The sequence below is a fragment of the Gammaproteobacteria bacterium genome, assembly GCA_029882975.1.
Classification (GTDB): domain Bacteria; phylum Pseudomonadota; class Gammaproteobacteria; order SZUA-152; family SZUA-152; genus JAJDNG01.
The window spans coordinates 1-57,671 of the sequence record JAOUJW010000030.1 but is presented as its reverse complement, the minus strand read 5'-3'; the positions used below and the strand labels follow the sequence as shown (position 1 = coordinate 57,671).

Annotated in this window: 57 protein-coding genes (1 of these 57 running past the window's edge); 39 read left to right on the top strand and 18 right to left on the bottom strand. The window is 47.6% G+C overall.

Translation table 11 applies throughout. From position 1 onward, the window contains the following. Positions 1-1,592: the 3' portion of a SpoIIE family protein phosphatase gene (locus tag OEY58_18305; GenBank protein ID MDH5327410.1), read on the top strand. 76 nt of this gene lie to the left of the window's left edge; 1,592 of the gene's 1,668 nt are visible here — the last part of the coding sequence; the start codon falls outside the window, past its left edge; its stop codon occupies positions 1,590-1,592. Positions 1,593-1,669: 77 nt separating this feature from the next. Here the strand turns inward: OEY58_18305 and OEY58_18300 are convergent, their stop codons facing one another. Further along, the gene (locus OEY58_18300; protein ID MDH5327409.1) at positions 1,670-2,482 is read right to left on the bottom strand and encodes a rhodanese-like domain-containing protein; all 813 of its coding nucleotides are present in this window, start codon (positions 2,480-2,482) and stop codon (positions 1,670-1,672) included. A gap of 168 nt (positions 2,483-2,650) precedes the next feature. Here OEY58_18300 and OEY58_18295 point away from each other — a divergent pair, with 168 nt between their 5' ends. Continuing rightward, positions 2,651-3,823 carry a tetratricopeptide repeat protein gene (locus tag OEY58_18295; protein MDH5327408.1) on the top strand — a complete coding sequence of 391 codons (1,173 nt, stop codon included), beginning with the start codon at positions 2,651-2,653 and terminating at the stop codon, positions 3,821-3,823. Positions 3,824-3,939: 116 nt separating this feature from the next. On the opposite strand, the gene OEY58_18290 is transcribed toward OEY58_18295, so the two are convergent. Together OEY58_18290 and OEY58_18285 are read right to left on the bottom strand one after the other, a co-directional pair. Further along, on the bottom strand, positions 3,940-4,461 hold the full coding sequence (locus tag OEY58_18290; protein MDH5327407.1) for a hypothetical protein: 522 nt from the start codon (positions 4,459-4,461) through the stop codon (positions 3,940-3,942). 19 nt (positions 4,462-4,480) lie between these two features. After that, positions 4,481-5,041 carry a GNAT family N-acetyltransferase gene (locus OEY58_18285; protein MDH5327406.1) on the bottom strand — a complete coding sequence of 187 codons (561 nt, stop codon included), beginning with the start codon at positions 5,039-5,041 and terminating at the stop codon, positions 4,481-4,483. Positions 5,042-5,272: 231 nt separating this feature from the next. On the opposite strand from OEY58_18285, the gene OEY58_18280 reads away from it, so the two are divergent. The 9 genes from OEY58_18280 (at position 5,273) to OEY58_18240 (ending at position 11,984) form a co-directional block, all read left to right on the top strand. Beyond that, positions 5,273-6,970: an HDOD domain-containing protein gene (locus tag OEY58_18280; protein ID MDH5327405.1), complete on the top strand. Its 1,698-nt coding sequence runs from the start codon at positions 5,273-5,275 to the stop codon at positions 6,968-6,970. Then, a complete protein-coding gene (locus OEY58_18275; GenBank protein MDH5327404.1) occupies positions 6,960-7,400 on the top strand; it encodes an ATP-binding protein in 441 nt (146 codons plus the stop codon). Before OEY58_18280 ends, OEY58_18275 begins: the two co-directional genes overlap by 11 nt. 7 nt (positions 7,401-7,407) lie before the next feature. Beyond that, entirely contained in the window at positions 7,408-7,740 is a 333-nt protein-coding gene (locus OEY58_18270; protein ID MDH5327403.1) for an STAS domain-containing protein, read from the top strand. Between the two features lie 6 nt (positions 7,741-7,746). Further along, on the top strand, positions 7,747-8,535 hold the full coding sequence (locus OEY58_18265) for an ABC transporter permease (protein MDH5327402.1): 789 nt from the start codon (positions 7,747-7,749) through the stop codon (positions 8,533-8,535). A 34-nt stretch (positions 8,536-8,569) separates the two neighbouring features. Further along, on the top strand, positions 8,570-9,358 hold the full coding sequence (locus OEY58_18260) for an ATP-binding cassette domain-containing protein (protein ID MDH5327401.1): 789 nt from the start codon (positions 8,570-8,572) through the stop codon (positions 9,356-9,358). Positions 9,359-9,452: 94 nt separating this feature from the next. Beyond that, on the top strand, positions 9,453-10,379 hold the full coding sequence (locus tag OEY58_18255) for an MlaD family protein (GenBank protein MDH5327400.1): 927 nt from the start codon (positions 9,453-9,455) through the stop codon (positions 10,377-10,379). Further along, a complete protein-coding gene (locus OEY58_18250; GenBank protein ID MDH5327399.1) occupies positions 10,376-11,047 on the top strand; it encodes a hypothetical protein in 672 nt (223 codons plus the stop codon). Before OEY58_18255 ends, OEY58_18250 begins: the two co-directional genes overlap by 4 nt. A gap of 25 nt (positions 11,048-11,072) precedes the next feature. Beyond that, positions 11,073-11,528: a GNAT family N-acetyltransferase gene (locus OEY58_18245; GenBank protein ID MDH5327398.1), complete on the top strand. Its 456-nt coding sequence runs from the start codon at positions 11,073-11,075 to the stop codon at positions 11,526-11,528. Between the two features lie 9 nt (positions 11,529-11,537). Further along, entirely contained in the window at positions 11,538-11,984 is a 447-nt protein-coding gene (locus OEY58_18240; GenBank protein ID MDH5327397.1) for a GIY-YIG nuclease family protein, read from the top strand. A 3-nt stretch (positions 11,985-11,987) separates the two neighbouring features. On the opposite strand, the gene OEY58_18235 is transcribed toward OEY58_18240, so the two are convergent. The 4 genes from OEY58_18235 to OEY58_18220 form a co-directional block, all read right to left on the bottom strand. Then, the gene (locus tag OEY58_18235) at positions 11,988-13,268 is read right to left on the bottom strand and encodes a TIGR04013 family B12-binding domain/radical SAM domain-containing protein (GenBank protein ID MDH5327396.1); all 1,281 of its coding nucleotides are present in this window, start codon (positions 13,266-13,268) and stop codon (positions 11,988-11,990) included. Positions 13,269-14,128: 860 nt separating this feature from the next. Further along, entirely contained in the window at positions 14,129-14,461 is a 333-nt protein-coding gene (locus tag OEY58_18230; protein MDH5327395.1) for a PilZ domain-containing protein, read from the bottom strand. 150 nt (positions 14,462-14,611) lie between these two features. Continuing rightward, a complete protein-coding gene (locus tag OEY58_18225) occupies positions 14,612-15,343 on the bottom strand; it encodes a hypothetical protein (protein MDH5327394.1) in 732 nt (243 codons plus the stop codon). Beyond that, on the bottom strand, positions 15,340-15,891 hold the full coding sequence (locus OEY58_18220; GenBank protein ID MDH5327393.1) for a DUF1776 domain-containing protein: 552 nt from the start codon (positions 15,889-15,891) through the stop codon (positions 15,340-15,342). The genes OEY58_18225 and OEY58_18220 overlap by 4 nt, the downstream gene beginning before the upstream one ends. A gap of 140 nt (positions 15,892-16,031) precedes the next feature. Between OEY58_18220 and OEY58_18215 the strand changes: the two genes are divergently transcribed. The 4 genes from OEY58_18215 to OEY58_18200 all read left to right on the top strand — a co-directional run bounded on the left by OEY58_18215 (position 16,032) and on the right by OEY58_18200 (position 18,323). Next, complete coding sequence (locus OEY58_18215) at positions 16,032-16,334, top strand: antibiotic biosynthesis monooxygenase (GenBank protein ID MDH5327392.1); 303 nt, start codon at positions 16,032-16,034, stop codon at positions 16,332-16,334. After that, positions 16,331-17,518, top strand: coding sequence for an iron-containing alcohol dehydrogenase (locus OEY58_18210; GenBank protein MDH5327391.1), 1,188 nt, complete (start codon positions 16,331-16,333; stop codon positions 17,516-17,518). Before OEY58_18215 ends, OEY58_18210 begins: the two co-directional genes overlap by 4 nt. Then, a complete protein-coding gene (locus OEY58_18205; protein ID MDH5327390.1) occupies positions 17,518-17,814 on the top strand; it encodes a DUF503 domain-containing protein in 297 nt (98 codons plus the stop codon). Before OEY58_18210 ends, OEY58_18205 begins: the two co-directional genes overlap by 1 nt. A gap of 98 nt (positions 17,815-17,912) precedes the next feature. Continuing rightward, on the top strand, positions 17,913-18,323 hold the full coding sequence (locus OEY58_18200; GenBank protein MDH5327389.1) for a secondary thiamine-phosphate synthase enzyme YjbQ: 411 nt from the start codon (positions 17,913-17,915) through the stop codon (positions 18,321-18,323). Positions 18,324-18,341: 18 nt separating this feature from the next. On the opposite strand, the gene OEY58_18195 is transcribed toward OEY58_18200, so the two are convergent. From OEY58_18195 to OEY58_18180, 4 genes are all read right to left on the bottom strand, one after another. Then, positions 18,342-19,022: an FHA domain-containing protein gene (locus OEY58_18195; GenBank protein MDH5327388.1), complete on the bottom strand. Its 681-nt coding sequence runs from the start codon at positions 19,020-19,022 to the stop codon at positions 18,342-18,344. A 158-nt stretch (positions 19,023-19,180) separates the two neighbouring features. Then, entirely contained in the window at positions 19,181-20,275 is a 1,095-nt protein-coding gene (locus tag OEY58_18190; GenBank protein ID MDH5327387.1) for a type IV pilus twitching motility protein PilT, read from the bottom strand. Between the two features lie 50 nt (positions 20,276-20,325). Beyond that, a complete protein-coding gene (locus tag OEY58_18185; protein ID MDH5327386.1) occupies positions 20,326-21,420 on the bottom strand; it encodes a PilT/PilU family type 4a pilus ATPase in 1,095 nt (364 codons plus the stop codon). Next, positions 21,420-23,783, bottom strand: coding sequence for a HEAT repeat domain-containing protein (locus tag OEY58_18180; protein MDH5327385.1), 2,364 nt, complete (start codon positions 23,781-23,783; stop codon positions 21,420-21,422). The genes OEY58_18185 and OEY58_18180 overlap by 1 nt, the downstream gene beginning before the upstream one ends. 552 nt (positions 23,784-24,335) lie before the next feature. Between OEY58_18180 and OEY58_18175 the strand changes: the two genes are divergently transcribed. Beyond that, positions 24,336-24,902, top strand: a complete 567-nt coding sequence (locus tag OEY58_18175) for a sel1 repeat family protein (protein ID MDH5327384.1) — start codon at positions 24,336-24,338, stop codon at positions 24,900-24,902. An 82-nt stretch (positions 24,903-24,984) separates the two neighbouring features. On the opposite strand, the gene OEY58_18170 is transcribed toward OEY58_18175, so the two are convergent. Next, positions 24,985-25,170, bottom strand: coding sequence for a hypothetical protein (locus OEY58_18170; GenBank protein ID MDH5327383.1), 186 nt, complete (start codon positions 25,168-25,170; stop codon positions 24,985-24,987). A 151-nt stretch (positions 25,171-25,321) separates the two neighbouring features. Between OEY58_18170 and OEY58_18165 the strand changes: the two genes are divergently transcribed. Together OEY58_18165 and OEY58_18160 are read left to right on the top strand one after the other, a co-directional pair. Beyond that, on the top strand, positions 25,322-26,173 hold the full coding sequence (locus OEY58_18165; protein MDH5327382.1) for a hypothetical protein: 852 nt from the start codon (positions 25,322-25,324) through the stop codon (positions 26,171-26,173). Between the two features lie 163 nt (positions 26,174-26,336). After that, positions 26,337-26,903 (top strand): YceI family protein, encoded by a 567-nt coding sequence (locus OEY58_18160; protein MDH5327381.1) that lies wholly within the window; start codon positions 26,337-26,339, stop codon positions 26,901-26,903. Between the two features lie 40 nt (positions 26,904-26,943). Here the strand turns inward: OEY58_18160 and OEY58_18155 are convergent, their stop codons facing one another. From OEY58_18155 to OEY58_18140, 4 genes are all read right to left on the bottom strand, one after another. Then, positions 26,944-28,233 (bottom strand): molybdopterin molybdotransferase MoeA, encoded by a 1,290-nt coding sequence (locus OEY58_18155; GenBank protein MDH5327380.1) that lies wholly within the window; start codon positions 28,231-28,233, stop codon positions 26,944-26,946. Between the two features lie 176 nt (positions 28,234-28,409). Beyond that, the gene (locus OEY58_18150) at positions 28,410-28,799 is read right to left on the bottom strand and encodes a DUF551 domain-containing protein (GenBank protein MDH5327379.1); all 390 of its coding nucleotides are present in this window, start codon (positions 28,797-28,799) and stop codon (positions 28,410-28,412) included. A 222-nt stretch (positions 28,800-29,021) separates the two neighbouring features. Beyond that, entirely contained in the window at positions 29,022-30,857 is a 1,836-nt protein-coding gene (gene oadA, locus OEY58_18145; GenBank protein MDH5327378.1) for a sodium-extruding oxaloacetate decarboxylase subunit alpha, read from the bottom strand. A 42-nt stretch (positions 30,858-30,899) separates the two neighbouring features. Beyond that, positions 30,900-32,318, bottom strand: coding sequence for an acetyl-CoA carboxylase biotin carboxylase subunit (locus tag OEY58_18140; protein MDH5327377.1), 1,419 nt, complete (start codon positions 32,316-32,318; stop codon positions 30,900-30,902). Between the two features lie 264 nt (positions 32,319-32,582). Between OEY58_18140 and OEY58_18135 the strand changes: the two genes are divergently transcribed. The 15 genes from OEY58_18135 (at position 32,583) to OEY58_18065 (ending at position 45,611) form a co-directional block, all read left to right on the top strand. Further along, positions 32,583-33,245, top strand: a complete 663-nt coding sequence (locus OEY58_18135) for a YceD family protein (protein ID MDH5327376.1) — start codon at positions 32,583-32,585, stop codon at positions 33,243-33,245. Between the two features lie 32 nt (positions 33,246-33,277). Then, positions 33,278-33,460 (top strand): 50S ribosomal protein L32, encoded by a 183-nt coding sequence (gene rpmF, locus OEY58_18130; GenBank protein MDH5327375.1) that lies wholly within the window; start codon positions 33,278-33,280, stop codon positions 33,458-33,460. A 102-nt stretch (positions 33,461-33,562) separates the two neighbouring features. Continuing rightward, on the top strand, positions 33,563-34,588 hold the full coding sequence (gene plsX / locus OEY58_18125; GenBank protein ID MDH5327374.1) for a phosphate acyltransferase PlsX: 1,026 nt from the start codon (positions 33,563-33,565) through the stop codon (positions 34,586-34,588). Continuing rightward, positions 34,585-35,553 carry a ketoacyl-ACP synthase III gene (locus OEY58_18120; GenBank protein MDH5327373.1) on the top strand — a complete coding sequence of 323 codons (969 nt, stop codon included), beginning with the start codon at positions 34,585-34,587 and terminating at the stop codon, positions 35,551-35,553. The genes plsX and OEY58_18120 overlap by 4 nt, the downstream gene beginning before the upstream one ends. Positions 35,554-35,602: 49 nt before the next feature. Next, positions 35,603-36,535, top strand: a complete 933-nt coding sequence (fabD, locus tag OEY58_18115) for an ACP S-malonyltransferase (protein MDH5327372.1) — start codon at positions 35,603-35,605, stop codon at positions 36,533-36,535. A gap of 66 nt (positions 36,536-36,601) precedes the next feature. After that, complete coding sequence (gene fabG, locus OEY58_18110) at positions 36,602-37,345, top strand: 3-oxoacyl-ACP reductase FabG (GenBank protein MDH5327371.1); 744 nt, start codon at positions 36,602-36,604, stop codon at positions 37,343-37,345. A gap of 177 nt (positions 37,346-37,522) precedes the next feature. Further along, entirely contained in the window at positions 37,523-37,759 is a 237-nt protein-coding gene (gene acpP / locus OEY58_18105) for an acyl carrier protein (GenBank protein ID MDH5327370.1), read from the top strand. 152 nt (positions 37,760-37,911) lie between these two features. Next, entirely contained in the window at positions 37,912-39,153 is a 1,242-nt protein-coding gene (fabF, locus tag OEY58_18100; protein ID MDH5327369.1) for a beta-ketoacyl-ACP synthase II, read from the top strand. Positions 39,154-39,254: 101 nt separating this feature from the next. After that, positions 39,255-40,685 carry an aminodeoxychorismate synthase component I gene (locus OEY58_18095; protein ID MDH5327368.1) on the top strand — a complete coding sequence of 477 codons (1,431 nt, stop codon included), beginning with the start codon at positions 39,255-39,257 and terminating at the stop codon, positions 40,683-40,685. A 12-nt stretch (positions 40,686-40,697) separates the two neighbouring features. Further along, the gene (gene pabC, locus OEY58_18090) at positions 40,698-41,516 is read left to right on the top strand and encodes an aminodeoxychorismate lyase (protein ID MDH5327367.1); all 819 of its coding nucleotides are present in this window, start codon (positions 40,698-40,700) and stop codon (positions 41,514-41,516) included. Positions 41,517-41,563: 47 nt separating this feature from the next. Beyond that, a complete protein-coding gene (gene mltG / locus OEY58_18085) occupies positions 41,564-42,628 on the top strand; it encodes an endolytic transglycosylase MltG (GenBank protein ID MDH5327366.1) in 1,065 nt (354 codons plus the stop codon). Positions 42,629-42,697: 69 nt separating this feature from the next. Beyond that, on the top strand, positions 42,698-43,324 hold the full coding sequence (gene tmk, locus OEY58_18080) for a dTMP kinase (GenBank protein MDH5327365.1): 627 nt from the start codon (positions 42,698-42,700) through the stop codon (positions 43,322-43,324). Positions 43,325-43,326: 2 nt separating this feature from the next. Continuing rightward, on the top strand, positions 43,327-44,358 hold the full coding sequence (locus OEY58_18075; protein MDH5327364.1) for a DNA polymerase III subunit delta': 1,032 nt from the start codon (positions 43,327-43,329) through the stop codon (positions 44,356-44,358). A 31-nt stretch (positions 44,359-44,389) separates the two neighbouring features. After that, complete coding sequence (locus OEY58_18070) at positions 44,390-44,737, top strand: PilZ domain-containing protein (protein MDH5327363.1); 348 nt, start codon at positions 44,390-44,392, stop codon at positions 44,735-44,737. Positions 44,738-44,816: 79 nt separating this feature from the next. Continuing rightward, a complete protein-coding gene (locus tag OEY58_18065) occupies positions 44,817-45,611 on the top strand; it encodes a TatD family hydrolase (protein MDH5327362.1) in 795 nt (264 codons plus the stop codon). 2 nt (positions 45,612-45,613) lie between these two features. Here OEY58_18065 and OEY58_18060 read toward each other — a convergent pair whose 3' ends face one another. Next, positions 45,614-46,204: a Maf-like protein gene (locus tag OEY58_18060; GenBank protein MDH5327361.1), complete on the bottom strand. Its 591-nt coding sequence runs from the start codon at positions 46,202-46,204 to the stop codon at positions 45,614-45,616. A 96-nt stretch (positions 46,205-46,300) separates the two neighbouring features. On the opposite strand from OEY58_18060, the gene OEY58_18055 reads away from it, so the two are divergent. Further along, positions 46,301-46,606, top strand: coding sequence for a hypothetical protein (locus OEY58_18055; protein MDH5327360.1), 306 nt, complete (start codon positions 46,301-46,303; stop codon positions 46,604-46,606). 26 nt (positions 46,607-46,632) lie between these two features. On the opposite strand, the gene OEY58_18050 is transcribed toward OEY58_18055, so the two are convergent. Then, positions 46,633-47,139: a sel1 repeat family protein gene (locus tag OEY58_18050; GenBank protein MDH5327359.1), complete on the bottom strand. Its 507-nt coding sequence runs from the start codon at positions 47,137-47,139 to the stop codon at positions 46,633-46,635. Positions 47,140-47,354: 215 nt separating this feature from the next. On the opposite strand from OEY58_18050, the gene mazG reads away from it, so the two are divergent. From mazG to OEY58_18025, 5 genes are all read left to right on the top strand, one after another. Next, complete coding sequence (gene mazG, locus OEY58_18045; GenBank protein MDH5327358.1) at positions 47,355-48,152, top strand: nucleoside triphosphate pyrophosphohydrolase; 798 nt, start codon at positions 47,355-47,357, stop codon at positions 48,150-48,152. Between the two features lie 142 nt (positions 48,153-48,294). Beyond that, positions 48,295-50,715: a protein kinase gene (locus tag OEY58_18040; GenBank protein MDH5327357.1), complete on the top strand. Its 2,421-nt coding sequence runs from the start codon at positions 48,295-48,297 to the stop codon at positions 50,713-50,715. 93 nt (positions 50,716-50,808) lie between these two features. After that, a complete protein-coding gene (locus tag OEY58_18035) occupies positions 50,809-51,162 on the top strand; it encodes an FHA domain-containing protein (protein MDH5327356.1) in 354 nt (117 codons plus the stop codon). A 422-nt stretch (positions 51,163-51,584) separates the two neighbouring features. Beyond that, positions 51,585-53,555 carry a PKD domain-containing protein gene (locus tag OEY58_18030; protein MDH5327355.1) on the top strand — a complete coding sequence of 657 codons (1,971 nt, stop codon included), beginning with the start codon at positions 51,585-51,587 and terminating at the stop codon, positions 53,553-53,555. A gap of 755 nt (positions 53,556-54,310) precedes the next feature. Further along, a partial coding sequence (locus OEY58_18025; protein ID MDH5327354.1) for a hypothetical protein occupies positions 54,311-57,671 on the top strand: 3,361 nt, incomplete at its 3' end.

The window sequence follows — 57,671 nt, the reverse complement described above, 5'->3', positions numbered from 1 at the left end:
TCATTGAGGCGGAAAACGGTCCTAAAGCCATAGAGATAGTACAAGAGCAGGATGTGGATTTGATCCTGATGGATATTATGATGCCTGGTATGGATGGCAGAACCTGCGCGTCGAAAATTAAACAATTGTCTGGTGACAACTACATCCCCATCATATTTGTAACCGCCCTTACCGCCGAAGAGACTTTATCAAAAGCCTTGGATTCCGGCGGTGATGACTTCATTAGTAAACCCGTCAATTTGGAACATTTAGAGTCAAAAATAGCTGCGCACCGTAGAATCCGTGAGCTTTATATCCAACTTCAGCATACCAATAAAAAGCTTTTAGAGAACAATATGCATTTGGAGCGAGAGCAGGAGTTGGTAACATACTTTTTTGATAATGCCTTGAGCCACAGCTATCAAAATCCGGATTGCGTTCGCCACCACATATCACCGCAATCGGCCTTTAACGGAGATGTCTTGTTTGTGGCGCGTCGGCCCATGGGGGGTATATATGCCATTTTGGGTGATTTTACCGGACACGGTCTATCTGCAGCCATGGGTACCGTGCCGGCAGCGCAGACATTCTACAATACCACCAAGCTCGGTCTTCCCATCAGTGAAATTGTTCGGGAGTTAAATAAACATTTATTCGATTTGTTACCTATTGAAATGTTTCTGGCGGCTGTTGCTGTGGAAATTGACGTCGCAAAACAGATTATGACTGTCTGGAGTGGCGCCATGCCCGCCGCCTATATTGTTAAACAAAAGCAATGTGAAATCATCCCAGTCCAGTCGCAGCACCTTCCTTTGGGGGTTGTTCCCGACGAAGAGTTTGATATGGCGGTACAATTGTTTGAACTCGATGGTGATGAAAAATTTTATGTTTTAACAGACGGTATTATTGAGGCCTGTAATGCTGACGATGATATGTATGGTGACCAACGCTTGCAGTCTATTTTCGAACAGTTTCATGAAGATGTCTTTGATCGAGTTCTTGGAGACTTAAAGAGCTTCAAGCAAGGTACAGATCAAGATGATGATATTTCTTTCCTGGAAATATCCATGGAACATTTACCGGAAGAATTCGATATAGACGAAAAACCTCAATATGTAAAACATGTACCCGTGAATTACCAGTTCCTGCTCAATACAAAAGAACTTAGAGAAAATGATGATCCGGTGACGGGAATCATCGATACCATTGCAGTTGTACCCAATATTCGTTTCAATCGCGATATCTTACACACCATATTGTCTGAGTTGTATGCCAATGCTCTGGAGCATGGTGTCCTGGAACTGGAAAGTGTTGACAAAAATACGGAAGAAGGGTTTTATCAATATTATGAAAATCGGCGTCAGCGTCTAAGCCAATTGGAGCATGGATGGATCAGAGTGTTGGTAGACTACATACCTGACCCTGACAAAGGAGATGAAGTGATTTTGCGTGTTCAGGACAGTGGTGGCGGTTTCAGGAGCAGCGGTTTGGCCGGGGTATACAGTGACCTACCTTCAGGGAGAGGTATAATGCTGGTTTCCAATGTATGTGAATCCATACAATACCTGGGGAGCGGTAATTTGGTGGAAGCTGTGTTCCGTTGCGCAGCCTGAATGAGGAGTATATTTCCGGGAGTCAAGTGACAGCGATAAAGAGGGCCGGCGATACGCCGACCCTTTTTCAATATAGCTTATTTAAATTTACTGATGTCAGCGTAGTAGGCTTTAGCGCCCTTTTTCATAAAGTAGTATTCTTTTATACCGTTGCGTTCCAAAGCATATTGTAACCAGCGTACTTGTTTACCTACCTCGTCGTAAATAAATAAGGCCTTCTTGGATGTTTTGGCTTTTTGGATAAACTTTTCCAATGCTTTCTGATCATCCAAGCTTACCCACCGCTCTTTACCGGGATAAAATCCGACACCGGCGCGTTGATATTTATCCCGGATATCCAGAACCATGGAGTTCTTGTCCATATCCAATATTTTTTGACTAAAAGCATCGGGAGAGAGCAAACGTGAAGAATATTTCTCCGCGCTGATCAAATCATTGGGACGAACCGGCGATTTACCCAATAATTCGGTTTTATTCGGTTGGGCCATGGCCCACTCAAATATTCCGGCATCAAAGGCGTGAACATCTTTGATACCGGCTTTTTGTGCTTGATCAGCTGCCAGGTAAGATTTATAACAGGTACGCCCGTTGCAATAGAATACCACCGGCTTATTGGAAGTGGCTTTGAGTTTTTTGATTTGTTCTACAAAGTCTTTTGCCGCAATAGGAATGTTGACTGCACCTTTGAGTTTTAATGTGTTGAACTCATAGCTGGAGCGGGTATCCACTACAGTGACTTGATCCAATTGATCATTGAGTTGACTCAGTTCCATTACTGGAACTTTAGGAAACTCCTTGCGACCGGGGAATTCCCCGGGTTTGGCCCACAGTTGTGTGGAAATAAGCGTGCATGCCAATGCAGCAGCTATCGCTACAGATGAAAACCGCATATAACTCCCCTATAAAACTCACGTTAATACTAAGATATTTTAGTTGCACCTGTATCGCCGTTTAAGGCAAAAGCTTTAGCAAAATATATTTAGTAACAGATCAAATTATGGAACTAAAAATATTGGCGGTATAATCCCACAATAGTAAAAAGGCAGAGGGGGAGTCCAGTGACAGCTGCGAAAAATTGTAACTTGCTGAATATTATTAATATATTGTGTGTTTTGGGTATAGTTGTCAGCATCACTATGGGTAAACACGCGACGGCAGCCAATTCCCCAAAGGCTTCCGGGCTCATGAGCGTTGAAGAAGGTGATGCCTATTTCGAGATGGGGTTATATCAACAAGCAATCCAGGCTTATGAAAAATCCCTTAAAAGCGATAAGACTACCTTTGGGAAACAACATCCGGCTTCGGTTCGGGATAATGTGAAACTGGCTAAAGCATGGGTCAAGTTGCAAAAGCTGGAAAAAGGTGTGGGTTATTACAAAACCGCCTTAAGTGGTGCTTTAGCGAGTTATCCCCATACCAGCCCTGTGATCCGTTCCATCCGCATAAACCTGGCGGACACTTTAATTGCTGCCAATCAGATTAAAGCCTCCACTAAAATCCTGGAAGATGTATTGGAACAAGACGTTCAAGAACTGGGTTGGAAGCACGTTCGTGTCGCGTATGATTGGAGACGATTGGGAGATGCTTGGTTGTTGGCCGGACAGTTCAAAACGGCGTTAGACTATTATGAAAAGGCCTTAGAAAGCAATATACGGCAATATGGTAGAAATCATGCTGAAGTCGCAGCCCGGATGAGCAATGTGGGCCAGGCATGGGGAAAAATCGGCAATTTCATTAAGTCTGTCGAGTTTTTTGAAAAAGCCGAACACATAAATGTACAAATCCTGGGGGATCGTCATCCGCAATTGGCGACAGATTGGAGTAATTTAGGTCAAGCCTGGCACGGTTTGGGGCATTATGATCGAGCAATCAATTTCTTTGACAAAGCCGTGGAGAATCTATTGTTTAACTATGGTAAGTCTCATGCTGCGGTGGCCGAAAACTGGCGTTTACTTGGGGTTTCCTGGACGAAAGTAGAGAAATTCAGCAAAGCCATGGATTATCTGAACAAAGCCTTGGACAGCCATAAAAAACTTCTGGGAGGGCAAAGTCTGGAAGTAGCCAGAGATGAGCAAGCGATAGCGGAAACCTTGTTTCAGGACGGTAAAGTCAGGAAAGCCATGGATTCAATGCGCAAAGCCAAATCCATTTATCAAGCAAAGTTAGGGGCAATGGATTCGACAACCATTCATGCGCAACAACGGTTGGACTTTTTTAATGGCCAACTTTAGAAAATTCCACGGTGAGTGCCCGCTGACATGTCATCTGTTTAGAAACCGGAATCGGTTTATTCGTTCAAACCGGCGATCAACACCACCGGTTCGCATTCTCTCTCGGGTTCCTATTTTTATTGTTTGACCCACTGAGTTTCGGAAAACAAATAGCGCGTATTGCCATCCAAGGACACCTTCTCGGTCATGGATGCGGTGCCTTTACCGGTTCGTACCGGTGTGTAAACACCATTGAACAGAATTTCGGATTGTTGTTTATTGGCATCATAGCGAGAATCGAAGTAGCCGTCTCCGTTTAGATCAAAGTAACGCAAATTCTCAATGGCAATGGTATACGTGGCGGCCTTGCCATTACCGTCTTTTTTCACGGTAAACTCACCAAAACCCCGAATATTGACTCCAAAACCCATATTGTCATCCATTTCATAAACAAGAACTTCATTATGTTCAAGGCGTAGGGGATAGTTACTGGTAGTACTATTTTCCGGGTGAGTGGCTGTTACGGATAACTGGCGCTGGTATTCCACATACTTTGAATTGGGGAATGTGATTTTTTTCCATTCCTTGCTAAAGTCCTTGGCCATCGCGGGTATGGCAAACAAAACGATAATTACACTGGCGACTAAACGCTTGGACATTGAAACCTACCTTTAATTTTTACTGTTGTATTGTGTGTTGTTCGGTGTTCGGTGTTCGGTGTTCGGTGTTCGGTGTTCGGTGTTCGGTGTTCGTTGTTCGTTGTTCGGTGTTGCATTCCCCCTCGCTCAGATTCTTCACCATTCGCAGGGCGTGATGTTTTCCTCCATAGTACCGAGGAATGATTTGGCAGGCACTGAAATTGTGAGACTGATAAAACTGAATCGCCTTAAGATTAGATGCCTTTACATTGGCCTGAAACTGAGGCAGTTGGTAACGTTGCGCGATCGAGAGCATATCCCCCAGTAAGACGCTGCCTATACCGCAGCGGCGTACCATCTGATGGACCGCCAGCAATTCCAATTGTGCTTCTTGCCCATCCAATCGCATTAACGCAAATCCCATTACCTCATCGCCGGCGTTCAGCGCCACCGTCATTCGGTGTGATTCGGATCCCATGCAGTATTCCAAGCGGTGTTCGCTCCATCCCAGGTCCCCATGGTTGTAGAATCCCTGGCTATAGAGGGCGAGGATGTCTGCAATATGTTGCAGTTGCGCAGTTACAATTCGAGGGTTCTGCATTGCGGGCTGTGAGTGACCGGTCCTGACATTTCCAATAGCGGGAATATTACGTCAAAGCGGACCGCGAATGAAGTTTTTGGTAGCGGATTTTCCTCTCAAACCAGCCAATGTGACGTTGACTTTACAGTTGCATGCCGTAAGTCATTGATATTAAGTGAGTAAAAACCTTTGGCGCGGCACTAATATTGCTTTCTACAAGAACTAGGGATTTTGAGTACATGGAAGCTACATATGGCTATAGCCCCAAGGGTTGACGTATTAAGGATCAAACCCACTGACATTCCTGCGCCTCCACAAAGCAGTATTGCTTTGATTCGCGCCTGTGACGATGCCAATGTGGCGTTTGAGCAATTGTGCCAATTGGTACAGGCCAGTCCTTCCTTGTCTGCGGAATTGCTCCGATTGGTAAATTCAGCCTGGTTTCAAACACCCCAAAAAATTGACACGGTTGCCAAAGCCATTAAGTTAATGGGACAACGTTCCTTGTTGAATGTTGTACTGTGCTTAACAGTGAAAAACTTGTTGCAACAAGATCCTGAGAGTTGGAAGCAAACGGCCGTACTTTGGGAGGATAGTGTTCGGCGCGCAGCGATTTGCCGTCTTTTGGCGCAGGAGGTGGGCGTGAATCCGGAGGAAGGTTTTACTGCCGGCTTATTGCAGGACTTTCCGTTTATCATGATGTTCTATGTGAATCCCACAATGCAGCAACACGTCCCAGGCTTGCGTGCCTGCGATCCGGATCAGCGCTTTGATCAGGAAGTCAGCTTGTTTGGAATGAGTCACGTTCAGGTAGCTGAACTGGTAACCATCCAATGGGGGTTGCCGGATAAACTTTCCGAATGTCTGGTGAATCATCATGAGGTGTTGGGTCACCAGGCTTCTGTAAACAGTAAAGTGTTGTATTGCGCCGACTGGATGTGCGCCGTGTTTGCTGCCGCGGAGCGTGGCAAGGTATTGGAGCAGTGTCGTAGCGTGTTGAAAGAATTTCTAAACCTGGATGCAGGCAGTGTCAATGAAATTCTGGAACAAGTACCACCACAGACAGAACGGGTGGCACAAATGATGGGATTGAAGCTGCCAGTGCAGGAAAGTTTTGAGGATATTCTGCGCCAAGCCAATTCACAGCTGGCGGAGGCCAATCTCACCTATCAGGAGCTAATGTGGGAACTGGAAGCGGCGATTCGGCAACGTGATCAATTGGCGACGGAATTGGCACAAGAACTGGAGTTGGCACGTGAGATCCAACAAAGCCTGCTACCTGCCGGCGACCATTGTTGTGTCAGCGGAGTTAACATTCCCGCAAAAGAATTGTCGGGTGATTTTTTTGATTTTTTCAGCTTAGAAGACGGTTCTGTTCTGTTCAATATGGGTGATGTTTCCGGTAAAGGAGTCAATGCGGCTTTGTTGATGGCTAAAACGAGCAGTTTGTTTCGTTGCCTTGGCAAACAATTTGGATCTTTGGATCAATTAATGGCGGTCATTAACCGGGAGATTGTGGAAACATCCGTGCGGGGAATGTTTGTGAGCATGGTTGCAGGCCGATACCATCCTCAGAGTGATCAACTGGAACTGGTTAATGCAGGCAGTCCTCCAGGCATTTTTTTTCCTATGGAGGGCCAAGTGCGTGTACTCGCTGCCCAGACCCCACCCTTGGGAATTAGCAATAGTGTGGAGTTTCACACAACCCGAATGAGCTTGAACGGTGGGGTTTTGTATTTTTTTTCAGACGGCTTTACCGAAACAGGAGATAAAGAGTCCGCTATGCTGGGGGTGGAGGGTGTCATCAAGCTCATTCGGACATTCTCCGGCTTGCCCGCCACGCAACGCTTACAGGCTTTAATCCAGCGGGTGCAAGAGGGTGCTGAGTTTGCAACCCGATTACGGGACGACATGACAATAATAGTATTGGAGAACAACTGTGGCAGTTAAACCCGTACTTCGGTTTCGGTGTGGTGCCGGTGCTGATCAGCTAAGACGAATACGCGAAGCGGCGGCGGCGAGTTTGCATAACATGGGCTGCGATAAGGAAACAACAGATCAAATCGTGTTAGCCATTAACGAAGCAAGTATGAATATTATCCAACACGCCTATGGTAATGCTTGTTCAACGCATCCCAGACCGGAACTGATTTTAGAGTTATTTTGGGAGGATGCCAGTGTCAAAGTGTTGTTAACCGACTTTGCTGATCCCGTCGATCCCAATTCCTTGCAACCGCGTCCCTTGGAGGATGTCAAGCCGGGTGGTTTGGGATTGCACTTTATTCGACAAGTGATGGATACGGTTGTTTTACAGCATCTACCGGATGCAAACGGTAATGTGTTGAGGATGGAAAAAACCTTGAAACGGAAACATGGGTAAGACATCAATGCAATATAAGGTAAATACCTTGGGTTCCTATTCCATTCTCTATCTCAGTGGAGATGTGGATTTGCAATATTCTCCTAAAGCCAGGCAGGACTTATTGGCATTGTTAAAAAACACCAAACGCGTATTGGTGGATTTGTCAGCCGTGGACTACATCGACAGTTCAGGGGTGGCGAGTCTTGTTGAAGCGTATCAAGTCGCCAATCAACACCAAGGCGCTTTTGCCTTAGTGGGGGTTAGTGACGCGGCCTTGCAGGTATTGCAGTTAGCGCGTTTGGATAAAGTGTTTGATATTTATGATACCGCGGACCAGGCGGCAGCTGCCAAGGGATAGGATGCAATGAAGCAAGCACTGATGCTTATGGGGCAACGCAGTATAGATGCGTTGCAGGAGTTCGGTTACGGAGTGGCATTGAGCGCAGAAATTATGTACTGGCTGTTGTTGGGAAAGCTGCAAAAACAAAGTGTTCGCATGGACACGGTGGTGGTCGAAGCCATGCAGATTGGCGTGAATGCTATATTGATTGCCTCTTTGTTGTGTTTCGCCGTGGGTGTTATGTTGGCAATTCAAGGGATTGAAACACTAAAGGTGTTTGGGGCCGAGTCTCAGGTCATATTGGGCATAACATTGTCGGTAACTCGGGAGTTTTCCCCTTTGATAGTAGGCATCTTGGTTGCGGGACGTTCCGGTTCGGCTATTGCCGCACGTGTTGGCAGTATGATGGAGTCTCAAGAGATTGATGCCTTAAGGGTTATGGGAATCAATCCGGTGCGGTTTTTGGCAGCACCTATTTTCCTGGCCATGTTGATTATGTTGCCATTGTTGACTGTGCTGGGTGATCTCATGGGGTTGTTAGGCGGAGCCGTGTTCACTTCACTGGAACTCCATATGAGCCTATATGCTTATGCGCTACGCACTCTGGATATTATGAGTGCGGATGATCTGTTCCAAGGATTAGTAAAAAGCACCGTATTTGCGTTCCTGATTGCGGTGGTTTCATTGAGCAATGGTTTTCAGGCTCGCGGCGGGGCAGAGGGCATAGGCCGGGTCACCACGCGTGCGGTGGTCATGTCCATCAGTTGTATTATCTTGGCGGACATGATGTTTACTTATTTACTAAACCACTAAATTGAAACGCTATACCGTGACTTGTACCCCAACAATGACCCCGACCGCCGCTGTGCAAATCAGCCATCTGGATGCCTACTACGGTGATCGAAAAATATTGAGCAATATCAATATGACGGTAAATACAGGTGAAGTCATGGTGATTATGGGCGGTAGCGGCTCCGGTAAGAGTACCTTATTGCGCCACTTGTTGGGACTGAATACCCCGGTTACGGGAGCCATCATGTTATTGGGTGAAGATATTACGAAACTCGATGCGGTAGGGATGATGGCTTTGCGCAAACAAATGGGTGTGGCATTTCAAGGTGGGGCTCTATTTGGTTCCATGACGGTAGCGGACAATGTGGAATTGCCCTTGCGAGAACACACCAATCTGGATCGAAAGACCATGCAAATTATGGCACGTATGAAACTGGAAGTGGTAAACATGGCGGGACACGAGCATTTGTTACCGGCACAGCTATCAGGCGGTATGGTTAAGAGAGTCGCCTTGGCGCGGGCCATCATAATGGACCCAAAATTGCTGTTCTTTGATGAACCCTCTGCCGGTTTGGATCCGGTGGTTGCGGCCGAATTGGATGATTTGATTTTAAAATTACGTGACGCCATGAAAATGACCATTATCGTGGTTACCCATGAATTGGACAGTGCCTTTAAAATAGCGGATAGAATCACCGTCTTGGATAGAGGTGTAATTCTTTGTAGCGGAACGGTAGAGGAGGTAAAGCGGTGTCCTGATGAACGGGTTCAGGCTTTACTGACCCGAACCCCTGCGAATGAGAATGTTGATGCAGCAGATTACATACACCGTTTGACCCGCTAACTTGTGCGGGAAACCGAATAGCGGACCAGGAAACACGGAGAGTGACCGAGCAGTGAAAAGGGACAATATTAATTATTTGGCCGTAGGCGGGTTTATGGTCTGTACGATGGCAGTGTTGCTGCTGGCACTGTATTTGGTGTCGGGTCGAAGTATGGATACCCGGTCTTACTCCGCAGTTTATTCAGACGTGGCCGGTGTGGGGGTCGGAACAGCGGTCACTTATGGGGGCTACGTGATTGGGCAGGTCGCCGAAGTGTCGCCGTTACGAGTATCCGGAAAAACGGCATTTAAGCTGGACTTGATTGTTAATTCCGATTGGCAAATTCCAAAAGACAGCGTTGCGTCCATATTTTCACCCGGATTGTTATCTGAAAAAACCATAAACATTGTCGAAGGTGTCGATAGTGAAGTATTGCAACCTGGGGAGATGTTAGCAACGCGTAAGAGCAGTGGTTTGTTTGATGCTATGGACGATGTGGCTTTGGAAATTAAAGATCTTTCGGAAAATGGCATACGACCCATGTTGCAAAACTTCAGCTATAGCGTAGAAAGAATCTCACGACGTTTGGATAGTGTGGGTAGTGAATTGGATGGGGGAGTTCCGCGCTTGGTAAAAAAAACCGATATGCTGTTATCCACGTTGAACAAAACTGCCGATACCTTGGCGCGGACCTTAAGTGAAACGAACCAAAAACATTTTTCCAATATATTAACGAATGCCGACCGCGCCAGTGCTCAGTTAAGAGAATTGTCCGTGTCGCTGGGGGTGAGTGCGCAAAAACTGGACTTGTTGCTGGACAAATCAGCCGGTACCGTTAGTGAAAACCAGGAAGATTTAAGGAAGTCTGTGCAGAACTTGAAAAAAATCGTGACCAGTATCGCCAAAACCGTAGATTCCGTGGTTTACAATTTGGATACCTCAAGTCGCAATATTAATGAGTTCAGTCGCCAGATTCGTCAAAATCCGGGGCTATTATTGGGTGGCAGTTCTCCGTCAGACCAAGCGGAGGCGCATCGATGAGACGATGGGCAGTAATGTTTCTGCTAAGTTGTATTGTGATGGGTTTACCGGGGTGTATGTCAGCCGGTTCCGTACCGGAAGACTATTATTATCGCTTGCCGGTAGTAAGAGCGGATAACAAAGTGGTTAACGGAGCGGATCGCATCGCAGGGAACTATGCGGCGCTGGTACTTCAAGGTAAACTGGCTGTACATCCTTTGGATATGAGCGGTATTTACCGGGAACGTTCCTTATTGTACGCCGACAGTTCCACACCTTTGGAGATTAGACGTTACTATTATCGCCACTGGATTAACGATCCGGTTTACTTGATTCAGGATCATATGGTGCAATATTTACAGACAACCGGAGTCGCCCTGCATGTGGGTCGATATTCCGAGGGAAAACGGTTTCAATACAGTCTGACGGGGCGCTTGTTGGGTTTTGAGCGTGTTGTGGGGGCAGGTCATCCCGAGGTGGTAGTGCGTTTGGAGCTGGAATTCCAGTCTGAAGCAGGGGCTGAACCCCATTTTGCTCCTTTGATTGAAACCTATGAGGAAAGAATAGGCGTAGAGGGTGAGTCTATGCATGCCACTGTGCACGCGTACTCCAAAGCCCTAGTGGGTATTTATCAACGATTTCTAATCAGCTTAATTACGTCGCAACAGGGAGCGACCGCAAAGCTTTGAACCATGTATCCGGCTCTGACTTAAGGTGAATTACTTATTTATCTCTCCCAAGGATTCAAGCTACCCGGCTTACTTGAGGCTGCGTTGGGAAATGCTGCGCAAGCCCTGGGGGCTGCCGCTGCAGAGTGCCGAAGATGAATTGGAGTCATTGGCCTGTCATGTGCTGGCACAACAGCAATCTTCAGCAATCGGCGTGGGACGGATTCATGCGATCAATGAAACTGAATGGCAGATTCGCTACATGGCTGTTTTGCCCGCATATCAAGGCCAGGGAATTGGCAGGCAGATCTTAAGCCTGCTGGAACACCATGCGCTAGAGCAGGGTGCAGAGCAGATATTGCTGCATGCCCGGGAAAAAGCCCTAGGATTCTATCAGCAGCAACAGTACCTTCTGGTAAAAAAGTCGCATGTTCTCTTCGGTGAAATTCAACACTACGAAATGTGTAAATCTTTACAGCGACCACGTCGGAAGGGAGATTAGGGTTTGACTGTGCCCGGTTCCGGAGAAGGCAGTTATGTTCTGGTCCTTCGTTGTGATTCATCAATCAAAATCGCGGTGGGTGCCCTGGGATTGCTTACCTTTAACAAAGGTTACTATCTTTATGTAGGTAGCGCTTTTGGTCCGGGAGGATTAAAAGCGCGCTTGAAACACCATCTTGGTCAAAGTAAAAATCCGCATTGGCATATTGATTATCTGCGAAAAGAATGTGAGATGGTGGAAATTTGGTGGTGTGAAAACCCATTGCGGTTGGAGGATCGGTGGGTGCGGCTATTGGAGCAGCTAGGTTATCGTTCTCCTCATGCCGGATTCGGTTCCTCGGATTCACGCTCCTACAGCCATCTTTTTCATTCGGAGCAGGAGCCCCCCTTTGCATTATTTGAACGGCAAATGGCAGATGGATGGGTAAGTTGTTGGCGGTTAGCAGAGATTCCGTAAAATCTATTTATCAGCCAATTGTTTTGCGATACGCATTTGCTTTTCCCAATTGCCGTAGGCTTGTCCCTGCGCGGTGATTTCCAGCAGCTTCTTTTGAGTTTGTGGTGTCAGTGAACCGGCCGCACTGCTGCGAAACGGTGTGCCGGGTAGTGGCATAAAGGTGTGATTGTGTATTCTGGCCCCCATGTCTATCAAATTTCGAGCTAATTCCAGCGTGGCGTTAACATCTGCTGCGGTTTCCCCCGGCAATCCGAAGATAAGATCCACATTGGGTTTAAAATTGTATTTCACACAGAGTGTAACCGCATCCAGGATAGACTCTACACTGTGGCCTCGGCGGCACAGATCCAAAACCGATTGTGATCCCGATTGTGCACCGATGATTAAATTGTCATTGTCTACATATTGCTTTAATAGGGCTAGTACCCTCTCTGTGACATGTTCCGGTCGTACCTCGGAAGGAAAAGTTCCATAAAACAAACGCCGTTGTGGGCCAATTTCCGCTCGAACCGTTTGCAGCAGTTGTTCCAGGGCTTTAAAATTCACAGATTCATCGCTGGATCCATAGGATAAAGCTGTGGGGGTAATAAACCGATAGTCACGCAGACCGGCTTGCACCATAATTTTTACGGTTTCTATGATCCGTTCTATGCTGCGGTGCCGGAATCGGGCTTTGTTAATATGAGGCGTTTGGCAGAAACGGCACGCATAGATACATCCTCGAGTAATTTCTATGGGTCCAAATTTTCGTAATCCTGTTGGGCATGCAGGAAACGCATCCAAATCCACCACTGCGCCTTTTTTATTTTGTATGTATTTACCACCTCTATCGAAACTATTAATGCCTTGTAGCGTGTTTACGGGCTTGTCACACAGCATGGCGTTCATAAACTCACAAATAGTCTGCTCGCCTTCACCTACCGCAACAAAATTGAAACCTGTTGCCAAGACTTCCAGGGGAACAGCGGTTGCATGAACACCCCCAGCTAAGTGAATAACGTGATTTGAAGTGGTATGGGAGTGGATAAATTGTAATTCTTGTTTAATAGTTTCGAAATCGGGTGAGTAAAAAGACCAGGCAACAACAATTTTTTTAAATTTGGCGCCATTGTTATTGATGATATCCAATAATTTTTCTTTGTTGGGAGGAAAGGCAAGGGTGATTTGCTTTAGTAAACCTTTCTTTTCCAAAGCTGCGGTGAGTACATTAAACGCGTATCGAGCGGTTTTGCGGTAATAAAATACCAACAGTACAGAGTCAGGTGTCGTTAGTTTGGTGGTCATGATTGTTGGTTGTAACTTTATGATTATAAAACGAAACCATTAATAAATGCTGACATGGTAAAGCATTATAAGTGGTATCGCGCGAATTGATAAGAGTCTGTTGCTGTATAGTTTAAACATGAAGGGTAACGGGTTTTAAAGGACTGGTCCTGAAGGTTAAAGCGAGAAAGGAAATATCAAAGGGCTGGTAAGGAGAAGAAAAAAATAGAGGGCGACAAAGAAGGCAAAATCAAAAATCGCCGCTCTATTTTAAGTTTCATCATTGCAATGACAATAACTACAAGTACACATTTACTAATGTAGTTGTAGTGCATTTTAGTAAAAATAAAACTTACGTCAAGTTAAAATGCAAAATTAGTTCAATACACATCACTATTATTCCTTTTTAATGGTAACCATTGTCGTTTCAATCATGGTTTCACTCACTATTCCACTGCTTGTTACCCTGTTTGTTTCAATAACGCATCGTTTCGCTTTATCTCATCATTGGGATTACTAGCGGTAACTTCCAAACTTAGTCGGGTAACGCTGCTTTCTATATGAATGAAGATGCTCGTTTGATTTTTTGAACGTGTTTAATTGTCTAATGGACTTACATTGGTGGATTGTTAAGAAAATTTGAAAAACACAGATCAGACCAGCGTCCTTGATTACCAAAAGGTAAAAAACTATATACCAAAGTAAAAGATTGAGTTGAAAGTTTTAGATTCGGTAAATAGTTTTGGATACGGAGGGGGACAAGGCTCGGCAAGGAGATATTTTTGTATGGTTTGCGAGTGCGCAGCTGTAATGGGGGAGAGTGAATTCGGCTTGTCTTGCTCGACGCAGCACAAACCGGTGAGTAAGGCGGGTGCGGGGTTTTAACGGTTTTCCTCGCCACTGGCTTTGGATTTAGGTTTTACCTCGATCAGTTTGCAGGAGACTTCATATTCACCCTCGGTTTTCATATTGCAGCGGATAATTATACCTTTGGCAAGAAATTCGGGTACCAATCGGTTTTGTCCGGGTTTCAGCATAATGGTGATGTTGATGTTTTTCAGCAACGGTTCTTTGCATTTCATCTTGATTCCGGTAGCGGAAAAATTCATTAATGTGGCTACATGCCATTTCTTTGAACTGCCCAGGGCATAGATAACCGGGCATTCTGTGTCAATGCGGGGGAACCAACGTTTATCTTTTTCTTTGTCGTTCATTGCGTCTGTGGCTCTGATGGATGCAAGTAATTATAACATCTATATATTTTAGTTGAGAGTGTGAAAAATGGTAATACTCAAAAAGCTTATTGTGCTTCCAAAGTAATAGTCATAATGGTTGGGTGGGTGTTAACTCGGTGTCGAGAGATGTTATCGAGGTTTTCCTGCAAAGGCAGGTTCTGCCAAAAGAATGAGCTTGGATTTTTTCAGGCGGTCTATCATCAATTCCGTCTGACGGGCATTATTACGAATATAAATGGTGTACAAACCAATATCGGTTGGGCCATTGGCAATTTGAGCCTTCATATCCACCAATAATTCACGAATGTCTTTCTGTGTCGCAGTATCCGCGAATACCACATTCATCACTTCGACGTTATTGCCCTCTGCGCTGTCGGGTAAACTATGGGGGAACCTAAAAACGGCCAATAGGCTCAAAAGTACAAATTGCAGTCCAATAATGGCCCAGGCGACTTTAGGAGAGGAGAAAACATAAAGAAAATACTCTTTTGAAAACTTCTCCGGTCGATAGTCGTCATCGTAATTTTGCAAATCTCTTTCTACACGTCGAATCTCTTGGCTTTCCGTTAATGGAATTGCCGGTTTTATCGGTTGTTCCGGTTCCTTTTGCGGTTCCGGTTTTATTTTTGGAGCAGCGGGGGCGGATTTATTCAGATCCAGGGTTTTGAACAGTTGTTCTAACTGTTTTAGGTCCACGGATTCGGTATGGCCGATGATAGAGTCCAACTCGTAAAATTCCATATATTCTTGCTTCAAAACCGAGTTTTGCTTTAAAGCCTGACCAAAGACCCGACGGTCGTTTTCCGACATGGCGCCGTTAATATATAGAGGAACCAGTTCCTGTAATTTGCTCACTTTCATTTAGTGCTATCCAATACCAAGTTTTTTTTGTAGGCCAGTTTGGCGGTAAATACATCGGTTTTGACCTGTTGCAAGGGCAGATTGAGTAGTTTGGCAATATCAGGATATGTGGTGTGTGGCATCAATATGAGCCCTAGAATTTCTCGGTGGTAGGGGTCGAGGTTGCGAAGCGCTTCCCGTTGCCAGGTTTCCTGGTCAATAGTGTCCGTAATGGTGTTGTTATATTCTGAGTTCTTATGTTGGGAGATCAATTCCTTGACGTCGGGATGTTCCATTTTTTGTTTTGCTATGGAGCGGGCGATACCCAATATCCAAATAGAAACTTTTAGGGTTGGGCGGTAGTTTTTTGCATTTTTCCATACATTTTGATAGGTTTCTATGAATGCTGCGTCAATGACAGTGCGAACTTGCAGCATATTACTTAGGTAGTTGTACACTTGCGGGGATGAAAAATCATATAACTTCTTAAAAGAAACGGCGTCTCCACCTGAGCTTCTGCGAAGCAGGTCTATTTGAACCATTTCTTTGGCGGATGGGTTAGTTTTCATACATCTCTCGCTGCAAAAAAATACAAAACCGCTTTCTAGTGGTATTGTGATACGAAATCCATATTTTATATGCTTTTACGATTAATGCCACATTTTCAAACGGCAAATTCCAGACCTTGTACATTCAAAGGAGGAAAAGCGTGTACATAACCTTAGTCTATGTTGAAGTCAAGCAAGGGCATATCGATGATTTTCAGCAGGCCTGCAAATTAAATCATGAAGCGTCCATTAAAGAGCCCGGAAATGTGCGTTTTGATATTTTGCAGTCCAGTGAAGCGCCGCACCAGTTTGTGCTCTATGAGGCTTATGCGAGCAAAGCGGCCGCGGCAGCACATAAAGACACGCCACATTATTTACGTTGGCGTGAGACAGTGGCGGATTGGATGGCAGCGCCGAGAAAGGGTGTGAGCTATACAGGCCTTTATCCGGAAATACCGCAATGATCCCAACATTTTCCACCAGCCATTTACCCGGCCTGGATTTTGGTTGTGGGGTTTTTCAAAAAACCGCGACCGTGGTACAACGGTATGGTCAGCGGGTGTTGCTGGTCACCGGCGGTCGATCTTTTCAAGAATCGAAAAATTGGTCAAAATTACAAGAGCTTGCAGCTCAATCGTCATTGTCAATGAAACATTTTCAAGTTATGGGGGAACCATCACCCCAATTGGTTGATTCCGCAGTTCAGCAGTTCAAGTTTGATGAAATCGATGTTGTGTTGGGTATTGGCGGTGGTAGTGCACTGGACGCCGCCAAAGCCATTGCCGGCCTATTGCGTTTAAACCATTCGGTTATGGATTTTTTGGAAGGGGTGGGTCCGGAAATACCTTATCCGGGGCCTGCCGTACCTTTTATTGCTTTACCAACCACCGCAGGAACGGGCAGTGAAATGACCAAGAATGCGGTTTTGAGTGTGGCGGGGAAAAACGGTTTTAAAAAGTCCTTTCGCGATGAAAAACTGATGGCGCAGCAGGTCTTACTGGATCCGGATTTACTGAGTACGTGCCCTGCCGGTGTAATAGCTGCCAATGGTATGGACGCTTTGACCCAGCTATTAGAGTCCTATGTATCGATTAAAGCCAACCCTTTTACCGATGCTCTGGCGCTGAGTGGTATGTTGTCGGTGCGACAGGGTTTGATTCCTTGGTTTGCCGCGGGGCACGCCCATATTGAGGCACAGACCCACATGGCATATGCCTCTATGCTTTCCGGAATCACTTTGGCTCAAGTGGGCTTGGGGTCTGTTCATGGTTTGGCGTCACCGCTGGGGGCTTTTTTTCCTATCCCGCATGGGGTGGTTTGCGGCACTTTGGTAGCGGAAGCGACCCGCGTAAATATTCAAGCCATGTTACAACGTGAACCCAACAATGATGCATTAAGTAAATATGCACATGCGGCAGAAGTTTTGTGTGGCAAGCGTTTTTCCAGCAAAGAAGCAGCCTGGGAAGCACTGATGCAATGTTTACAGGACTGGAAAGTGCAATTAGGGTTACCGGGGTTGGGGCAATATGGTGTAAGCGGCACCGATGTTGATGATTTAGTGAAAAACGCAAGAGGCAGTAGTATGAAGACCAACCCCATCGAATTGACGGATGAGGAAATCGGGGCCCTGATTTTGAGTTGTTTGTAATGGCGAGTTCTAAGGCCTACATCATGGAACTATCCATCGAGATGTATTTGGAATCCTGTCACTCTTTAAAGGGTAAGCGACAAGTTGTAAAAAGCGTGATTGATCGCCTGCGAAAAAATTATAATGCTTCCGTTGCCGAAATTGCCTTTCAGGATTCATGGCAACGTTGCTCCTTAGGCCTGGCAATGATCAGTAGTGATACTCAAGTTTTACAAAAACAGGCGCATACGATTGAAAACTTTTTACGGGACTGTAAGGACGTGGAGTTAATCCGTGTGGACAGTACTCTAATTTAGAATCGCGGTTTATGTGAGGCCGAAAACTATGGCGCGAAAACTATGGCGCGAAAACTATGGCACGAAAACTATGGCAGGCAAGTTAAGAGATTAAACTCATGATACAAGAGGAACTTTCACTTCACACCCGCGGCAGAGGGACTTACGACATTACTCGGGAGGTACAGGCGGTAGTGTTGCAGTCAGGCATCTCCACCGGACTGTGCCATGTGTTCGTACATCATACCAGTGCTTCGCTCATGTTGTGTGAAAATGCTGATCCCACGGTACGTCGGGATATGGAAGCATTTATGCAAAGACTGGTGCCGGATGGAGATAGCTTGTTCGAGCATGTGGATGAAGGGCCTGACGATATGCCTGCTCACGTTCGAACCGTATTAAGTGGTACGGGCTTAACAATACCGGTGAAACAAGGGCGTTGCAGTTTGGGAACTTGGCAGGGGGTTTATCTTTGGGAGCACCGGATCCAGCCCCATCGGCGCAGGATTACCGTTACGGTCAGCGGATAGGGCAGTGGAGGAGAGCGGCTATTCTATGTAGTAAAATTCCATTTCTATTCCGGCAATGCTAATCACGTCTTTCTCGCTAAGCGGTCTGGCTTCGTTGCTGAGCTTGTGGCCGTTGATTAAGGGCATATCACTGATCCGTCGGTTTTCTGAATGGTCTAATCCCGAAATGGTGTACCCTTTATCTCCGCGGGTAATCTGAGCCAATTTCTTGCCTTGATAGCCGATGGTACTGAAACGCTTACGCATCTCTATACCGCCATTACCCAGAGGATCGTGAACTTTTCGTAAGCCTCCCAACGGTTGGCCTCTCATATTCACGGCTTCTTGGTTCATATCCCAATCCGGTAATACTATTTGGGTTTCATCAATTTCCGCTTTCACAAACATGGTGGGTTCATAGGCGGCTTTTTCGTCATTCATGAAAGTGAAAAGGTGGTGTCCCACTTGAATGACATTACCGTGTTGTAACACAGCCTGAACAATATGGTTACCATTAACCAAGGTGCCATTGGTGCTGCCCAGGTCTTCGACAATAGTGTTTTCGGTGCTATTAATAATCAGCGCATGGCGCCCGCTCACTGTCAGGTCGTTCAGCTGAATATCATTTTCGTGCTTGCGACCGATCGTAATGGACTCTTTATCAATCACGTATTCCTTAATGATTTCCCCGTCTAATGTGAGAATGAGTTTGCTTGCCATAATTTAAAAGCCTGTATTAGCTATATTTTGCCAGAGCTTATTGTACCCCTGTCGGATTTTGGTAAATCCCCGTTGTCGTTGGACTCACTTTTTTACAAAAAGTGCCTGTCCAAATCTCCAGTCGTCGTTTCCGAGATCATAGTATAACAGTAGTGGACTTACTGAAAAACAGAAGATTCCGCTTCCATGGCTTCATTCGTGCTTCGATATTGTTCGAACATTTTTTTGTTTCTTGCTAACTTGTAGGCGTCATTACCGGAAATTTGTTTACTGTCCAATAATCTGCGCAGGTTTCGGTCCAGGGTTTGCATGCCCTGGACGGATCCGCTTTGGATGACATTCTCCAGCTGTTCTGTTTTCCCCTCCCGGATCAGGTTTGCAGTTGCCGAATTATTAATCAACACTTCAGCAGCCGCCACCCGGCCTTTACCGTCCGCTGTTTTGATCAATTGTTGAGATATTATACCGCGTAGGGAGGTGGACAACATGGTACGGATATAGGGTTCTTCGCCCGGATTAAATGCGTTTATGATGCGATCAATAGCAGCTGCTGCACCATTGGTGTGCAAGGTTCCTAACACCAAAATTCCCAATTCTGCGGCGGTAATGGCGAGACCAATAGTTTCCTGGTCACGCATCTCACCCACCAGGATGACATTGGGATCTTCCCGTAAAGAACAATGCAGCGCATCCACAAAGCTGCGGGTGTGTTCGCCCACTTCACGCTGGCTCACCAAGCATTTTTTATTTTTATGGACAAACTCCACGGGATCTTCAATGGTTATTATGTGACCATTTTTATTGCTGTTAATATAATCGATCATGGCGGCCATCGTTGTGGACTTTCCCGAGCCTGTTGGACCGGTGGTGAGGATGAGTCCTTTGGCTTGTTGAGCCAGTGCTTTTACCACCGGGGGTAAATGCAATTGTTCCAGTTGAGGAATTTCCATGGGGATAGCTCGGAACACACCCCCTAATCCGTCGTTGTGTTTAAACACATTGACGCGAAACCGAGTGTTTCCCGTTGGAGTGTAGGAATAGTCCACATTACCCCTTTTTTTTAATAACTGAATGTGACGCTCAGTCATGGTATTGAACAGCAGCTCTTGGGTCTCCGACGGGCTGAGCTGACGATATTTAATCGGATGGATATCGCCAAAAATCCTCATTCGGGGCACGTTTCCGGCGATCAAGTGCAGGTCCGAACCGTTTTGCTTGATTAAAAGCTCCAGGAAGGTATCCACTCGGTTCATGATATCCGTAGACTCCGTTTAGGTTTAACCATTTGTATCAAATGCTACGTTCAACTCAGTGCCGCGTTTGTCTGTGGCAACAAATCAGAGTTGGTGACAAAGCGTTGAAATTGTTGTTTATCCACTGCATGAATATAGGCATCATCGGGATCAATTTGTTTTTTTACGACAGCTTCCATCAGGGCCTGATCCATCAGTTGCATGCCTTTTTCCTTTCCGGTTTGTATCATAGCCGGGATTTGGAATACTTTACCGCCGGCTATCAAATTGGATATAGCGGGCGTATTAATGAAAATCTCAGTGATGGCTTTGCGATTGTGTCCATCCGTCGTCTTTAGTAATTTCTGGCTGATAACGCCACGTAAATGTTGCGCAAGAAAATTGGCGGCCTGTTGTTTTAGCTCTGTGGGCATAGCATCAATGATGCGGTCGATGGACTTGGAGGCTGAAGTTGTATGCAAGGTACCCAGGACCAGATGCCCGGTTTCTGCGGCAGTCATGGCCATGAGAATGGTTTCCGGTTCGCGCAACTCACCTATGAGAATGACATCAGGGTCCTCGCGTAAGGCGGCACGTAAACCTTCAGTATAATTATCCACATGGGTGCCGATTTCCCGTTGCACCACGAGAGACATTTTACTCTCGTGTACGTGCTCAATGGGATCTTCCAAGGTAATAATATTGAGACGACGTCTGTTGTTCATCTCATTGATCATAGCGGCCAGTGTAGTCGACTTGCCCGTACCGGTGGATCCGGTGACCAAAATGAGGCCCTGGTGCTCATTGAGAAAATTATGTACTACTTGAGGTAAACCCAGATTGGAAAGTAGAGGGGTTTTATCCGGTATGACACGAAATGCGGCGCCGATACCACCAACCTTTTTGAAAATACTGACTCGAAAGCGTCCTGCGTCATCACTGGCATAGGAAAAGTCTAAATCGTGGCCATCCTGAAATTCTTTTAGCTGATCATCAGAGAGAATTTCAAAAATCAGATTTTCCAGTTCTTCGCCACTGAGCTCACGGTACTTGACGACTTGGAGTTCACCATTACGACGCACTAATGGTGGAGAATCGATGGTCAAATGTATATCCGAACAGCCTTGATTTCTTCCCAATTTTAAAAACGCGTCCACTCTGGCCATCAGGCTTCCTCCAATACCTGTTCTTCTAACTCGCTGTACAATGCATCAAAGGATTGATACCGCGCCTCCGGTTCGGCGGCGAGAGATTTTAAAATTATTCTTTCCAAAGCGTGAGAAATTTCCGGGTTCTGGTCTCTAGGGGGCACCGGGTTGCCTTCCACATGTTGGAACATAATACTCATTGAGTCTTCACCGGTGTAGGGTGGTTTACCGGTTAACAGTTCGTACATAATAATCCCCAGGGAATAAATGTCCGTACGGGAGTCTATGTTTTTGCTGCGGACTTGTTCAGGCGCCATGTAACTGGGTGTTCCCACTAAAATGCCGGTTTTGGTCAAGCGTCCTTCCGCCTTACTGGCGGCAGCGGCAAGGCCAAAATCAACAATTTTAACTTGATCATTTTTGTTGATAAGGATATTCCCCGGTTTTAGATCTCTGTGCACGACATTGACCTTTTGAGCAGCCGCCATTCCCAGGCAAATTTGTTTTAAAATATTCAGTATTCTTTGTTGTTCGCTGATAATGCCACGGTTAACTTCATAGGTGAGGGAGTGGCTGGGAAAATATTCCATAGATATGGCGTAGTTCTTTTCGTGAGTGACGAAATCGTAGATCCGAATCACATTGGGATGAGTGATTTTCCGTGAATAGCGCAACTCATGGGTAAAACGCTTAATCACATGTTCATCGCTGGCAACGTGGGGATTGAGAAATTTCAAAATGAATTGATCGCATACAATGGTGTCCTCTACCAGTACCACCACACCAAATGCCCCTTTGCCCACTTGTTTAATGACCCGATAACGATCGGAAAAAACATCACCGGCTTTTAACAGGGCGGCGTCGATAAGGGGGGGGCGTGACGTTTTGATCTTGACTTCGTCCGTGGTTTTCTTTTCGAAATCGATAAGTAAGCTTTCTTTGGTCCCTTGTTGCAGACCGAAGCGTTCCGCCAGGGTTAGAATGGTGCTGTTTGCCAGCGTGCGAATCTCCGGGTCTTCCGCCGCTATGATTTCGGTAATTGCATCTTGAACGTCCACCACATGCGCTCTGTCGGTCAGAGTACCCAGTGCTTTCAAGGCTTCCTTTTGGGTATGGTCATTGCCGTGTTTCAATTGTTTGATGACAGAACCGATGACACGGCGGTCACCGATTTTAGCCAAGGCTTTGACCACGATATGACCGGCTTCAGGCATCGCTTCCATCATGCGCAACAACGGTGCCACGGCTCGCTTGTCTCCCATGGCGGCAAGGGCGTCCACCGCACGTTCTCGTACCCACCAATCATCGTCGTCCAGCGCTTCCACCAGGCGATCAAAAGCTCGAATGTCTTTGCTGTTATTGAGTATTTCCACTGCTGTACGGCGTAGAAACTCGTCCGGTTCTTTTATTAACTCCAGTACGGCGGAAAATACTTTGGGGCCGCCAATGGAGCCCAAAGCGTCTGCAGCACGTACTTTTACCCACCAATCGGCGTCACGTAGAGCATTCAACAAATCTTTGATCGCATTTTGGTTGCCCACTTCATTCAGCACTTCCACTGCCGCCCGGCGTACATATTCGGAGTCATCCCGAAGTACATCAATTAGGTATTGCACCGTATCCGGTGCGTTTATCTGCACCAGTGTGTCAATGGCGGTGGCTTGCACAGTCAGATCCGGGTCTGTCAGCATTTGACAAATCACTTCTGTGGTGTCGAAGGATTTTAACTTGGCCAAACTTTTGAGTGCGGCTTCGCGTACGGTTTTCACCGGATCATTGAGCATTTGTACCAGAGTATTGCGTGATTCCTGCGTGTGAAACGTGGCTATAGTCTTAGCCAAAAATGCCCGTACCATCGGTTCTTGGCAATTGGTGCGGGAAATTAATGTGGGTAGGACATCCAGGGTTAAGTTCTTACTGATTAATTTATACAGTATTGGGCGCTGTGAACTGGTTGCTTTATCCAACTTACGCACCAGTTGCGTGGTGTCTAATTTACTGCTGTGGGAATCCAGTATTTCCGCCAAGGCGGATAATGAAACGCTGGAGTCTTCGAAGAGATGGAATAGTTGATTCGGGTCATAGTTTTCACCGAGAGACAATATTTGGGTAATGCAGTGAACGATACGCGGGTCGGGATGGGACAAAGCCGGAACATAGAGTTCTAAGGTTCGGGGCTTAAGCATGTTTTGTAATAGCGATTCCAATAGAGGCTGGTTCTTGGCTAAAACGGTGGCTTCGATCAGTTTCGGGATAACGATTTCTGTTTGGGCATTGCGTAAAATCTGCAAGGCTTTCTTATATTTTTCACCAGACGCATTGGTTTCTTCCACCAGGGTGTTGATAGCTTTATTGACTTTATAACTGGAGATCAGGCTCATGGTCTAGGTTACGTTCATCGTATTCAATCGCTGCGTTTTCTGCGGTTGCATTTACATTCTTCCCGCCGGGTTTTGTCCGGCAAGGGCTTTTACCCGCTAAGGGCTTTTACCGTTTTGCGGGCAAACAGGCAAAGACGGTTTCTTTCCATTCCCTATTGGAAACGGTAGAAGTCAGAATGGTTTATACAGAACGCCCCGGTGGACTCAAAAGAGATATCTCTTTGGAGGTTTTTGTTTGCCAGTCGTTCTCTATCCTTGCCGACTTCCAGGTAAAGCCCAATCCAGTTTCCCCAGGCTACCCAATAATTGTACTAATTTTAACCAATATGGTCATTATAATCCTATCAGGAATAGATACGATACTTTTACGATTGGATTTTTTCAATCTGTTGGTTTTTCCAGATATTATACTGTTTTTATTGTTGCTAACCATGAGTTTCCCGTTTGCGGGCTTAGTTGGTGACTTATCTGGCTGTGTGTGCGAAACTATGATTTTAAATTATGGTATATCAAGTCTCGCTGTTATATTAATTCTAGATAAAAAGTCTTATTATGCAATCATATCGTGTGTTTGGATTATTTCTGTTTTTGTTAACCACCGTTGCCTCTGCCGGAGATTTTGAAACGGCCAGCGCTGCTTATCAGGAAGGAAACTACCTCAAGGCGAGAGCAATGTTTGAACAACTGGCTCAAGAGGGTGATGTCAAAGCGCAGGTCAAGTTTGCGCAAATGCTCGATAAGGGTCAAGGTGGGGCGAAAAGCTATAAGAAGGCGATTTTGTGGTACCGCCAGGCTGCGGTTAGGAGTTATCCGGAGGCTCAGTACTACATGGGAGTGAAATACATTAATGGCCATGGGGTACCAAAGAACGAAATTGTGGCTTATGCCTGGTTTGCCGTGGCACTGGATAATGGTTATGCCAAAGCCGCGCAGCCGTTAAAAGTACTTAATACCACCATGGAAAGTGCAGCCAGACAACAAGCTTTACAACTGGCGGGTGGGCCTTTAGCCGCAATAACCCACATGACGCCGCAAACACAGGAAGCTAAACCCAACACTGCCGACACAGAAAACTCTCGCTCCGATTCCAGCAGAAAGTCTCGGCGTTCCAGGTATTAATAAAGCTTCAATGGGCGAATATCTGGGGGCTGGCCATAGCGGATGAAAAGCTTTTAGCGAGCCCTTAGCGGGTGAAAAGCCCTTAGCGGGATGGGGCGGGTTGTGATTTTTTGGTCGATCTGGATTGCGGGTCGCGCCGGATGGTTTTTCGACGGTCTTCCGTCACCAGGAAGCCGTGGGTATCTACATAAGGGTAGGGATGCCCACAATTACCCGCACGCCGCTCGTTACCGGTCCGTTGTTCAATGGTTTGCGGTTTACTGGCCAATGTGGTCCCCAAGGTTATTTTGCGACCAGTATTGTAATGCAAAGCTGATCCGGTGAGCAACCGTAATGCCGGAGTTGTGGCTGTAGATGCCCATTTATTGATCTAAATCGTTATTTGAGTGGTTAAGTAAAACGTTTCTTGCAGGTGACATGTGGATAATTTGTTGGCAAATCCAGCGGTACAGTCGGCAGTGTTGCCAATGGTGTTGGCCTTGGCTTGGGTTTTTGGTTTCAGGCACAGGCCCATCTGGGCCGGCTTGGCGGGTTTGCTGGCTTTTGGCATAACCGTTTACTTTGTGAACGGAATGCAATGGTTACCCTTGACCTCAACCCGCAAAATCATTATCTCGGCAGGAATATTCGCCATCTTGGGTGTTTTGTGGGACTGGATCCAAACGTGGCGGGAAACAATACAGAAAAACAATCCAACTGTTCGTTTTGGTTTGACTGTTTTAATAGCACTCATTGCTTTGACCTGGGTGTTGTGGCCCTTATTACTGCGGTCTCTGCAATGGCATCATGGCGTGCTGTTCCTGTTTGTCGCTTGGCAGGTGTCGGCGCAGGAGCTTTTGAGACACAGAAAGGTAACCGTCACAGCAACGATTAACCCGGTGGCTTTGGGTATAGGTGTTTCTTTGGTGTGTTTATTGGGGGCCAGTGCTTTGTACGGACAGTTGGCCACACCGTTCAGTGTGGTGGTCGGTGTTTGGTTATTGTTTTATTTATTGAAAAAAACTGGCGCCGATTTGCCGACTGGCCTATATTTACCGGCAGTCATGGTTCCGGCGATATTGGCCGCAGCAGCGACAGTATATGCCAGTTTGCCTCTGTCCAGTTTGGCATTCATTGCATTGATACCGTTGATGGCCTATATTCCCCTGGCGCCAAATTTATCCGTATGGATAACTCTTCTGTTACACGGACTGCTGGCCTTGATACCGGTTGGAGCTGTTGTAATTTATTTGTTGTTGCAGGCTAGTCAAGAGTCTGCTTACTATGGTTAAGCAAAGTGCTATGGTTAAGCAAAGTGCTATGGTTAAGCAAAGAGCTATGGCTGAGCAAAGAATTGCGGTTTGGCTGATATGACAAGGCAGGTATTGAAATAATATTTTTACCTGGTGTTTAAAGTGCGTTCGATAAATTTGCTTTCAAAAGGAGATGTTCCATATGGTTAGATTGTCCACTGTGTTGGGTTTGTTATTGGCTATGGTCAGCGCGAATGCATTTTCGGCCGGCTACACGATCGATCCCGCGCATACATATCCACATTTCAAGATAAGTCATCTGGGTTTTTCTACCATGCTGGGGCGGTTTAACGTGTCTTCAGGAAAACTGACCATGGATAGAGCCAAGGGTACCGGTTCCGTGGAAATTGAAGTGGACGTAAACTCCATTGATACGGGGCATGCCAAACGCGATAAACATCTACGTTCGCCGGATTTTTTTAATGTGGCGGAGTTTCCTAAAATGACCTTTAAGTCCACCAAAGTGAACATTAAAAAAGACAACAGCGCAGTGGTTAAAGGGAATCTTACATTGATGGGAATTACCAAACCGATAACTCTGAACGTGAAAAGCATTAACTGTGGCGTCCATCCTTTTTCCAAAAAAGACGTTTGTGGCTTTGATGCTACAGGATCTTTCAAGCGTTCGGATTTTGGTATGAAATACGGTTTACCCGCCATTGGTGACGACGTGACACTGATCATTGAAGCGGAAGCCGGCAAGGACTGATACGCTTTAACATTGGCCGGGCCCCTGGGCCCGGTCAGATTCAGGCAATCAGTAGTTGGTTAAAAGGTTGTACTTGAACGGTAGATCCTGCTTCCAAACCGTCACAGGATTCCGGCAAAATGATAAAGCAGTTGGCTTTGCTCATGGAACTGAGTATGCCGGAGCCTTGTTCTCCACAAACCCGTACCTGCAACTGACCGTTCCGGCTGTGCTCCATAATTCCTCGTTGAAATTCCATTCGCCCCGGTACTTTTTTAATAGCCGTAGAACAAGGTAGTTCCAGGGCTATGGCCTCGGTTTGAGGTTTGCCACTGAGTGTATTTAGTGTTGGTAAAACAAACTGGTAAAATGTCACCATGGTAGACACCGGATTGCCGGGCAGTCCGAAAAAAAGGCATTCATTGATGCGGCCGAAAGCCAGAGGCTTGCCCGGTTTCATAGCGATGCGCCAAAAGTTAACCACACCGAGTTTATCCAGAGCTTGCTTGACGAAATCCGCGTCACCAACCGAAACACCGCCGGAGGTGATGATGACATCGGATTGTGTCGCGGCTTGCAGTAACGCCTTTTCAGTTGCCGCCTGATTGTCGGGTATGGTGCCCAAATCCAAGATTTCCGCCCCACAGCGTTTCAACATGCCATACAAAGTATATCGATTACTGTCGTATATTTGACCTTCCTGTAAGGGGGTTCCGACACTTTGCAGTTCGTTGCCGGTGGAAAAAAACGTGACCCGGACCCGGCGAAATACCCGAAATTCATTGATCCCCAGGGAAGCCAACAGTCCCAATTCTGCCGGGCCAATACTTTGGCCTCGCTGTAGGACAACACTGTCTTTGGCAATATCCTCACCGGCATGACGTACGTTTTGGCCAGGTTGGTGACAGGGATTAAAGCGAATACGATCATCTGACCGTTGTACGTGTTCCTGCATAATAACGGTATCGGTTCCTGGAGGCATTTTTCCGCCTGTCATAATGCGGGCACATTGGCCCCGCTGAATCTCGCCGCTATAGGGTGAACCCGCCATCACCGTGGCGACGACTTGAAGGTCAATAGCGGCGTCACTGGCAGGTTCGCTAATGAGATCGTCAGCGCGGACTGCATAACCATCCATGGCGGAGTTGGTATAAGGCGGTACTTCCATGGGAGAGTGGATAGGGTCGTAAACCACACGATTAAGACCGTCTCGTAAAGCGAGTTTTTCCCACGTTGGAACCGGTTCCACCTGAGACCTTATTTTCTCTAATGCGTGTTTGACGCTAAGGCTGTTGGGATCGTGTTCATCCATGCAGCTGGGGTTGGTGGGGACAGGTTGCTTAGTACTCATAGTTGCTTAGTACTCATAGGTGAGGAGTTCGGTTCACTATTTTAGTTGCCAAAGGAGGGAATAATAACCGGCACTGTTGCAGATAACAACGTTGCAGGCCGCACAATAACGGTACTGATAACAGATAGGAACGTCAGGGATCGTGGCGTCATGTCTCTGACGAAAAGTAAGCAGGGTTATATAACTGCGTCTTTCCACTCGCCGGTGTAAAGAACTTTATAGCCGTTGTTGCTTTTCACAATTTTATACGGACCACCAAAGCGTGTTTCCCAGGCCTGACGGATATCTTTTGCGGTTTCAACCGTTTCGCTCCAAACGGAATACGGTCGTGTTTCGCTGGATATCAATTGGTCTGTCATACCATGACTCGCAGGGCCGTTGGGAGCTGCGATCTTCGGCGCTTCCGGTAAATACATCCAATGCGTCGGTTCGCATTTATTGCGTCGTTCATGGGTAAACCAAGCCGTATTATCGTACCAGGCTCGGAAACAACCGTCGCCAGGTGCATAGGCGAGAACATCTTCAGATGTCACGGGTAATTGATCGGTAACACTGATCCAATTCATGTGAAAACTCCAGCTTTAGTGTTGCAGAGTAAATCAGAAATCCAGTGGGAACTCTTAGATCAAATACAGTGCATTTTCTGACCAAGGTTCCAAAAATGAAACAGCGGAATTAACTGTCTTATAATTTAACACCGTTTAAGAGGCTACTTCAAACTTTTTTATGAACACGTCACCTGTTATCATTAATGTGGAATTAGATGAATTAAAAATGATAAAGCCGCTTTACTCGATTTCAATCAGTACTTCATCTGGGTTAACGTTTTCACCTTTGGTCACATAGATTTTAACCACCTTCCCTGCAATAGTGGCTTGGATTTCTGTTTCCATTTTCATCGCTTCAGTGACCAAAACCGGATCACCCGCTGCAACGGTATCGTTTTCCTTGACCAATACATCCACTATAGTGCCAGGCATGGAGGTGGTGACATGGCCAGGTTTGGTGGCTTTGGGTCGACTACTGCCTTTGCTGTGTTTTCTCAGTTCTGTCGGTGGTGGTGCGCCATTGGAATAAAGCGCCAATTGATCCAGAGTCTCCACCATGATTTCTTCCGGAAAGCCGTCAACGTTAATATAGAAAGCGCGTTTGTCTTCGGATTGATGTCCGGTCCCATTGACCTTAATGTGATAGCTTTCACCGTGGAGCACCACATTAAATTCCGTGGCTGCCATGCAATAGTCCGGTGCGGAGTCTGAGCCGGGAGGTAGCAGGGGTTCCGGCTCCAAGGTACCGTTTTGACGCTGTTGCAAAAAATCGCGACCGATTTCCGGGAACATGGCAAAAATCAGAACGTCATCGTCGTTTTGTGCCAGGTCCTTTATTTCCGCACGCAGATTCTGCATTTCCGGGTCCAGCAAATCCGCAGGGCGGCAATCGATAATATCCGCATTACCAATCGCTTGTTGCTGCAAAGATTCGTTAACCTGCCCGGGCGGTTTACCGTAACGGCCTTGCATATACAATTTAACTTCATTGGTGATGGTCTTGTAGCGTTTGTCCGTGAGCACATTGAGTACGGCCTGAGTCCCCACGATTTGGGAAGTGGGGGTGACCAGCGGCGGGTAACCCAGATCTTTGCGGACTCTGGGGATCTCCGCCAATACCTCGTTCATACGGTTTAAAGCGCCTTGTTCCCGCAATTGATTGGATAGGTTGGAAATCATCCCCCCCGGCACCTGGTTGATCTGAACCCGAGTATCGACCCCCGTATATTCACTTTCGAATTGGTGGTATTTTTTGCGTACGTTTTGAAAATAAAAACCAATTTCCTGCAAGGAGCTCAAATCCAGGCCGGTATCATAGAGAGTGCCTTTTAAGGCGGCGACCATGCTTTCCGTAGGCGGATGGCTGGTGCCGCCCGATAAGGTGGAAATAGCCGTGTCAATATGATAGCAGCCCGATTCGATGGCTTTGAGTTGACACATACTGGCTAATCCGGATGTGGTATGGGAGTGCAGGTGTACCGGAACTTTAAGTTCCGCCACCATGGCTTTGACCAACTTTTCTGTAGCATCCGGTGTCAGCAGACCCGCCATATCTTTAATGGCGATGCTGTCAGCTCCCATTTTTTCCAGGGCCAGGGCCATTTCCACAAAAGTGTCGATTCCATGGACTGGGCTGGTGGTGTATGAGATAGCGGCTTGCGCATGTTTGTTTTCTATTTTCACCGATTCAATAGATACTTGCATATTCCTAATGTCGTTCAAGGCATCAAAGACTCTAAACACATCCACGCCATTACTGGCAGACTGTTTTACAAAGGCCTTAACCACATCGTCGGAGTAATGGCGGTAACCCAGCAGATTTTGGCCTCGCAACAACATTTGTAAGGGGGTGTTAGGCAGATGTTCCTTTAGCTGTCGTAAGCGATCCCAGGGATCTTCTTTTAAAAACCGAATACAAGCGTCAAAAGTGGCACCACCCCAAACCTCAAGGGACCAGAAGCCGATGCTGTCCAATTTGTTACAGATAGGAATCATGTCTTCAGTTCTCATGCGTGTCGCCAGCAGAGACTGGTGTGCATCGCGCAAAACGGTGTCAGTGATGTGTACTTTTTGCATTATTGGTTCTGAACTCCCTTGGTTGTCTTTGTTTACCTGCCGTTACAATCCCATGTGTGCTGCCAACGCTGCGGCAATGGCCGCAGCGATATGGCGTGAGGATCGACGAACGGAGTAGTTCACCAGTTCCGGGTGAGCCTCAACAAATCCGGTGTTGAATTTCCCCGTGCGAAATTCTGCGGATTTGAGGATTTCAATTTGGTAGGGGATAGTGGTTTTTACCCCGTAAACCCGAATGTCGTTTAACGCGCGAATTGAGCGATCCAACAGTGCATCCCAATCCAATGCCCAAACGGTCAGTTTGGCACACATGGAATCGTAATAAGGTGGGATGTCATAACCGGAGTAGATAGCTGCATCCGTACGCACACCGGGACCTCCGGGAGCCAGATACCGGGTCACGCGTCCGAAACTGGGTAGAAAATCGTTTTTGGGGTCCTCTGCGTTGATACGGAACTCCATGGCGAACCCCCGTCGTTGGATGTCCTCCTGTCCGTATCGCAACTGCAATCCGGAGGCGATGCGAATTTGTTCCTGGACGATATCGATGCCGGTAATTTGTTCGGTCACCGTGTGTTCCACTTGCAGACGTGTGTTCATTTCCATGAAGTAGAAGCTTTCCGTGTCGTCCATAAGAAACTCCACTGTGCCGGCATTCTCGTAATTCACGGCAGTGGCGGCTCGCACGGCTAAATCGCCCAAGGTTTCTCTTTGCTTTTGATTTAACTGGGGCGAGGGGGCGATTTCAATGAGTTTTTGGTGGCGTCGCTGGATGGAGCAGTCCCTTTCGAATAAGTGCACTACTTGACCGTGTTGATCAGCCAGGATTTGCGCTTCTATGTGTCGTGGGTTATCAATGCATTTTTCAACGAAAATATCAGTGCTGCCAAAGGCTTTGCTGGCTTCCGAAATGACCCGGGAAAAATTACGTTGTAAGGCTGCCTCGTTTTCACAGCGGCGAATACCGCGTCCGCCACCACCGGCTGTGGCTTTTAACATTACCGGGTAGCCGATTTTGGCGGCTACCGTTTTGGCCTCATCCACGTTAGCCACATTGCCTTCACTGCCTGGGATGACGGGAACTCCGGCGGCGATCATAGCCTGGCGAGCCTCAATTTTGTTGCCCATTTTACGAATGACTGCTGCGCTGGGGCCAATGAATCGCACCCCGCGTTTGGCGCATATCTCTGAAAGTAAGGGGTTTTCCGACAAAAACCCATAGCCGGGATGGAGACCGTCACAACCGGCTTCCACCGCCAAATTGACGATACGGTGGGCATTTAGATAGCCCGCGACACTATCCGGCCCGAGGCTGTAGGATTCATCGGCTTTTTTTACGTGAAGAGAATAGCGATCTGCGTCGGTGTAGACGGCCACGGATTTTATGCCCATTTCAGCGCAGGCGCGTGCAATTCTGACGGCAATTTCCCCGCGGTTGGCTATCAGTATTTTTTTAATCAATGGCCACCTTTCCTTAACTCTTAATTACCGGCAAGTCTTAAACAAATGAAATTATAGACCCAAATGTGCAGAATATATCAATAAGTAATTGACCAAGCACAAAAAATCAACACATTGGATATAGCCATTCAAATTATAATGAAATGACGTAGAAAATTAACTGTTTGTATTAAAAAAGAGTATGGGAATTTTTATAACCAAAATTGCGGTTTTGCGCCAGTCCGTAAACCCCATTCCCACAAAATTTTCTTTGTGGGAGACACAATGTGTGAACTCATCCAAATAAAGAATTTTGACAAAGGTTTTAATTGCTTATACCATTGCGCGTTTATGTTGAAGCAGCTCCCCGAGCTTATAGAACCGCTGCGATTGGCGGAAAAGCACCGAGTCCTCAAAGGCGAATTGCCGCTGTCGAGAATGGATCGACTGGCAGATTTCCTGCTGGATTCTTCGGGCACAGTGGCGATCGACTTGGAATTCAGCATTGACGCAAACCGTTGGTCAGTGGTGAAAGGCAAGGTAGAGGCGCAACTGATGTTGCAATGCCAACGTTGTATGGAAGCTATGGAATATCCGCTGCGGCTTCGGGTGAACTTGGGTATAGTATCATCTGCGGATTTGCCCCGCCTCCCCGAACAGTATGAGCCTTTGTTGCTGGATACTGAACAACTGGCATTAATAGACATAGTAGAGGATGAATTAATCCTGGGTTTACCTGATGTGGCGTCACATAAGCCGGGAGACTGCGAAGTTAAGGCAGCAGGCGGAAAATCCGGGAAAGGCGGCAAGGTTCGCGGCGGCAACCGTACGGGTGGCACCGTTGAAATCAATGCAGGCGCCGCGACAGAAAGTCCGGGTAAGCCCGAACGGGAAAACCCTTTCAAGGTGTTGGAGCAATTGAAATCCAACAAGAAAGATAAAGATTAAACATGTTTTGTAAGTATTAAGAGGAAAATCTGATGGCGGTTCAACAAAACAAAAAGTCTCCTTCCAAGCGTGGTATGAGAAGGGCCCATGACGGACTGAAAAGCCGTGCATTATCCATCGAGGCCACGACGGGTGAGACGCACTTGCGTCATCACATCAGCCCTGATGGCTACTACCGTGGCCGAAAAGTCGTTGCCGGCAAAAGCGACGATTAAGATTGGGTAATATTTGTCCAGCTCAGACTCATCTTTAGGCAGCAGCCGTGCACGGACTGCTGCCCATTCCCAAATAAAATATAAAATAATTACAAGGTATTTATGACTGAATCCGTCACAATAGCCTTGGACGCAATGGGTGGCGACACCGGTCCAATGGTCACGGTGCCTGCTGCTTTGGATGTTTTGAAAGAAAATCCCCATATCCATATAATCTTAGTGGGGAGGGAGACTGTACTTCAGGAAGAATTGGCAAAACACAACTATTCCTCTGCTCGCTTGGAAATACTCCATGCCGAACAAACGGTGGAGATGGATGATTTACCTTCGCATGCCCTGCGAAACAAGAAAAACTCGTCTATGCGGGTTGCGATTAACCTGGTCAAAGAAGGGCGGGCCCAGGCTTGTGTTAGCGCCGGAAATACGGGAGCATTAATGGCTACAGCCCGTTTCGTGTTGAAAACCATCGCGGGTGTGGATCGACCGGCGATTATTGTGGCGTTACCGGCCGTAACAGGCCAGACCCATGTTTTGGATATGGGGGCCAATGTGGACAGTAGTGCAGAGAATCTGTTTGAATTTGCTGTCATGGGTTCGGTATTGACCAGCGCCGTAGAAAATATCGAGTCGCCTACAGTGGGCTTGCTCAATATTGGCGAAGAGGAAATGAAAGGGAACGAGAGGGTGAAGGAGACCACACGTTTGCTGGCTGCCAGCAACCTTAACTACATCGGTTATGTAGAAGGTGATGATGTTTACAAAGGCAGTGCGGATGTGGTGGTATGTGACGGATTTGTGGGGAACGTCTCCCTGAAAACCGCTGAAGGCGTGGCCGCCTTAATCAGCCATTTCATGAAACAGGAATTTAAACGCAATTGGTTTACCAAATTGGCCGGTTTGATTGCATTACCGGTCCTCAAAGCCTTCAAGAATAAAATAGATCCTCGTCGGTATAACGGTGCGACCTTAATCGGTTTGCGGGGCATTGTAGTCAAAAGTCACGGTGGTGCGGATAAAACCGCGTTTGCATATGCGATTCGCGAAGCAGTTATACAAGTGGAAAAAAATGTACCCGCCCGCATCGCCAAACAATTGGAAACGGTATTGTCAGAGAGGCAAGCGGTTTGAAATATTCAAAAATTGTGGGAACCGGCGGCTATCTGCCGGAAAAAGTGCTCACGAACCATGATCTGGAGCAAATGGTAGAAACTACTGATCAATGGATTACGGATCGTACCGGCATTAAGAAACGCCATGTCGCAGCAGACAATGAAACCACCTGCGATTTGGCGGAGAAAGCAGCTCGAGCGGCTATTGAAGCGGCCGGGTTGATTCCCACGGATATAGACCTGATTGTTTTAGCGACCACTACACCCAATCAAGTGTTTCCCAGTACCGCTTGCTTGTTACAGCAACGGTTGGGGATTCATGGCTGTGCGGCCTTTGATGTTCAAGCGGTATGTACCGGTTTTGTTTACGCCCTCGGTGTGGCGGACAAGTTTATTCGTACGGACAGTGCGACCAATGTACTGGTCGTGGGGGCAGAAACCTTATCTCGAATTGTGGATTGGAGCGACCGCTCTACTTGTGTTTTGTTTGGAGATGGTGCGGGCGCTGTGGTGCTGCAGGCCGGCGATGAGCCGGGCATTTTGTCTACCCATTTGCATGCGGATGGACAATACAAAGATTTATTAACCGTACCTCACGGTGTATCCGATGGCTACGATAAAGTCATTAAGGGTGAGGCATTTATTAAAATGCAAGGTAATGAAGTGTTCAAGATGGCGGTCAACACCCTGGGTCGCATCGTCGATGAAACCTTATCGGCAAATAAAATGGCAAAATCCGATGTGGATTGGCTGGTGCCACACCAAGCCAATATACGGATTATTGCAGCGACAGCGAAAAAATTAAAAATGTCTATGGATCATGTTGTGGTAACTGTGCAAGAACATGGCAACACCTCCGCTGCATCAGTGCCTTTGGCTTTGGATGTGGCTATCCGCGATGGCAGGATTAAGCGTGGTGATACTGTGTTACTGGAAGCTTTTGGTGGTGGTTTCACCTGGGGCTCCGCCTTACTACGATATTGATGGCGCACGCTGTTCAATAAAAAGAATTTAATAAGCAGGATAGAGAAATATGTCATTAGCATTTGTATTTCCCGGGCAAGGGTCACAGTCAGTCGGCATGTTGACGGCTTTGGCGGAACAATTCCCTGTGGTTACACAAACCTATGAGCTTGCTTCCCAGGTGCTTAACTATGATTTATGGGATGTGGTTCAGAACGGGCCGGTTGAGAAGCTCAACCAAACCGATGTAACGCAACCCGCTATGTTATGCGCCGGTGTTGCTGTTTGGAGAGTGTGGCAGGAAAAACAAGGTCCACAACCCACCGTCCTGGCAGGACACAGCTTGGGTGAATATACTGCCTTGGTTTGTGCTGGTGTATTGGAATTAAAAGATGCGGTTGCCCTGGTGGCGGATCGCGGCCGTTTCATGCAGGAAGCGGTTCCTGCCGGTGAGGGCGCGATGGCTGCTATTATCGGCTTGGAAGACGCACAGGTGATAAAGGCCTGTGAGGACTCAACACAAGATGAAGTGGTGCAGGCGGTAAATTTTAATTCTCCGGGACAGGTCGTAATTGCCGGTAACACGGCAGCAGTGGAACGCGCAGTAGAGGCGTGCAAATCCGCAGGCGCCAAACGGGCCTTGGTACTACCCGTTAGTGTTCCATCCCATTGTCAATTGATGGAGCCGGCAGCGCACTATTTGGCGGAACGATTGCGAAATATTAGTTTTAACTCTGCTGCAATCGCTGTCATCAACAATGTTGATGTCAGTGTGAGCAACGAGGCGGACGAAGTAAAAGACGCTTTGGTGAGACAGTTGTGTAATCCGGTACGTTGGGTTGATACAGTGAATAAAATGGCTGCTGATGGCGTCGATACCATTGTGGAATGCGGTCCGGGTAAGGTATTAATGGGGTTGAACAAACGCATTAATCGTAAAGTCAATAATTTCAGCGTTTTTTCACCCGAGAGCATTGATGAAGCCATAGTAGCGCTGGGATAGAGCGGATAAGAGCAGCGCCGGGTGGATAAGAGCAGCGCCGGGCGGATAAGTACAGAGGGGAGAAATATGGGATTGGATAATGAAATTGCATTGGTTACGGGAGCCAGCCGCGGTATTGGTCAGGCTATTGCCTTAAAACTCGGCCAAGGCGGAGCTATCGTGATTGGTACAGCCACCAGTCAATCCGGAGCAGATGCTATTAGTGCCTATTTGGAGCAGGCAGGTATTAAAGGCGCCGGGTTTGTCCTCGATGTCACCAGTCAGGCGTCAGTGGATGCGGTTTTGCAGCAAATACAAGAACAGTTTGGCGCACCCGGCATTCTGGTCAATAACGCCGGCATTACGAAAGACAATTTACTCATGCGCATGAAGGATGAAGAATGGCAGGCCATTATGGATACCAATCTCACCTCTGTATATCGGTTGAGTAAAGCTTGCTTAAAGACCATGATGAAAGCGAGGGCTGGGCGTATCATTAGCATTAGTTCTGTCGTGGGAGCGTCCGGGAATGCAGGCCAAACCAACTATGCAGCAGCTAAAGCCGGTTTGATCGGTTTTACCAAATCATTGGCACGTGAAGTGGGGTCCAGAGGTATAACCGTTAATGCTGTGGCACCGGGTTTTATTGATACCGATATGACCAAGGCTTTACCAGAGAAGCACAGAGAGGCTTTATTAAAGGATATTCCTCTGAGTCGCCTGGGGCAACCGGAAGAAATTGCGGCTGCTGTAGCGTTTTTAGCGTCGTCTGATGCCGCTTATATTACCGGTGAAACCATTCATGTGAATGGTGGAATGGTTATGAGCTGAGCACTTTTTGCCGCGAAAAGTCAAAAAAAATGATATATATCAAACAGATGTTGTGATTGTTTAGAGTCTGTTTGAAAGATAAATTAACTTGTAACTAACCCCGGTTTTCAATAGAATACCGTCCGCAGCTAGAACTAGATTCGCTGTTATTTTAACTATTGGGAGGATTTGTCCAAAATGAGCACCGTTGAGGAACGAGTAAAGAAAATCGTTGTTGAACAACTAGGCGTTAAGGAAGAAGAAGTAACCAATGAGTCTTCCTTCGTCGATGACTTGGGTGCAGACTCCCTTGATACAGTGGAATTAGTCATGGCACTTGAAGAGGAATTTGAAACTGAAATTCCTGACGAAGATGCGGAGAAAATTACCACCGTACAGCAGGCAACTGATTACATCAATAAAAACCTAAGCTAACTGACTTGGGGATTCAAACCAGGGGCCGCTTGATCGCGCTAGTGATCGCGGCCTTTTGTATTTTGGCGTAACCCTTTGCGTAACCAAAAGGAGCCTACTCTGATTGAGTTGAGCGCTTAATCAGAAGCTCCCTAGAACATGAGGCGAGTTTTTTGAGTAAGCGACGCGTTGTAATTACTGGAATAGGCATGGTTTCCCCGGTGGGGTTAACCGCCCAGGAATCCTGGCAAAATATATTGGAAGGGAAAAGCGGCATCGCGCCGTTGACGCATTTTGATGTCAGCGATTACCCCACGCGCTTTGGTGGATCAGTAAAAGGTTTTAACGTCGAAGATTATATTCCGCGTAAAGACGTTAAAAAAATGGATCCCTTTATCCATTACGGCATCGCCGCTGGAACCCAAGCTTTGAAAGATTCCGGTTTGGAAATTACCGAAGAAAATGCCCCCAGGGTAGGTGTATTTATTGGTTCGGGTATTGGCGGTGTTACCGGAATTGAAAAGGGCCACGACGCTTACTTACAGGGCGGACCCCGAAAAATTTCGCCCTTTTTCGTCCCTGCTAATATTATCAATATGATTTCGGGAAACTTCTCCATCATGTTCGGCCTCAAAGGTCCCAATCTGGCCATAACCACCGCTTGCACCACAGGCACACATTGTATTGGTGATGCCGGTCGTTTAATAGAATACGGCGATGCCGATGTTATGGTGGCCGGCGGTGCTGAAATGGCGTGTTCTTATACCGGTTTAGGCGGGTTCTGCGCGGCTAAGGCCTTGTCGACACGCAATGATGACCCGGAAACGGCCAGTCGTCCCTGGGATTTGGATCGGGATGGATTTGTATTGAGCGATGGTGCCGGGGTTGTGGTCCTGGAAGAGTACGAACATGCGAAAAAGCGTGGCGCAAAAATTTACGCCGAATTGCTGGGCTTTGGTCTCAGTGGCGATGCGTATCATATGACGTCTCCTTCACCTATGGGAGACGGGGCGAGACGCTGCATGGAAAACGCTTTGAGAAATTCCGGTGTGAACAAGTCTGATGTGAATTACATTAACGCTCATGGCACCTCTACCAAAGCAGGCGATAAAGGTGAAACAGATGCTGTAAAAGGTTTGTTTGGAGATTTAGCTTATAAAATTCCCATGAGTTCCACCAAGTCCATGACCGGGCATTTGCTGGGCGCAGCCGGTGGTATCGAAGCCATTTTCACTGCTTTGGCTCTGCGAGATCAAGTGGCACCACCCACCATCAACCTCATCACCCCCGACCCGGAATGTGATCTGGATTATGTACCTCACACAGCAAGGGAACTGACCATGAACGTGGCAATCTCCAATTCCTTCGGCTTTGGCGGCACCAACGGAACCATCGTCTTAGGTAAAGCTGAGTAATTTAGTGAACTCATGCACCTGTCCGTGCTGATATCCTTTTTTTTGGCCGGTCGTATTTTAGCGAGTCGTTTTGCAAGTCGTAAGTTGCATCCCGATAACACATGATGCAACTTACGGCCGGCACCAAAAGTTCTGCTTTCATTCACAGCTATGATCTGAGCGCCCACTACGAAACAGATCTATTACAGTTACATCAACTGAATTCCCAACGCTATCCTTATTTGCTGGAATCTGTCGCTCACAGTTCCGCAAACGGACACTACGATATACTGTTCGCCTTTCCTCAATTCAGTTTGGTTCTGGATCCTCTAAACGGATTACACTATACAGCCCACGGACCGGATGCAGAACCGGACATACCGCAAAATGCTTGTGCTCAAACCTTTCTGGATGAGTTTGACTATCGATTTAAACAGAACCGCGTGGATGAGGGTGGGAAGGACCTTGGTGTTCCATTTTTGGGTGGCTGGTTTGTTTATTTGGGTTATGAGTTGGCGCAGCAAATTGAGCCGGTTTTGCAGTTGCCGCAGCCGGATCGTGAACCGGTGGCTTACGCTACCCGAATTCCGGTAGCCATTGTTCGTGACGCCCGCCTCAAGCGGCTATTGTTGGTATGGGAATCCTCTTTTGCACTGTGTTCGCAAATAAGGGATCAGGTGTTACAGGATCTTACAGAGGCCACAGCCTCGTTGCCGGGCGACAGTGTTTGCAACAACGTTGAGGAAGAAGAACCGCAACGGTATATTTCCAGCGTTAAGGCCATTAAGTCTTACATTAAGGAAGGCGACGTGTTTCAGGTAAACCTGTCACGCCGATGGAATATGGAATTTAACGGCGACTATACCCAGCTCTATCGCCGATTGCGCCGTCATAATCCTGCTTCTTATTTTGGACTGGCCAAATTCCAGCAGCATATTATTATGAGTTCTTCACCGGAACGTCTGGTTCGCGTTACCGGCGATGTGGTGGAAACCAGGCCCATAGCCGGTACGCGCCCCACGGCCCATATAGCCGCGGACGATAGTGCTTATAAATCCGAATTGATGTCACATCCAAAGGAACGTGCCGAACACGTGATGTTGATTGATCTGGAACGCAACGACCTTGGACGCATTTGCCGTCCGGGCAGTATCCATGTTAACGAACTGATGGTGTTGGAATCCTATGCCCATGTGCATCATATTGTCTCCAACATCAAGGGGCGCTTGTTAAAGGGAACCACACCCGGTGAGGTGATTAAGGCCGTGTTTCCCGGAGGCACTATTACCGGTTGCCCTAAAGTCCGGTGTATGGAAATCATTGCCGAACTGGAACAGCAGGCACGAGGTGCCTATACCGGCTCCATAGGATATATCAATCATAACGGTGATATGGATTTTAATATTTTGATTCGGACGATGAAACTATGCGACAACCATTTGAGTTTGCGTGCCGGTGCCGGAATTGTGGCTGATTCTGAGCCACAATGGGAATTGGAAGAAACCAGGGCCAAAGCCAGGGGTATCTTGTTGGCTTTAGGTTTACTTAAATGATCTAACGCCAATATGACTTTAACCCAGTTAATCAACGGTAGACCCGAAGATCAAATTTCCGCATCTGACCGGGGATTGTTCTATGGTGACGGTCTTTTCGAAACCGTACGGGTTCAACAGGGTCACCTGTGTTTATGGTCGTTACACCTGCAGCGCCTCCGTTCCGGTTGTGAGCGATTGGGGATAGCCGTGCCGGATTCGACCCTGTTAGAGCACGAAGCCGTATCATTGCTTTGTGGAGAGGATTTGGAAGTCATAAAAATAATAGTGACACGGGGCGTAGGGCAGCGGGGATTTGCTGTTACCGGTACTGAATCACCCACAAGAATTGTGATGCACCAGAAGTTTCCTCGCTATAAGTCCGATTTTTGGCGTTCAGGTATCCGCATGCGCTTTTGCCGGACTCGACTGGCTATACAACCGGCATTAGCAGGGCTAAAACACCTGAATTGTTTACAGCAGGTACTGGCCAGAAGGGAATGGGACGACCCGGAAATCCAAGAGGGCATCATGCTAAACAATGACAATGAAGTAGTGGAAGGTTGTATGAGCAATATTTTTCTGGTGAAAAACAACCGTATTATGACTCCGGACTTATCGTTATGCGGTGTTGCCGGAGTTATGCGTCACCATATATTGAAATTGGCTCAAGACCTGGGAATTGAGCTCGATATTACAAGCGTGACGCCACAAGACTTGCGGGATGCAGAGGAAATATTCGTCAGTAACAGTTTGATTGGGGTTTGGCCCGTACGACAGTTGGAACAACATCTGTATACTGTAGGTCCCATTACACAAGAGATTATGGAACGATTACAATATTTCCGGTAACCATTTCTGGTAACTTTTATGGTAACCCACAGAGATAAGAACGATTTATGAAAAATGTTGTTTACAAACTGGTCGGAGCGGGCGTTTTAATCGGGAGTTTGGCTGGGGGTTGGGTTTACATGGCGTTTGATCGGTTTTTAAACACACCCATGCAGACACTGGCCGAAGGTCAAGCAGTGGAAATTAAATCCGGGCAAACCCTCACGCATTTTTCCAAAAATCTTTTTGAACAAAAAATTATCGATCATCCTCGATATTTGGTTTGGTATGGGCGGGTGATGGGTAAGGCGGACAAGATCAAAGTGGGTGAATATTTCATCAACAGGGATATGACGCCGAAAACTCTGTTCGATAAAATCACCCGCGGCCAAACCATTCAGTATTCCGCTACCTTTGTGGAAGGCTGGACCTTTAGGGAGTTAATGACCGAGTTACAAAAAAACCCCAATCTGAAACATACCTTAACCGATCTCAGTGCCAAGCACGTGATGGCTTCTCTGGGATTGGAAGGGACACACCCTGAGGGCTGGTTTTTGCCGGACACTTATAATTTTCCCCGCGGTACCACGGATGTGGAATACCTACAGCGCGCCTATAAAGCTATGAAGCAATATTTGGAGACCGAATGGGAAAAACGTGCCGCCGGGTTACCCTATAAAACATCCTATGAAGCCTTGATTATGGCGTCCATTGTGGAAAAGGAAACCGGCCTGGCCAGTGAGCGTCCCACCATTGCCGGTGTTTTTGTTCGGCGGTTGCAAAAGGGGATGCGCCTACAAACAGACCCTACGGTGATTTACGGCATCGGGGAAAAATTTGACGGCAATATACGGCGTCGAGATTTACTTAAAGATACCCCGTACAACACCTATAGACGTCATGGTTTGCCGCCTACGCCGATTGCGATGCCGGGACGGGAGGCCATTTATGCGGCGTTACATCCTGAGGATGGTAATAGTCTGTATTTCGTGGCTAAGGGGGATGGTAGCCATGTGTTTACCGGTAATTTACGCGATCACAACAATGCGGTCATAAAGTATCAATTAGGGGGAAAGGCACGCCCTTTTTCATCCATGCCGAAGGTTCCCAAAAAGGTCTCACAATCCAAATGAGGTGGATTTCAAAATAATTTACCGAGTTTCATAAAAATGAATCGGAATAAACTGAGGTAGGTTTAAATAATGCGGGGGAAATTCATTACTATCGAAGGCGGCGAAGGTGCCGGTAAAAGCACGGCCATGGGCGTTATACAGGATGCTCTCACAAACGCCGGGATTACCTGTGTGAATACCCGAGAACCCGGTGGTACTGCAATCGGCGAAACACTGCGGGCGCTGTTGTTGGACAAAGCCAACGGTGAAATTGCTCAGGATACTGAATTGTTGCTTATGTTTGCCGCCAGAGCCCAACACCTCGCCGAGAAAATTCAACCGGCTTTGCAGCAAGGGCACTGGGTGTTATGTGATCGGTTTACCGATGCCAGCTACGCCTATCAAGGTGGTGGCCGAGGCATGGATTGGGCACGGATTGCCCAACTGGAACAATGGGTTCAGGGGGAATTGCGACCGGATTTGACCTTGTTATTAGATTTGCCCGTGACCACGGGATTGCAACGGGCGGCGGGACGAGGGGAGTTGGATCGGTTTGAGCTGGAGCGATTCGAGTTTTTCGAAAAAGTCCGCAGCGCCTATTTAGAGTTGGCGCAACAGCACCGCGCCCGGTTTCGTGTCATTGACGCGGGTCGGCCGCTGGATCAAGTCCGGCAGCAGTTGATTGCGGTGGTGAATACCTATATAAACACGGTATGACAGTGGAAACGGCACAGCATTCATTGAGACAACAAGAGCTGTATTGGCAAAAATCTCAGTGGCAGGAAGTGATAGCCCGTGTTCAAAACGGGACACTGCCGCACGCTTTATTACTCGCAGGTGATGCGGGGCTGGGTAAAGGTCTTTTTGCCGAAACTTTGGCGGCTGTGTTGTTGTGTGAGCAATCACAAGCTGGTGAGCAAGACGCCTGCGGCCGATGTCATTCCTGCGCCATGATCCAAATGGGCTCGCACCCGGATCTGCTTTACATTACTCCACAAGAGGATGGCAAGGCCATTACCGTCGATCAAATACGTGAAATGGGGCGCTATCTCAGTCTCAAAAGTCACGGCGGGGGGTATCGTGTGGTGGTGGTAAACCCGGCGGAGAATATGAACCGATTCGCAGCGAACAGTCTTTTAAAAACCCTGGAAGAACCGGGTGAGGGCACAGTCATATTGTTGGTCAGTCACCAGACCGGCCGTTTATTGCCCACCATTCGTAGCCGTTGTCAGAGTATTCAATTCAAACTGCCGCCGGCAGCGGCATTACAGCAATGGTTACAACAAGGCCAGGGTTGGGATCCGGAAACGGTACAATCCCTGGTGTTTTTAGCTCACGGTTCACCTTTGCAAGCACTGAACTATGGTCACAATGGTGCCTTAACCCTGGCACAACAAGTATTGACCGACTTTCAAGCGGTTGCAGCGTTGCGACAAGATCCTGTTTCTGTAGCGAAAAAATGGTTGGATCAGGATGTGTCAGCGGTGTGTCAATGGCTCATTTCCTGGACCATGATGATGATTCGGCTCAAGTCCTGCGGCCAAGTACCCGATAATAAGGCCGTAACGGACCAATTGCCGCTGGCGAAGCAATTGCAAATGTTATCGGAAAAGGTACACTTAAAAGCCTTATTTGCTTATTTCGATAAAGTAACGGAATGTTACAGGCTGTTGAATAGTCAAGTGAATACCCAGCTTATGTTGGAGGATTTACTGATTTACTGGCGTAGGATAAATACGGTAACGACATAACTACGGTAACGACATAACTACGGGATTTGTAATGGCTGATGCACGACAAGGCGGCATACTGTCGCTGGCGATCAAGGATAAAAGTTCTCTGTACACCGCATATATGCCGTTTGTGAAAAACGGCGGCTTGTTCATCCCTACCAATAAAAAGTACAAATTGGGTGACGAAGTCTTTATGTTGCTGACTTTGATGGATGAAAAGGAAAAAATTCCCGTTGCCGGCAAAATTGTCTGGATCACGCCACCGGGATCTCAGGGGAACCGAACCGCTGGGATTGGGGTCCAATTCAGCGATCAAGATAAAGGTGCTGTGCGTAATAAAATAGAAACCTATTTGGGTGGGGCTTTAAAATCGGATCGACCCACTCACACGTTATAGCCGGCTGATTTACAGTCGTCTGTATCACAGTCGACTGGTTCAATAAGAAAAACAAAAATAACTCATTTCAAGGATCTTCATGTCTACCTTATTAGTTGACTCTCATTGTCATTTGGATTGTTTGGAACTACAAAACTGGGATAACGGCGTCAGTGGCGTTTTAGCGGATGCGCGCGAACACGGTGTGGGACATTTTTTGTGTGTATCCATCGAATTGGATGCCTTTCCCGGTCTGTTGGAAATGGCCTCGGCCCATCAGGAGGTTTCTGTTTCCATGGGAGTCCATCCCAATGTGAAATTGGAACAAGAGCCTGAACTGGAACAGCTGATACAGCTCGGACGGGATGATCGTGTGGTCGCCATTGGTGAGACCGGCCTGGATTATTTTCGCAGCGAAGGTGATTTGGAGTGGCAAAGGGAACGCTTGCGTCGACATATTCGTGCCGCTAAAGAACTAAACAAACCCTTGATTATCCATAATCGGGAATCCAGTGCGGATACGATGCGCATACTCCGGGAAGAAGGTGCCGATTCGGTGGGTGGGGTAATGCACTGTTTTGTGGAAGACTGGGAAACGGCGGTGCAAGCCATGGAACTGAATTTTTATATCTCCTTTTCCGGCATTGTTACCTTTAAGTCAGCTACGGAATTGCAGCAGGTGGCCAAAAAGCTGCCTTTGGAAAAAATGCTGGTAGAAACCGACTCGCCTTATTTGGCACCGGTGCCGTTTCGGGGCAAAAAAAATCAACCCGCCTACGTGCGTTATGTAGCACAGCATATAGCGGATTTACGTTCATGCCACGTAGATGAGATCGCCGCGGCCACCAGTTACAATTTTTTCCAGCTGTTTAAAGGTGCTGTACCAACATTTTAAGATCAGGGTACGCGTATATTTTCACGGTCCAGCATTTGCACCAGCCGAATTAAAGGCAGTCCAATGAGCGTGTTGGGATCATCACCCTCCAGTTTCTCAAATAGACTGATACCCAATCCTTCGGATTTAAAACTACCGGCACAATGGTAGGGTTTTTCCCGGGTCAGGTAACGTTCAATCTGCTCCCCACTTAATTTGCGAAAATGTACTGTGAAAGGAACACAGTCCAACTGATAGTCTCCTGTCGCCGAATTGAGCAGACATAAGCCCGTGTAAAACACCACGGATTTGCCCGACATTTGTGACAACTGCTGCACCGCTTTTTCATGAGACCCCGGCTTGCCCAATACCTGCTTATCGAATGTGGCGGTTTGATCCGAGCCAATGATTAAAGCCTGTGGATGCCTTGGAGCCACAGCCAGCGCTTTCGCGTGTGCCAATCGAGTTACCATTTGCTCAGGGGGCTCCTTGGGTAGGGGGGCCTCGTCCACTTCAGGTGAGTCGGTGCTAAACGCCAAGGCCAGCTTTTGCAATAGCTGCTGTCGGTAGGGCGAGGTGGATGCAAGGACAATGCGGTGTTCCGGTGAGGTCATGGGAAAAACAAACTCCTGCTGACAAAGCGGGGGATTTTAACAAATTTTGAACAATTACCGTAGTTTTTCTGGCCTGCTGGGCGAGGTTTGACTACAATGAAACAGTACTTACTTGTTGCAGGGGGTTATGCTGCTATGATCCGCAGTCGTTTGATGGTTTTGTTGTTCTCGCTACTTGTTGCCGGGTCCGCTTTTGCAGAGGCCTGCAGTTATCGGGAAGCCATGATTGCGTATGAAAATGGCAATAAAGTAAGGGGCGATGCCTTAATGCGCATGGCGGCCAATGACGGCGATGTCCGGGCGCAGACCTTTCTGCACAACACCCGTTTGGCTCAAATAGAACCGGAAACAAAACCTCAACCTTTGCTGGCGAACTCAAGCCAGTCGGATCTAAACCGCTAGTTCGTCCACGGTATTATTTACGGCTGTTAGCGGCTATGGGCGCTGAGTAGTTGTGGATTGATATGATCCAGCCAACGATTCTTGCGCGCTTTGTTCAGAAAACGGGCAGCGTCAAGATCCCCTTTATCCGCGGCTCGTTTAAGCCAACGTACCCCTTCACGTGCTTGTTCCAGGTCGGAACGGCCGATATAAAGCAAGCCCAACAAATATTGCGCCGAAAGATTATCGGCGTCCGCGGCGCGTAAATACCATTGCTCTGCCATAGATTCGTTACGCAGTACTCCCCACGCATTCATATATGCCAACCCCACCAGAACCTGGGCGCCACTATGACCTTGTTGTGCCAGACTCTGCCACAACCGCAGTGCTTTCTCATGTTGCCCCTGATTGAACGCCGTTTGTGCTTCCAGCAACATATTGTCGTTGAATTCATTTTGTGAAGGGAGGGGGCTGTTACTCGCCTGTGCAGTGTTTAGTATAAAAAACAGTGCAACATATTTGAAAAGCGTCCGAATGTGTTTTAATCTTTGCATAAGTGTCCGTATTAGCGAAACAAAATTAAAGTTACTGAATAACAATTTCGTGAAGCAGTTCTCAGTTTTGAACAATGTTACAAAACCCGATGTTACAAAAACGTGTTACAAAAACGTGTTACAAAAACCGGCAATACCCACCGTTACAACAACCAAGCGTTGCAAGAACCCATGGCAAGTAGTGTTAGCACAACCAACGACAACAGCAGGATCGAGTGAGTTCCATTGACGCCCTGATCCAGCTCATGCAAGAATTGCGCGACCCGGTTAATGGTTGTCCCTGGGATTTGCAGCAGGACTTCCATACGATTGCACCGTACACCATAGAGGAAGCCTATGAAGTGGCGGATGCCATTGAGCGCGAGCAACCGCAAGAGTTGTGTGAAGAGCTGGGTGATTTATTATTTCAGGTTGTTTTTCATTCACATTTAGCTCAGGAACGGGGATGGTTTCAATTTTCGGACGTGGTCGCAGGCATTTGTCAAAAGCTTGTCATACGCCACCCGCATGTTTTTGGCACGGATGTAAAAAAATCGGCACAAGAACAAAGTGTGGACTGGGAAAAATACAAATCCCATGAACGCCAGGCTAAGAATTACACCAGTGAGATGGATGGGGTTGCCGCCAGTCTGCCTGGATTGCTTCGAGCAATAAAATTACAGCAACGGGCTGCGCGGCTGGGTTTTGATTGGAAAGACGTCGCCGGCGTCTTAGAAAAAATAGAAGAAGAAATGGTTGAAATCCGTTCAGCTCTGGAAATCAAAGACCCAAACCAAATAAGTGAAGAAGTGGGAGATTTATTGTTTTCCGTGGTGAATCTTGCACGCCATGTGCAAGCGGATGCAGAGACAGTCATGCGTCAGGCCAACCAAAAATTTGAACGAAGGTTCCGGCGTATGGAGCAGATGCTGGAAGCGCAGGGAAAGACCATTCACACAATGGCAATCAAAGACTTGAATGCGATTTGGGATGCGGTTAAGTCTGAAGAAAATAGGAACCAGGCCGTTAAATAGAATTCACGCAGGGATAGGCGGAGTCTCTTCTGTCGATACTTTCCAAAAACTGTTGCGTGCATCAATGAGTGCGAAAAGCACTAAGTTAAAATAGGTAAGGTAGAACAGAACATTGTCGAGTCATCGGGTTCTCATTGTGGTTATGACCATCTTGGCTGTGTGGGCCAGCTATTTCGGCGCCGTACAGAAAATGGAATGGCCGCTGTATAAGATTTTTGCACAATTGGCGCCGACCCAGGCAACTGACGCCAAAGTTGCGGTTATTGCCATCGATGACAAATCCATCAAAAGTAATGAGCAAAAACCTTGGGGTAGTGGGGAGTTGGCTAAGTTGGCCTCTACCTTGCGATCTTTCCGTGGCAAGTCGTTGGTATGGTTACCGCCGGTGGACGCGCACGACCTAAGCGCAGATATAGACACTGTGATGCAAAAGCTCAATCCAAAGGAGAAAAAGCAGTTCCAGCGACTCATTAGCGGTTTGGATAAGAACGGCACTTTGCTTCGTCTATTAGACAGAAAAAACGTGATTTACATGGTGCCCTATGCTGCCGGCAATGCACAACCGGGAACGGTAAAGGCGCCATCTCTGGAAGTGGACACGGTTATCAAGGATTCTGTACTCGGGCGGGCGCTGACGTTTATCTATGCAATGCCGCAAACTGAATATAGCGTAAACAATGCACAAACCGACTTGTTTAAATCGGCTCGCAATGGCTTCTATCCGGCGCCAGAGCACGGTGCAACAATTGTGCAGGAGCCTTTGATAATCAAACTTCAAGACAAATATTTTCCCAGTGCGGCTTTACAGGTTTTGGCACTGATTAATGGCGCAACACAGAAAAAAATTCAATTCATACCCAGTGAAGGGGTGCGGGTACAAGGACAGATGTTCGCGACCGATCCGGCGTTTAATGTGGTTCCCAGACTGGGTGAAGCTAAATTTGACAAATCCATAGTCCCTGTATATTCCGCTATAGATGTTGTGACAGGAAAGATTAAAGCGGTGGAATTAAATGAATTTGATGTGCTGGTGGTAGGGCAGTCCCACGCAGACACGGCAATGGTCAAATTGTATTCCGGCGACAAAAGTTCCTACCCGGTTTGGTTTGCTAATCTGGTGAACACCTTGGTCCAGGGCAATGTGGTAAATGTGCCTTATGGGTCCCATGTGATTCAACGGTGTTTGATCCTTGTGGTTGCCCTTTATTTTATTTTTCTTCCATTACGTTTGCGTGGTTACGTGGGTTTGGCATTTTCCGGTTTTTTGGCCGTGTTAATGATTAACGCCATGTTTTTTTCCATGTTCTTATATACCAGTTGGTTAAAAATAACCATCCCTGTATTGTTTTTAGTTGTTGGACATTTAATTGTTGCATTTCATTTTAAATTGACCATGGCGTTTAAGTCTTTGCAGTTGGAAGCCGCTAATGCCTATCGAGAGTTGGCTTTAAATGAGCAAACTCATGGTAATTTAGATAAAGCCTTTGCTTATATGCGTAAGTGTCCAATGGATAAGAAACTTTTAGAATGTCTTTATAATTTAGGGATTGAATTTGAGAGTCGTCGGCAGTTTCGTCAGGCGGTTGCAGTCTATGAATACATTTCACGAAAAGATTCCAACTATCGTGATATCCAGGAACGCAAAGCCAGACACCAGACTGTATCCAGTCCCAATTTGTTAAGTCGTACCAGTACACCGAATACAGCGGCGACGCTGGTGGTGGATCATCCCAATGTTGCTCGTCCTGTCCTGGGGCGGTATCAAGTCGAAAAGATAGTAGGGCAAGGAGCGATGGGTACCGTCTACTTGGGAGTGGATCCTAAAATAGGCCGCACGGTTGCTATCAAAACCCTGGCCTTGTCTGAAGAATTCGACCAAAAACAATTGGAAGATGTCAGACGGCGTTTCTTTCGTGAGGCTGAAACCGCCGGTCGATTAAATCACCCCAATATAGTCACCATATATGATGTGGGTGAGGAGCACGATTTGGCCTATATCGCCATGGACTTTATCACCGGTGATGGTCTGGACAATTTTGTACAAGGCGAAACTTTACTGAGCATCGATGAAGTGTTTCAAATCGGTGTGGAAGTGGCCGAAGCGTTGGACTATGCCCATGCGCAAAATGTGGTTCATCGTGACGTAAAACCGGCGAATATTATTTATGACCCCAAAACCCACGCCATAAAAGTAACGGATTTTGGAATCGCCTGCCTGACGGATACGAGTAAAACCCGTACCGGAACTATTATGGGCAGTCCTTCTTATATGTCCCCGGAACAATTGGAAGGCACGGATGTGGATGGACGTTCCGATTTGTATTCTCTGGGAGTGACTTTGTATCAATTGTTTACGGCAACGTTACCATTTACTGCGGATTCCATGTCTTCCTTGGCGTATAAAATTGTCAAAGACAAACCCAAGGGTATTCGTCAAGTCCGTGCTGAGCTTCCGGTATGTCTGAGCCGGGTAATTAATAAAACCCTTGAAAAAAATCCGGATGACCGCTATCAAAATGGTGCGGAGCTTGCAAAAGCATTACGTCGGTGCGGAGGTTTATAGTTTCGACTTTTCGTTCCGATAATAAACCAAGGCCCGGCAAAAGCCCTGTAACGGGTTCAGTTTCATCAGTTTAAGCTATAGACAGAGTGCAAAATGGCGAAAATAGTACACAGACGAGAAGGCGTAATTGTTGGCGAATACCCCTTGAAAAAAGGTCGAATTATGATTGGCCGACGTCCGGAGTGTGAAATTTGCATTGATGATATTACGGTGAGTGGAAATCACGCTTCTGTAACAGTTAAACCCAGTGACTACATGGAAGGCTTGAACGACATCGTTATCGAGGATCAAGGCAGCACTAACGGTACAATCGTCAACGGTCGCAATATCAAACGGCATTTTTTCAAACACGGGGAAATCGCTTTTATCGGTACCCACGAATTGACCTTGATTGACGAAAAAACGCAGGCTTTTGAGACCACGCAAGTCATTCTTCCGGATCATTGATCCCGTCGACTAAAATACAGCGGGATTGTCAGACAATAACTACATCAGAAAGTGTGGGTTAAGGTTTTCTTTGGTAAAGAATTTCTAAGATACTGAAATATAGCGTTAAAACATTTAAATCCAAGAAAAATCCTACAGTATCATAGGAAATATCCTAGTTATAAACGGGTAAATTAAGAAGATTTTAAGCCTTTGCTAATGTTGTTGCGATAGCATGACGGTCCAAGCTGACAGGGGTTTTAAGGGCGGCTGGTTGATTTGTCTGCGGTGCAGAATCGTACCTAATTTTATATTTACGGTCCTAAGTTCACATTTATCCATTCACAACCATCCTAGGAATCATCGCTCGTAACCCATAAGGAGTTCCGGGCAATTGCCTGCTGCTCAGCACTTTTTTCGATTAACGGCTGCTAAGGTGTTACATGGCCTTATTGAACGTAAAAAACTCGCTGAGTGTTGCGATTTTAATGTGGGTTTGTGTTTTTTGTACTTTTTCATTCCAGGTCCAGGCACAGGCCGATTTTGATCATTTAGACACTGGGTTTCCTTTAGATGGGGTGCATGCAGAACTTGCATGCGACAATTGTCACATAGGCGGGGTGTATGATGAGCTGCCTACTGTGTGTGCGGAATGTCACAATGGCACCATTGCTTTGGGTCAGCCTTCCAACCACATCCCGGTTACATTGCCCTGTGATCGCTGTCACACAACAGATGGTTTTCAAGTCAGTGGCACTCAATTATTTGACCATAGTGGTATTGGGACCAGTAATTGTGCCGCTTGCCACAACAGCGTCAATGCCGGCGGTAAGCCGGCGAACCATATTCTGACTCAATCCGATTGCGGTTTGTGCCATGGGGTGGACAGTTGGTTCGTCAGCTTGTTTGACCACACCAATCAGGATACGGGTACTTGCTCCCGTGCCGGGTGTCATAGTGGTTTAAACAAAGCTCTCAACCATCCCCTAACCACAGATGCCTGTGAGTTTTGCCATATATTTGTGTCCTGGTTGCCCTATATTCAACCATTGGATCATTCCCAAGTGTTGGGTAGTTGTAGTTCAGGTGGGTGTCACAACGCAGCGGATAAATCACCGGCACACCCGCTGACCAGCAATGTTTGTGAGGCCTGTCATAGCTCAGGTCGGTGGCTGCCGTTGCAAACACCCATTGCCCACAGCCATACGGTCGATGTCTGTATAAATTGCCACAATGGAACTATTGCTACGGGAAAATCGTCACTACACCCGGTGACGGTAACGGATTGCGCTTTGTGCCACCAATCCGGTGCAGCCTTTCTAAATTTGCGCCTGCCGTTGGACCACAATGCCATCATTCAACCCAACTGTGCCAGTTTGGGATGTCATAATTCCAATGAAAAACCGGTGGTACACCCACCCAGCAGTGATGCCTGCGAATTGTGTCACGTCACCACTTCTTGGCGGGATGTGACTTTGGCTCCATCACATTCCTACACTACGGGTTGCACCAATGCCGGGTGTCATATCCAAGCACCCGTGCATCCTGCTACGGTACCCAATTGTGAGAACTGTCATACCTATCCTTTGTGGGCCGATTTAACAACTTTCGATCATGTTTTCACCAGTGCCGGCTGTACCAGTTCCTTATGTCATGATGGGGCAAGCAGTCGTACCTTTAAATCTGCAGCACACCCCGTTACCAGCAACGCCTGTGAGCTGTGTCATACTAACAGTACTTGGAGACCGTTGTTGTTGCCTTTTGCTCACACCGAAACCACGGATCTCTGCCAAAATTGCCATAATGGCACCGTCGCTACCGGAAAAGGGGCATTGCATCCGCAAACTACAAATACCTGCGATAGTTGTCATCAAGTGGGTGTCAGTTGGTTGAGCATTCTAGTGCCCTTCGATCATACCCAGGTCACCAATATTGCAGCGACTTGTAAAGATTCCGGATGCCACACTACAGCAGATGAGGGCGGGCACGGAAATTGTGGAGTAACCAATCTGGACTGTGTCTTGTGCCATAACACCTCCGGTTGGTTAAACAACCCGGACTCAACCTTGTGTGGTACTACCGGGGGTGGAACAGTTCCACCACCAACCGGTGGAGGAGGCGGTGGCACCGTGGGTGGTAATAACGCACCCACAGCGGTGATCACCGGTCCCGCCACGGGATTTTGCAATACTAACTATACGTTTGATGGTACTTTGTCCGCAGATCCGGAAAATGATCCTCTAAACTATACTTGGACCATTGGCACGGCTATATTAACCGGCCCCTTTGCCACCCAAAGCTTTAACGCAGCGGGCACCTATATTGTGACTTTGGTGGTCAATGATGGCCAGTTGGATTCGCTGCCCGTGGATCACACTATTGTGATCAGCGGTGGTATGGGTTGTGGTATGTAACCAAAACAGCGAAGTTGGGCAACACTCTGACTACGCATACGCTCCGTAGGGTTTTGGGTTCTGCGGAGTGTATGGTTAAGAAAAACTAAGCAAAAAACCTACGTAAAATTCAATATATCCTACAAACAAATCAGCCACTTCCTAGCTCGTTCTCGGTTAAACTAAGGCGCAATTAGAAATCGTGCGGTTGCAGCCGAGTATTAGCAGAGTTTCGACATAGAATTTAAGCGCGAATGCAAGGTCTCAGGTCCTTGGCGTTAAAAATCAAAGACTAAAAGAAACTCTTGTTGCATCAGCCGAGCAAAAAGCAGTTATGACTTATGGGAATTTTACTACTTAACCACAAGCATTGTGGCTAAGTAGTCAAACACGCAATGTTAGTAGTGGTGGATTCGGTATAGGAAGTACGGGCGGTACAGGTCCACTAAATTTCCCACTACAAAAAAACTCACGTCATAACTGGGGGCAGTGGCGCTACCTCAGAGAGTTCCGGGTTATTGGTTACTCGCTGGCGTAACGCTATCCAAACATAAGAGAAACCATTCGGTGACTTGTCGTTTCCGGAGTGGGTTTACTGTGTTTGTGTCCCGGGCTTTGTAATTCTCTACGCAGTTGGCGGGAAGTATGGGGGATGCGGTTTGAAGTTTGGGAAGACATACCCAAGTAGGGCACAGATTCAATCAAACGTTAAGGCACAGCCGCTGGGTGTTATAGGGCTTGTTGTCTGTGTGATATTAATACTCAGCCTGGTGCCAATGTCATTGTTGGCTGCAGACACGACTGAGTCTGCCGCATTGCCTGCTTTCGATCATCTGGAAACCGGCTTCGCTCTGGAAGACGCTCACGCCGACATTGATTGCGACCAATGTCACATCAACGCCAACTTCGAAGACGTACCGGTTACTTGCGAAGAGTGTCATGACGGCTTGTTTGCCATAGGCAAATCTCCGGATCACCTTCAGACCAATGCCAGCTGCGAAGCTTGCCATTCCACCCGAGGATTTGTGTTTAGCGCGGCGCAGCTGTTTGACCACAGTGTGGTGGGGCATTCACCCTGCCGCGACTGCCACAATGGAAAAATCGCCACAGGTAAGCGCAGTGATCATATTTTAACGGTAGATGATTGCGGTGCCTGTCATTTAACATCAACCTGGCGTATAGGCGATTTTGACCACAGCTTGGTGGATACCAGTACCTGTACCGGTATGGGATGTCATAGTGATTTGGAAAAAACACCGAGCCATCCCATTACCACCAGTTCCTGCCAGTTTTGTCATACCCCTGCAGGCTGGTTACCGTATACCACACCATTAAATCACGCCCATGTAATCGGTAGTTGCGGTAATGCCGGTTGCCATGACGGTACCGGTTTCGGGCAGGGTAAAGGGACGACACATCCACAAACCACCAACGCCTGTGAAGCCTGTCATAGTGTTGCCGGTTGGTTACCCGTTCAAGTGCCGATAGATCATTCACAGATTCTAAGCCCAACGTGTATCACTGCCGGTTGTCACAGTCTCAATGAAAAACCCGCTATCCATCCTCCCACTACCGATGCATGTCATTTGTGTCATGAAGGCGGACGTTGGATTCCGGTATTAACTCCGTTCCCCCATGACCAAGCGGATGTCACCAATTGTGCAATAGCAGGATGTCATGCTGATACGGATAAACACGCAACTCATCCGCCTACCACGGCGGCATGTGAACGCTGCCACAGCACTACGGCTTGGATGCCCTTTATAGTACCGTTTGATCATTCTCAGGCTCTGAGTAACACCTGTGAAACATCCAATTGTCATAGCGCAGCAGACAAATCGGTAAATCATCCTCCGACTAACGATTTCTGCAGTATGTGTCACCACACACTGGGTTCCTGGCTACCGGTATTGTTTGATCATAACCAGGTCACCGGTAATTGTGCCTCGATTGGCTGCCACAACGGTCAGGGAATACCAACCTACAAATCACCGCAGCATCCGCCCACAACAGAGGCTTGCGAACTGTGCCACAGCTATCCCGATTGGTTAGTTCCTAATTTACCCTTTGATCACAGTGCAATATTGGCCGGCACCGGTTGTACTGTTATGGGTTGTCATACTGCCGCCGATAAGGGGCCGAACCATCCGGCGGTTACCACGGATCAATGTGAACTTTGCCACCAAACCACATCTTGGTTGCAAATTAATACGCCCTTCGATCACTCATTGACGCTGGAAACCAGCTGTAATGCAGTAGGTTGTCATACGGCAACGGATAAATCCGCCAACCATCCGCTGACATCAGATATTTGCGGGGCTTGTCACGTCAATACCGCCTGGCAGTCCTTGATCGTACCTTTTGACCATAGCCAGACCAGTGATGTTTGCGGGCGTTGCCACAATGGTCAAATCGCTCCCGGAAAATCCATGCAGCATCCGGCAACCACCGATGCATGTGAGGCTTGCCATCTGGCGGGAGCTTGGACACCCTTGTTGCTGCCATTCCGCCATGATCAGGCAAATGTGGCCTCCTGTGTATCCTTCGGTTGTCACAGCGCGGCGGATAAAACCCCCAACCACCCGGCAACAACGAATGTGTGTTCAGCCTGTCACGTGGCCGGTTTGTGGATTCCGGTGCGTACCCCCTTCGACCATAGCCAAAGTCTTGAGGTGGATTGTACCGCTGCGGGTTGTCATAGTGCGGCCGATAAATCCACCCTGCATCCCGGTACAACGGATATTTGTCAGGCTTGCCATACAGCAGGGCAGTGGATACCGGTTATCATTCCGTTTGATCATAACAACGTAACACAGCCCAATTGTGTCAGTACCGGGTGTCACAGTCCTGCGGATAAATCCGCGAATCATCCGCCTACTTCCGATTCCTGTGAGTTTTGTCATATACCCGGTAGTTGGGCTGCCGTCAGGTTTGATCATACGTTCACTACCGGTTGTGCCCAGGCAGGCTGTCATGACGGCACAAATCCGGCTATCGGTTTTAAAGCACCTACCCATCCACCCACATTGGACGTGTGCGAAGGCTGTCATGCTTATCCTTTATGGTTTCAAATTCGCATGGACCATACGTTTACGACCGCAGCTTGTGGCTCAGCGGGGTGCCACGATGGCGCCAGTGCCCGTACCTTTAAGTCGGCCCTGCATCCCATTACCAGTAACTTATGCAGTGCATGCCATAGCACTGCGGCATGGCGACCGCCGCTATCGCCCATTGATCACAGTCAGACCACGGCATTGTGCGATAGCTGTCATAATAATGTGATCACCACCGGGAAAGGGACAGGGCATATAGTTACCGCTTTGGTTTGTGATGCTTGCCACAGTACGACCGCTTGGCGACCGGCATTTTTTGATCATAGCTTTGTCACGGGACAGGCTTGCGCGCAAGCGGGCTGTCACGATGGCCTGAGTGGGCCTACTTATAAATCGGGGACTCATCCTTTGACCTCGGAGCGCTGCGAGGCTTGTCATAGTCCTGCCAGCTGGGCGCCCACATCCGTTAACCATAATGAACTTCTATCCCAGCAGCTGTGCGAGGCCTGTCATGCCTTGCCGGGAGGACACTGTGATACGGGTGGGGCGGATTGTGGTGCTTGTCATAGTATCAGTAGCTGGGCGAATCCCTCTAGTTGTATCTCAACAGTGCCGCCACCACCGACTACACCACCACCACCGCCAACAGGCGGAGGCACACCGCCACCACCACCACCACCGCCAACAGGTGGAGGCACACCGCCACCACCACCGCCAACAGGTGGAGGCACACCGCCACCACCACCCACGGGTGGGGGCATGGGCGGAGGCACGGGCGGTATGGGCGGAGGCACCACACCGCCGCCGCCACCACCACCACCACCACCGCCACCCACGGGTGGAGGCATGGGCGGAGGCACGGGCGGTATGGGCGGAGGCACACCGCCGCCGCCGCCACCACCCAGCGGTATGGGAGGAGGCGGTGGTGGTATGGGCGGAGGCACACCACCGCCACCACCACCACCCAGCGGTATGGGAGGAGGCGGTGGTGGTATGGGCGGAGGCACACCACCGCCACCACCACCACCCAGCGGTATGGGAGGAGGCGGTGGTGGTATGGGCGGAGGCACACCACCGCCACCAC

Bases quoted from the DNA above. Each gene is read 5' to 3' on its own strand.
- OEY58_18300 (MDH5327409.1), bottom strand. From the start codon at position 2,482: ATGCGGTTTTCATCTGTAGCGATAGCTGCTGCATTGGCATGCACGCTT.
- OEY58_18290 (MDH5327407.1), bottom strand. From the start codon at position 4,461: ATGTCCAAGCGTTTAGTCGCCAGTGTAATTATCGTTTTGTTTGCCATA.
- OEY58_18285 (MDH5327406.1), bottom strand. From the start codon at position 5,041: ATGCAGAACCCTCGAATTGTAACTGCGCAACTGCAACATATTGCAGAC.
- OEY58_18280 (MDH5327405.1), top strand. From the start codon at position 5,273: ATGGCTATAGCCCCAAGGGTTGACGTATTAAGGATCAAACCCACTGAC.
- OEY58_18270 (MDH5327403.1), top strand. From the start codon at position 7,408: ATGCAATATAAGGTAAATACCTTGGGTTCCTATTCCATTCTCTATCTC.
- OEY58_18265 (MDH5327402.1), top strand. From the start codon at position 7,747: ATGAAGCAAGCACTGATGCTTATGGGGCAACGCAGTATAGATGCGTTG.
- OEY58_18260 (MDH5327401.1), top strand. From the start codon at position 8,570: ATGACCCCGACCGCCGCTGTGCAAATCAGCCATCTGGATGCCTACTAC.
- OEY58_18255 (MDH5327400.1), top strand. From the start codon at position 9,453: ATGGTCTGTACGATGGCAGTGTTGCTGCTGGCACTGTATTTGGTGTCG.
- OEY58_18250 (MDH5327399.1), top strand. From the start codon at position 10,376: ATGAGACGATGGGCAGTAATGTTTCTGCTAAGTTGTATTGTGATGGGT.
- OEY58_18235 (MDH5327396.1), bottom strand. From the start codon at position 13,268: ATGACCACCAAACTAACGACACCTGACTCTGTACTGTTGGTATTTTAT.
- OEY58_18230 (MDH5327395.1), bottom strand. From the start codon at position 14,461: ATGAACGACAAAGAAAAAGATAAACGTTGGTTCCCCCGCATTGACACA.
- OEY58_18225 (MDH5327394.1), bottom strand. From the start codon at position 15,343: ATGAAAGTGAGCAAATTACAGGAACTGGTTCCTCTATATATTAACGGC.
- OEY58_18220 (MDH5327393.1), bottom strand. From the start codon at position 15,891: ATGAAAACTAACCCATCCGCCAAAGAAATGGTTCAAATAGACCTGCTT.
- OEY58_18210 (MDH5327391.1), top strand. From the start codon at position 16,331: ATGATCCCAACATTTTCCACCAGCCATTTACCCGGCCTGGATTTTGGT.
- OEY58_18205 (MDH5327390.1), top strand. From the start codon at position 17,518: ATGGCGAGTTCTAAGGCCTACATCATGGAACTATCCATCGAGATGTAT.
- OEY58_18200 (MDH5327389.1), top strand. From the start codon at position 17,913: ATGATACAAGAGGAACTTTCACTTCACACCCGCGGCAGAGGGACTTAC.
- OEY58_18195 (MDH5327388.1), bottom strand. From the start codon at position 19,022: ATGGCAAGCAAACTCATTCTCACATTAGACGGGGAAATCATTAAGGAA.
- OEY58_18190 (MDH5327387.1), bottom strand. From the start codon at position 20,275: ATGAACCGAGTGGATACCTTCCTGGAGCTTTTAATCAAGCAAAACGGT.
- OEY58_18185 (MDH5327386.1), bottom strand. From the start codon at position 21,420: ATGGCCAGAGTGGACGCGTTTTTAAAATTGGGAAGAAATCAAGGCTGT.
- OEY58_18180 (MDH5327385.1), bottom strand. From the start codon at position 23,783: ATGAGCCTGATCTCCAGTTATAAAGTCAATAAAGCTATCAACACCCTG.
- OEY58_18175 (MDH5327384.1), top strand. From the start codon at position 24,336: ATGCAATCATATCGTGTGTTTGGATTATTTCTGTTTTTGTTAACCACC.
- OEY58_18160 (MDH5327381.1), top strand. From the start codon at position 26,337: ATGGTTAGATTGTCCACTGTGTTGGGTTTGTTATTGGCTATGGTCAGC.
- OEY58_18155 (MDH5327380.1), bottom strand. From the start codon at position 28,233: ATGAGTACTAAGCAACCTGTCCCCACCAACCCCAGCTGCATGGATGAA.
- OEY58_18150 (MDH5327379.1), bottom strand. From the start codon at position 28,799: ATGAATTGGATCAGTGTTACCGATCAATTACCCGTGACATCTGAAGAT.
- oadA (MDH5327378.1), bottom strand. From the start codon at position 30,857: ATGCAAAAAGTACACATCACTGACACCGTTTTGCGCGATGCACACCAG.
- OEY58_18135 (MDH5327376.1), top strand. From the start codon at position 32,583: ATGTGTGAACTCATCCAAATAAAGAATTTTGACAAAGGTTTTAATTGC.
- rpmF (MDH5327375.1), top strand. From the start codon at position 33,278: ATGGCGGTTCAACAAAACAAAAAGTCTCCTTCCAAGCGTGGTATGAGA.
- plsX (MDH5327374.1), top strand. From the start codon at position 33,563: ATGACTGAATCCGTCACAATAGCCTTGGACGCAATGGGTGGCGACACC.
- fabD (MDH5327372.1), top strand. From the start codon at position 35,603: ATGTCATTAGCATTTGTATTTCCCGGGCAAGGGTCACAGTCAGTCGGC.
- fabG (MDH5327371.1), top strand. From the start codon at position 36,602: ATGGGATTGGATAATGAAATTGCATTGGTTACGGGAGCCAGCCGCGGT.
- acpP (MDH5327370.1), top strand. From the start codon at position 37,523: ATGAGCACCGTTGAGGAACGAGTAAAGAAAATCGTTGTTGAACAACTA.
- OEY58_18095 (MDH5327368.1), top strand. From the start codon at position 39,255: ATGATGCAACTTACGGCCGGCACCAAAAGTTCTGCTTTCATTCACAGC.
- pabC (MDH5327367.1), top strand. From the start codon at position 40,698: ATGACTTTAACCCAGTTAATCAACGGTAGACCCGAAGATCAAATTTCC.
- mltG (MDH5327366.1), top strand. From the start codon at position 41,564: ATGAAAAATGTTGTTTACAAACTGGTCGGAGCGGGCGTTTTAATCGGG.
- tmk (MDH5327365.1), top strand. From the start codon at position 42,698: ATGCGGGGGAAATTCATTACTATCGAAGGCGGCGAAGGTGCCGGTAAA.
- OEY58_18070 (MDH5327363.1), top strand. From the start codon at position 44,390: ATGGCTGATGCACGACAAGGCGGCATACTGTCGCTGGCGATCAAGGAT.
- OEY58_18065 (MDH5327362.1), top strand. From the start codon at position 44,817: ATGTCTACCTTATTAGTTGACTCTCATTGTCATTTGGATTGTTTGGAA.
- OEY58_18060 (MDH5327361.1), bottom strand. From the start codon at position 46,204: ATGACCTCACCGGAACACCGCATTGTCCTTGCATCCACCTCGCCCTAC.
- OEY58_18055 (MDH5327360.1), top strand. From the start codon at position 46,301: ATGAAACAGTACTTACTTGTTGCAGGGGGTTATGCTGCTATGATCCGC.
- OEY58_18050 (MDH5327359.1), bottom strand. From the start codon at position 47,139: ATGCAAAGATTAAAACACATTCGGACGCTTTTCAAATATGTTGCACTG.
- OEY58_18040 (MDH5327357.1), top strand. From the start codon at position 48,295: ATGACCATCTTGGCTGTGTGGGCCAGCTATTTCGGCGCCGTACAGAAA.
- OEY58_18035 (MDH5327356.1), top strand. From the start codon at position 50,809: ATGGCGAAAATAGTACACAGACGAGAAGGCGTAATTGTTGGCGAATAC.
- OEY58_18030 (MDH5327355.1), top strand. From the start codon at position 51,585: ATGGCCTTATTGAACGTAAAAAACTCGCTGAGTGTTGCGATTTTAATG.